This window comes from Egbenema bharatensis FJBBOT/2019 (assembly GCF_048077055.1).
Lineage (GTDB): Bacteria > Cyanobacteriota > Cyanobacteriia > Elainellales > Elainellaceae > Egbenema > Egbenema bharatensis.
In genome coordinates, this window is sequence record NZ_CP182236.1 from 2965757 (window position 1) to 3022535 (window position 56779).

General features: G+C 50.9%; 57 protein-coding genes and 2 pseudogenes (2 of these 59 cut by a window edge). 39 read left to right on the forward strand and 20 right to left on the reverse strand.

Going from position 1 to position 56779, the window contains the following annotated elements:
• From grxD to ACM1PF_RS13710, 3 genes are all read right to left on the reverse strand, one after another.
• A protein-coding gene (gene grxD / locus ACM1PF_RS13700) for a Grx4 family monothiol glutaredoxin (RefSeq protein WP_416675404.1) crosses the window boundary here: on the reverse strand, positions 1-94 show its start. Its footprint begins 230 nt before the window's first position; the window shows 94 of its 324 coding nt (coding positions 1-94); its start codon is at positions 92-94; its stop codon lies beyond the left edge, outside the window.
• Positions 95-155: 61 nt separating this feature from the next.
• The gene (locus ACM1PF_RS13705; protein WP_416675406.1) at positions 156-416 is read right to left on the reverse strand and encodes a BolA family protein; all 261 of its coding nucleotides are present in this window, start codon (positions 414-416) and stop codon (positions 156-158) included.
• Between the two features lie 93 nt (positions 417-509).
• Positions 510-1199 (reverse strand): hypothetical protein, encoded by a 690-nt coding sequence (locus ACM1PF_RS13710; protein ID WP_416675407.1) that lies wholly within the window; start codon positions 1197-1199, stop codon positions 510-512.
• 402 nt (positions 1200-1601) lie between these two features.
• Here ACM1PF_RS13710 and ACM1PF_RS13715 point away from each other — a divergent pair, with 402 nt between their 5' ends.
• The 4 genes from ACM1PF_RS13715 (at position 1602) to ACM1PF_RS13730 (ending at position 5771) form a co-directional block, all read left to right on the forward strand.
• Complete coding sequence (locus tag ACM1PF_RS13715; RefSeq protein ID WP_416675409.1) at positions 1602-3473, forward strand: proprotein convertase P-domain-containing protein; 1872 nt, start codon at positions 1602-1604, stop codon at positions 3471-3473.
• A gap of 173 nt (positions 3474-3646) precedes the next feature.
• Positions 3647-4234: a biotin transporter BioY gene (locus tag ACM1PF_RS13720; RefSeq protein WP_416675411.1), complete on the forward strand. Its 588-nt coding sequence runs from the start codon at positions 3647-3649 to the stop codon at positions 4232-4234.
• 267 nt (positions 4235-4501) lie between these two features.
• Complete coding sequence (gene lspA / locus ACM1PF_RS13725) at positions 4502-4999, forward strand: signal peptidase II (RefSeq protein ID WP_416675414.1); 498 nt, start codon at positions 4502-4504, stop codon at positions 4997-4999.
• Positions 5000-5435: 436 nt separating this feature from the next.
• Positions 5436-5771 (forward strand): rubredoxin, encoded by a 336-nt coding sequence (locus ACM1PF_RS13730; protein WP_416675417.1) that lies wholly within the window; start codon positions 5436-5438, stop codon positions 5769-5771.
• Here ACM1PF_RS13730 and ACM1PF_RS13735 read toward each other — a convergent pair.
• The gene (locus tag ACM1PF_RS13735) at positions 5768-5908 is read right to left on the reverse strand and encodes a hypothetical protein (RefSeq protein WP_416675420.1); all 141 of its coding nucleotides are present in this window, start codon (positions 5906-5908) and stop codon (positions 5768-5770) included. The two genes, ACM1PF_RS13730 and ACM1PF_RS13735, sit on opposite strands and share 4 nt — an antisense overlap.
• Before the next feature lie 84 nt (positions 5909-5992).
• Between ACM1PF_RS13735 and ACM1PF_RS13740 the strand changes: the two genes are divergently transcribed.
• The 5 genes from ACM1PF_RS13740 (at position 5993) to ACM1PF_RS13760 (ending at position 7907) form a co-directional block, all read left to right on the forward strand.
• Positions 5993-7018: a photosynthesis system II assembly factor Ycf48 gene (locus ACM1PF_RS13740; RefSeq protein WP_416675423.1), complete on the forward strand. Its 1026-nt coding sequence runs from the start codon at positions 5993-5995 to the stop codon at positions 7016-7018.
• Positions 7019-7126: 108 nt separating this feature from the next.
• Entirely contained in the window at positions 7127-7378 is a 252-nt protein-coding gene (psbE, locus tag ACM1PF_RS13745) for a cytochrome b559 subunit alpha (protein ID WP_416675426.1), read from the forward strand.
• Between the two features lie 49 nt (positions 7379-7427).
• Positions 7428-7562 carry a cytochrome b559 subunit beta gene (psbF, locus tag ACM1PF_RS13750; RefSeq protein ID WP_416675427.1) on the forward strand — a complete coding sequence of 45 codons (135 nt, stop codon included), beginning with the start codon at positions 7428-7430 and terminating at the stop codon, positions 7560-7562.
• Positions 7563-7577: 15 nt separating this feature from the next.
• Positions 7578-7697, forward strand: coding sequence for a photosystem II reaction center protein L (locus tag ACM1PF_RS13755; protein WP_416675429.1), 120 nt, complete (start codon positions 7578-7580; stop codon positions 7695-7697).
• Between the two features lie 90 nt (positions 7698-7787).
• On the forward strand, positions 7788-7907 hold the full coding sequence (locus tag ACM1PF_RS13760) for a photosystem II reaction center protein J (protein WP_416675430.1): 120 nt from the start codon (positions 7788-7790) through the stop codon (positions 7905-7907).
• 146 nt (positions 7908-8053) lie between these two features.
• On the opposite strand, the gene tnpC is transcribed toward ACM1PF_RS13760, so the two are convergent.
• From tnpC to ACM1PF_RS13780, 4 genes are all read right to left on the reverse strand, one after another.
• Positions 8054-9550, reverse strand: a complete 1497-nt coding sequence (gene tnpC / locus ACM1PF_RS13765; RefSeq protein ID WP_416672324.1) for an IS66 family transposase — start codon at positions 9548-9550, stop codon at positions 8054-8056.
• A 168-nt stretch (positions 9551-9718) separates the two neighbouring features.
• Positions 9719-10132: a hypothetical protein gene (locus ACM1PF_RS13770; RefSeq protein ID WP_416675431.1), complete on the reverse strand. Its 414-nt coding sequence runs from the start codon at positions 10130-10132 to the stop codon at positions 9719-9721.
• A 114-nt stretch (positions 10133-10246) separates the two neighbouring features.
• On the reverse strand, positions 10247-11053 hold the full coding sequence (locus tag ACM1PF_RS13775) for a DUF1028 domain-containing protein (RefSeq protein ID WP_416675433.1): 807 nt from the start codon (positions 11051-11053) through the stop codon (positions 10247-10249).
• A 657-nt stretch (positions 11054-11710) separates the two neighbouring features.
• Positions 11711-11947, reverse strand: a complete 237-nt coding sequence (locus tag ACM1PF_RS13780) for a hypothetical protein (RefSeq protein WP_416675436.1) — start codon at positions 11945-11947, stop codon at positions 11711-11713.
• A gap of 233 nt (positions 11948-12180) precedes the next feature.
• On the opposite strand from ACM1PF_RS13780, the gene psb28 reads away from it, so the two are divergent.
• Both psb28 and ACM1PF_RS13790 read left to right on the forward strand, forming a co-directional pair.
• Entirely contained in the window at positions 12181-12516 is a 336-nt protein-coding gene (psb28, locus tag ACM1PF_RS13785; RefSeq protein WP_416675438.1) for a photosystem II reaction center protein Psb28, read from the forward strand.
• A 103-nt stretch (positions 12517-12619) separates the two neighbouring features.
• Positions 12620-13123, forward strand: a complete 504-nt coding sequence (locus ACM1PF_RS13790) for a MogA/MoaB family molybdenum cofactor biosynthesis protein (RefSeq protein ID WP_416675440.1) — start codon at positions 12620-12622, stop codon at positions 13121-13123.
• 40 nt (positions 13124-13163) lie between these two features.
• Here the strand turns inward: ACM1PF_RS13790 and ACM1PF_RS13795 are convergent, their stop codons facing one another.
• Together ACM1PF_RS13795 and ACM1PF_RS13800 are read right to left on the reverse strand one after the other, a co-directional pair.
• On the reverse strand, positions 13164-14123 hold the full coding sequence (locus tag ACM1PF_RS13795) for a ribonuclease Z (protein ID WP_416675443.1): 960 nt from the start codon (positions 14121-14123) through the stop codon (positions 13164-13166).
• 392 nt (positions 14124-14515) lie between these two features.
• Positions 14516-14863, reverse strand: coding sequence for a hypothetical protein (locus ACM1PF_RS13800; protein ID WP_416675445.1), 348 nt, complete (start codon positions 14861-14863; stop codon positions 14516-14518).
• 368 nt (positions 14864-15231) lie between these two features.
• On the opposite strand from ACM1PF_RS13800, the gene tmk reads away from it, so the two are divergent.
• Together tmk and ACM1PF_RS13810 are read left to right on the forward strand one after the other, a co-directional pair.
• Positions 15232-15900 carry a dTMP kinase gene (tmk, locus tag ACM1PF_RS13805; protein ID WP_416676644.1) on the forward strand — a complete coding sequence of 223 codons (669 nt, stop codon included), beginning with the start codon at positions 15232-15234 and terminating at the stop codon, positions 15898-15900.
• Positions 15901-15936: 36 nt separating this feature from the next.
• Entirely contained in the window at positions 15937-17598 is a 1662-nt protein-coding gene (locus tag ACM1PF_RS13810) for a M48 family metalloprotease (RefSeq protein WP_416675446.1), read from the forward strand.
• A 326-nt stretch (positions 17599-17924) separates the two neighbouring features.
• Here the strand turns inward: ACM1PF_RS13810 and hemE are convergent, their stop codons facing one another.
• Entirely contained in the window at positions 17925-18989 is a 1065-nt protein-coding gene (gene hemE, locus ACM1PF_RS13815; RefSeq protein ID WP_416675449.1) for a uroporphyrinogen decarboxylase, read from the reverse strand.
• Between the two features lie 1193 nt (positions 18990-20182).
• Between hemE and gvpA the strand changes: the two genes are divergently transcribed.
• The 5 genes from gvpA to ACM1PF_RS13840 all read left to right on the forward strand — a co-directional run bounded on the left by gvpA (position 20183) and on the right by ACM1PF_RS13840 (position 24129).
• Positions 20183-20401, forward strand: coding sequence for a gas vesicle structural protein GvpA (gvpA, locus tag ACM1PF_RS13820; RefSeq protein ID WP_039726782.1), 219 nt, complete (start codon positions 20183-20185; stop codon positions 20399-20401).
• 361 nt (positions 20402-20762) lie between these two features.
• Entirely contained in the window at positions 20763-22007 is a 1245-nt protein-coding gene (gene gvpC / locus ACM1PF_RS13825; protein WP_416675451.1) for a gas vesicle protein GvpC, read from the forward strand.
• Complete coding sequence (gvpN, locus tag ACM1PF_RS13830; RefSeq protein ID WP_416675453.1) at positions 22004-23203, forward strand: gas vesicle protein GvpN; 1200 nt, start codon at positions 22004-22006, stop codon at positions 23201-23203. Before gvpC ends, gvpN begins: the two co-directional genes overlap by 4 nt.
• Entirely contained in the window at positions 23203-23586 is a 384-nt protein-coding gene (locus ACM1PF_RS13835; RefSeq protein WP_416675454.1) for a gas vesicle protein, read from the forward strand. Before gvpN ends, ACM1PF_RS13835 begins: the two co-directional genes overlap by 1 nt.
• Positions 23587-23640: 54 nt before the next feature.
• Positions 23641-24129 (forward strand): gas vesicle protein K, encoded by a 489-nt coding sequence (locus ACM1PF_RS13840; RefSeq protein ID WP_416675456.1) that lies wholly within the window; start codon positions 23641-23643, stop codon positions 24127-24129.
• 5 nt (positions 24130-24134) lie between these two features.
• On the opposite strand, the gene ACM1PF_RS13845 is transcribed toward ACM1PF_RS13840, so the two are convergent.
• Positions 24135-25718 (reverse strand): B12-binding domain-containing radical SAM protein, encoded by a 1584-nt coding sequence (locus ACM1PF_RS13845; protein ID WP_416675459.1) that lies wholly within the window; start codon positions 25716-25718, stop codon positions 24135-24137.
• A gap of 447 nt (positions 25719-26165) precedes the next feature.
• On the opposite strand from ACM1PF_RS13845, the pseudogene ACM1PF_RS13850 reads away from it, so the two are divergent.
• The 4 genes and pseudogenes from ACM1PF_RS13850 (at position 26166) to ACM1PF_RS13865 (ending at position 29387) form a co-directional block, all read left to right on the forward strand.
• Positions 26166-27751, forward strand: a pseudogene (locus ACM1PF_RS13850) (B12-binding domain-containing radical SAM protein).
• A gap of 54 nt (positions 27752-27805) precedes the next feature.
• Positions 27806-28585, forward strand: a complete 780-nt coding sequence (locus tag ACM1PF_RS13855) for an ABC transporter permease (protein ID WP_416675462.1) — start codon at positions 27806-27808, stop codon at positions 28583-28585.
• Between the two features lie 156 nt (positions 28586-28741).
• Positions 28742-28951 carry a hypothetical protein gene (locus tag ACM1PF_RS13860; RefSeq protein ID WP_416675464.1) on the forward strand — a complete coding sequence of 70 codons (210 nt, stop codon included), beginning with the start codon at positions 28742-28744 and terminating at the stop codon, positions 28949-28951.
• A complete protein-coding gene (locus tag ACM1PF_RS13865) occupies positions 28944-29387 on the forward strand; it encodes a nuclease (protein WP_416675467.1) in 444 nt (147 codons plus the stop codon). Before ACM1PF_RS13860 ends, ACM1PF_RS13865 begins: the two co-directional genes overlap by 8 nt.
• 15 nt (positions 29388-29402) lie before the next feature.
• On the opposite strand, the gene ACM1PF_RS13870 is transcribed toward ACM1PF_RS13865, so the two are convergent.
• A complete protein-coding gene (locus tag ACM1PF_RS13870; RefSeq protein WP_416675470.1) occupies positions 29403-29618 on the reverse strand; it encodes a hypothetical protein in 216 nt (71 codons plus the stop codon).
• 211 nt (positions 29619-29829) lie between these two features.
• On the opposite strand from ACM1PF_RS13870, the gene ACM1PF_RS13875 reads away from it, so the two are divergent.
• From ACM1PF_RS13875 to ACM1PF_RS13890, 4 genes are all read left to right on the forward strand, one after another.
• Complete coding sequence (locus ACM1PF_RS13875) at positions 29830-29994, forward strand: ribbon-helix-helix domain-containing protein (protein ID WP_416675472.1); 165 nt, start codon at positions 29830-29832, stop codon at positions 29992-29994.
• A gap of 41 nt (positions 29995-30035) precedes the next feature.
• Positions 30036-30278: a helix-turn-helix domain-containing protein gene (locus ACM1PF_RS13880; RefSeq protein WP_416675474.1), complete on the forward strand. Its 243-nt coding sequence runs from the start codon at positions 30036-30038 to the stop codon at positions 30276-30278.
• Positions 30279-30298: 20 nt separating this feature from the next.
• Complete coding sequence (locus ACM1PF_RS13885) at positions 30299-30499, forward strand: ribbon-helix-helix domain-containing protein (protein WP_416675476.1); 201 nt, start codon at positions 30299-30301, stop codon at positions 30497-30499.
• Positions 30500-31036: 537 nt separating this feature from the next.
• Positions 31037-31594: a transposase gene (locus ACM1PF_RS13890; protein ID WP_416676645.1), complete on the forward strand. Its 558-nt coding sequence runs from the start codon at positions 31037-31039 to the stop codon at positions 31592-31594.
• Positions 31595-31602: 8 nt separating this feature from the next.
• Here ACM1PF_RS13890 and ACM1PF_RS13895 read toward each other — a convergent pair whose 3' ends face one another.
• A complete protein-coding gene (locus ACM1PF_RS13895; RefSeq protein WP_416675478.1) occupies positions 31603-33039 on the reverse strand; it encodes an ion transporter in 1437 nt (478 codons plus the stop codon).
• A gap of 212 nt (positions 33040-33251) precedes the next feature.
• Between ACM1PF_RS13895 and ACM1PF_RS13900 the strand changes: the two genes are divergently transcribed.
• The 5 genes from ACM1PF_RS13900 (at position 33252) to ACM1PF_RS13920 (ending at position 40047) form a co-directional block, all read left to right on the forward strand.
• Positions 33252-34424 carry an aminotransferase class V-fold PLP-dependent enzyme gene (locus ACM1PF_RS13900; protein ID WP_416675480.1) on the forward strand — a complete coding sequence of 391 codons (1173 nt, stop codon included), beginning with the start codon at positions 33252-33254 and terminating at the stop codon, positions 34422-34424.
• Between the two features lie 324 nt (positions 34425-34748).
• Complete coding sequence (locus ACM1PF_RS13905; protein WP_416675483.1) at positions 34749-36038, forward strand: GAF domain-containing sensor histidine kinase; 1290 nt, start codon at positions 34749-34751, stop codon at positions 36036-36038.
• 785 nt (positions 36039-36823) lie between these two features.
• Entirely contained in the window at positions 36824-37684 is an 861-nt protein-coding gene (aroF, locus tag ACM1PF_RS13910) for a 3-deoxy-7-phosphoheptulonate synthase (RefSeq protein ID WP_416675486.1), read from the forward strand.
• A gap of 149 nt (positions 37685-37833) precedes the next feature.
• The gene (gene dapB / locus ACM1PF_RS13915; protein WP_416675488.1) at positions 37834-38658 is read left to right on the forward strand and encodes a 4-hydroxy-tetrahydrodipicolinate reductase; all 825 of its coding nucleotides are present in this window, start codon (positions 37834-37836) and stop codon (positions 38656-38658) included.
• Positions 38659-39129: 471 nt separating this feature from the next.
• Positions 39130-40047 carry a pentapeptide repeat-containing protein gene (locus ACM1PF_RS13920; RefSeq protein ID WP_416675490.1) on the forward strand — a complete coding sequence of 306 codons (918 nt, stop codon included), beginning with the start codon at positions 39130-39132 and terminating at the stop codon, positions 40045-40047.
• 99 nt (positions 40048-40146) lie between these two features.
• Here the strand turns inward: ACM1PF_RS13920 and ACM1PF_RS13925 are convergent, their stop codons facing one another.
• On the reverse strand, positions 40147-40893 hold the full coding sequence (locus ACM1PF_RS13925; protein ID WP_416675493.1) for a 2-phosphosulfolactate phosphatase family protein: 747 nt from the start codon (positions 40891-40893) through the stop codon (positions 40147-40149).
• Between the two features lie 175 nt (positions 40894-41068).
• Positions 41069-43107: pseudogene (locus ACM1PF_RS13930) on the reverse strand (amylo-alpha-1,6-glucosidase).
• A gap of 133 nt (positions 43108-43240) precedes the next feature.
• Between ACM1PF_RS13930 and ACM1PF_RS13935 the strand changes: the two are divergent.
• Positions 43241-44134 carry a pantothenate kinase gene (locus ACM1PF_RS13935; RefSeq protein WP_416675496.1) on the forward strand — a complete coding sequence of 298 codons (894 nt, stop codon included), beginning with the start codon at positions 43241-43243 and terminating at the stop codon, positions 44132-44134.
• Between the two features lie 365 nt (positions 44135-44499).
• Positions 44500-44820 carry a hypothetical protein gene (locus ACM1PF_RS13940; RefSeq protein WP_416675499.1) on the forward strand — a complete coding sequence of 107 codons (321 nt, stop codon included), beginning with the start codon at positions 44500-44502 and terminating at the stop codon, positions 44818-44820.
• A gap of 125 nt (positions 44821-44945) precedes the next feature.
• Here the strand turns inward: ACM1PF_RS13940 and ACM1PF_RS13945 are convergent, their stop codons facing one another.
• Positions 44946-45401, reverse strand: a complete 456-nt coding sequence (locus tag ACM1PF_RS13945) for an NUDIX hydrolase (RefSeq protein ID WP_416675502.1) — start codon at positions 45399-45401, stop codon at positions 44946-44948.
• Between the two features lie 7 nt (positions 45402-45408).
• On the reverse strand, positions 45409-45894 hold the full coding sequence (gene bcp / locus ACM1PF_RS13950) for a thioredoxin-dependent thiol peroxidase (protein ID WP_416675505.1): 486 nt from the start codon (positions 45892-45894) through the stop codon (positions 45409-45411).
• Between the two features lie 134 nt (positions 45895-46028).
• Here bcp and ACM1PF_RS13955 point away from each other — a divergent pair, with 134 nt between their 5' ends.
• Positions 46029-46679 carry a 5-formyltetrahydrofolate cyclo-ligase gene (locus ACM1PF_RS13955; protein ID WP_416675507.1) on the forward strand — a complete coding sequence of 217 codons (651 nt, stop codon included), beginning with the start codon at positions 46029-46031 and terminating at the stop codon, positions 46677-46679.
• On the opposite strand, the gene ACM1PF_RS13960 is transcribed toward ACM1PF_RS13955, so the two are convergent.
• Complete coding sequence (locus tag ACM1PF_RS13960; protein WP_416675509.1) at positions 46622-51859, reverse strand: nSTAND1 domain-containing NTPase; 5238 nt, start codon at positions 51857-51859, stop codon at positions 46622-46624. The two genes, ACM1PF_RS13955 and ACM1PF_RS13960, sit on opposite strands and share 58 nt — an antisense overlap.
• An 879-nt stretch (positions 51860-52738) precedes the next feature.
• On the opposite strand from ACM1PF_RS13960, the gene ACM1PF_RS13965 reads away from it, so the two are divergent.
• From ACM1PF_RS13965 to ACM1PF_RS13985, 5 genes are all read left to right on the forward strand, one after another.
• On the forward strand, positions 52739-53209 hold the full coding sequence (locus ACM1PF_RS13965; protein WP_416675511.1) for a tetratricopeptide repeat protein: 471 nt from the start codon (positions 52739-52741) through the stop codon (positions 53207-53209).
• 80 nt (positions 53210-53289) lie between these two features.
• Positions 53290-55002, forward strand: a complete 1713-nt coding sequence (hflX, locus tag ACM1PF_RS13970) for a GTPase HflX (RefSeq protein ID WP_416675514.1) — start codon at positions 53290-53292, stop codon at positions 55000-55002.
• 247 nt (positions 55003-55249) lie between these two features.
• Complete coding sequence (locus ACM1PF_RS13975; RefSeq protein ID WP_416675517.1) at positions 55250-55732, forward strand: 4a-hydroxytetrahydrobiopterin dehydratase; 483 nt, start codon at positions 55250-55252, stop codon at positions 55730-55732.
• A 112-nt stretch (positions 55733-55844) separates the two neighbouring features.
• Positions 55845-56387, forward strand: a complete 543-nt coding sequence (locus ACM1PF_RS13980; RefSeq protein WP_416675520.1) for a glutamine amidotransferase-related protein — start codon at positions 55845-55847, stop codon at positions 56385-56387.
• Positions 56384-56569, forward strand: coding sequence for a hypothetical protein (locus ACM1PF_RS13985; protein WP_416675523.1), 186 nt, complete (start codon positions 56384-56386; stop codon positions 56567-56569). The genes ACM1PF_RS13980 and ACM1PF_RS13985 overlap by 4 nt, the downstream gene beginning before the upstream one ends.
• 48 nt (positions 56570-56617) lie before the next feature.
• Here ACM1PF_RS13985 and ACM1PF_RS13990 read toward each other — a convergent pair whose 3' ends face one another.
• Positions 56618-56779 carry the 3' portion of a hypothetical protein gene (locus ACM1PF_RS13990; RefSeq protein ID WP_416675525.1) on the reverse strand. The gene runs 126 nt beyond the window's last position, so 162 of the gene's 288 nt are visible here — the last part of the coding sequence; its start codon lies beyond the right edge, outside the window; its stop codon occupies positions 56618-56620.

The following is a 56779-nucleotide window of genomic DNA, read 5'->3' on the forward strand; positions in this document are numbered from 1 at the left end:
CACACTGCGGCATCAGCCGATTGCCTTTCATAAACACCATGATTTTGTTGGACTGAACCAGTTCGTCAATTCGTTGTTTTACTTCTGGAGTCATAGGGGTTTCCGCACGATGAGATTTGCACTGTGTTCACATTTGAGCCCCATTTGAGCAAGACTTATGCAGGCTGACCAATCTCTGCCCACTGCTGAGGCGTATAGGTTTTCATAGATAGGGCGTGGATCGCTTCAGAAGACATCGCCTGCCGGAGCGTACCATACACAAGCTGGTGTTGCTGCACCAAACGCTTCCCTTCAAATTCAGATGATACGACCACTACCTGATAATGATCTCGCGTTCCAGTCAAATCCTGAACTTGAACCTGAGCATCAGGCAGCCCAACCTTAATCATTTCTGCGACCTGATCTGGACTAACCATCCAATCTCCTGTTAAATCTCAACATGGGCCTATCTCCAATTTAACTGATAGCAGGTGAACTGATATCAGAAATCTGACAATGCTTACCCAAGACTAACGGTTAGGAACAGTGGAGGTGGGTTCGTTTGTACCTCTGGGGAAGGGAGAATCAACAAACCCTAACTCAAGCAACTGCTGGTAGGCTCTTTGTCCTAAATCACGGGTAGGGTTCTGACTGCGGATGATCTGCACTAAAAGCGGCACAGCCAATTCAGGTCGGTTTTGCGCTCTGTGAACCAAAGCCAATTGGTAAGTTGCCTGATCCCGCATTTGGGCTGTGGAAACTGCTTGCTCCCTTTGCTCTTGAGCGATCCGGTTGTCAATTCCTGAAAAACTGGCTGCGAGTTCCTGATAGAAGTTGGAAAGCTGGTTAAAGACCTGCCGCGCCTCCTGAAGCCGTCTAACCGCTAGATCATAATTCTGAGTGGATACTGCGGTGCCGGCCTCTTCCATCAACCGTTGCCCTCCCTGAATGCTCAAGATGTTGGCATCCTGGGAAAGCGGACGGAGATCGTCAGGGGTAGACGGAGTCGTGGAATCGAGATCGACTTCTAAATCAGTATCCAGATCGACATCCAAGTCATTATCCAGGGTGTCTAATTCATCATCCGTTGTAGGAATTTCGGTAGGAACATCAGCGTCTTGGGCTGTTGCAGTGAGTGGTTTCACTCCCTCCAAAGCGACCCAGGAAGAGAGGGCCAATAGGCAAGCGAAAGGGAGAAGACGAAAATCTCTAAGTACCATGGGGGAAGCGATTGGAGACATGAAAGAGCGGACAAGTTGAGTCTTGCGTAATCTTACCATTGGAGTTTTCACTACGTTTAAATCTTTTTAAGGTTCAATGTCACTTTAATTAATGACCAGCGAGCGGTCAGGCTGTAGCGATCGACAGTTTGATACGGGTTTAATTGAGGGTTTGATGTGGATTCTAATGTACCGATGACTGAACCATTGAATAATGGGTTCCCGCCTAATTTAGATATCATTGCAAGGCGATGATTAGGATCATTCAATGCCAGTCGTTAAATTGTCCATTCCCCAGGGAAGGCAATATCAAGGCTCGTTATCCCCATAGGCAAGTCAGACAATTATTCAAAATTTTTTCCAAATTCTACTCATCAAATCTACGTTGCTCAACGATGTTCTATGTTTAATGCAGCCCAGTTTAATGCAGCCCAGTCTAATGCAGCCCAGTCTAATGCAGCCCAGCCGTTCCCTAGTGATCCGTCCGCTTCAGATTCATTCCCCCATCACTTACTTCACCGGGGTGGAGAAAGCCTACAGGTTGAACCGCTACCCGATCGCTTCACGGTTGCCCTTACTCCAGAGGGGGCGATCGATCGGTTGCTGCATCAGCTTATTGAGGAACTAGGCCCAGAAGCGGTAAAGGTCGGACGAGTAATTCCGAGGGTTGGGACTGAACTTTGGGTGCAGTCTGGTTTCCTGGAAACGCTAAAGGAACGCGCCTGGGCTTCCAGAGAAGTTTTGTCCGCCAGCCCGATCTATCAACTGAGCCATCATCCCGGTGCGCCGATTTATCTGTCTAACCAGCTCACAATTCTTTTTAGCCCCTCTGTCACGTCAGAACAAATGCAGGCGATTACTGCCCATACTGGATTGCGCGCCTTTAAGCTGATTCCAGGCGTGCCCAAAGCATTTGTGTTTCAGGTGATGCCCCAAGAGAGGGAGGTGAATCCCATCCTATTGTCCCAGCAAGTCATGCGCCATCCTGAGGTGCTGCTGGCGGAACCTAATATTGTGGTGGATTTGCGATCGTCTGCCCCGTCTGCTGCTGCCAGCCCGCAAAATGAAACGCCCGATCTCCATTCAGCCTGGCAATATATCCAGGGACATCCATCGATCGTAATTGCTGTTGCCGAGTCTATGGTTGATTCGCAGCAACCCGTGTTTCAGGCAGGGGGAAAAATTGTAGCTCCCTTATTAGAAGGAGTGAACGGGGACGCAGAGGGGACTGGGCAGGAGTCGGGAATCGGCAGGGTGGCTCGAATTGCACCTGAATGTAGTCTGATGCCCATTGCTATCGGCTCATTTTTGGATGATGCGATCGTCGAGCAAATCTGTGAGGGGGTGATTGAGCAGGAAGCTGCGGTGCTCCTGTGTGAGTGGGGTGCCAGTTTAGAGCATTATCCTCTGTCCCTGCGACAGCAAGCTGCGTTCACTCGGGCAGCCACTAAAGGATCATCGGGGGGATGTGTGATTGGGTTCGTCGATTGGGGGGAGCATAGGCTGAATGGATTTGCAATTCACCCCGATGTTCTAACGATCGCCGCTCATCCTTTCACTCAACAACGGGCTAATCCTCACGGGGCAAGAATCTCCGTTTGCGCCCCCAGGGGAATAGAGGACGAAGTGACCGCTGGGGCGATCGTGTCTGGTATTGCCGCGCTGGTTCGGTCTGCGAATCCTGATTTAACGGCAAAGCAGGTGAAGCAACTGTTACAAACCACGGCGGATAAGGTTATTGCTGCCAATTCAGCACCCGATTCCTCAAAACTTAACTGGAGCTACGACCCCTACGGCTACGCCCAACCAGTCGGCTACGGTCAGGTGAACCCCCTCAGGGCGATCGAAGCAGCACTGCCACTATCCCAAACCCTGCCTGAACTCACCCCGTCTGCCTCACTGCACTGGATCGAGCAAGCGATGACCACTCCCCTGGACATTCCAGATGGTGATCCCCAGGGTGTGCTCACCGCCATTACCATCCCCGATACTCGCGCCATCTGCCAAATTGAAGTCAGCCTTGAAATTGAACACAGTTTCATGGGCGATCTAGAAATTTATCTGATTCCCCCCAATCGCATTCCACTGCTGCTCCAGTCCCGTACCGCTGGACGAATCCATATCCTTCGCAAAACCTATACCTTCAGCACAACCCCCAGTCTTAAGACGCTCCTTTCCCAACCTGCAAAGGGTAGCTGGCAACTTCACCTGATCGATCGCGTACCTGAACATACGGGTCGCCTCAAGCGTTGGAGCCTGAAGCTGGGAGTGTAACAACTGGAAGTGTAATCGTGAAAACCTGGAAACAGAAGATTGAACTTCATTCCCCGTCATCGAATCGATCTCATTCCAGAAGAGTATAATCTTGGGGTGAATTTTCACTTAGGATTGACTTTTACTCCTCACTCCAAACCTTTGTCCCTTAATCTTGGATACTTCGGATATTGATGGTGTCTGCTCCCACCCAATTGCTGTGGGCATTAATTGGTCTGATTTTGACCATTGGTGGAACCCTACTAGAGGCATTTATTGCCAGTCCCCCCTGGGGGTGGGATGCTCATGGTGTCCAGGTTCATTCCTTAGGAGTGACCTGGCAAGTTGGCTCGGTTCTGCTGGTGGGCTGTTTAGGAGGAAAGAATGCGGCCGCCGTTTCCCAAATGGCGTATTTGCTGCTGGGACTGACCTGGTTTAATGTGTTTACGCAGGGAGGAGGGTTTGACTACGTCCTACGTCCCAGTTTTGGCTATCTGTTGGGGTTTGTGCCGGGAGCCTGGGTCTGTGGCTGGTTGGCATTTCTTTATCCGTTGCGCTTAGAGTTTCTTGCCCTGAGCTGTCTGGCAGGTTTACTGACCGTCCATCTCACTGGAATCAGCTATCTCCTGGTGGCTCACTTTTTCCAATGGGCTGGAATTGGCACAACTCCTATCTGGCAGGCTATTCTCACCTATTCCATCTATCCGCTGCCTGGACAGTTGGCGATCGTCTGTGCTGTCACGGTTTTGGCGTTTGTCCTGCGGCTTGTAATGTTTTATTGATTACCTTTTAATTCCCTCTTTGAACGGGTCTAGATACTGGATCTGATACCAGGTCTCTGATACCAGGTCTGCGTCCTGCTCTAACCCAGGAGCTGTATGTGAGACCCTGAAATATTGAATTTTAGATATTAGACTCTAAATGTTGACTGGATATTAAGGACGTTACAGGTCATTAAAGGACATTAATAAGGACACTAAAAGGACATTTAACCAACAGAAGCACACCGCAGCAAAGGCGATCGGTTACACATCCCTGCAATCTAAATTATGCGTACTAGGAATCTAAGTATTAAGAATCAACTGTTTTGGGTCGCTGCGGCGATCGGCTTGATTTTGGATCAACTGACAAAGCTCTGGGTCGATCGGGTCTTTGAATTGGGCGAAACGTTGCCTTTGTGGGAAGGAGTCTTTCATTTCACCTATGTCACCAATCCAGGTGCCGCCTTTAGCTGGTTTAGTGAGCAAGGGGAATGGCTGCGGTGGCTGTCGTTGCTGGTGAGCGTAGGGCTGGTGGTTCTTGCCTGGTTTGGGCCACGCATGGATCGCTGGGAGCAGGTGGGTTATGGCTGTGTCCTGGCGGGTGCATTAGGGAATGGCATCGATCGCTTTCGCCTGGGAGAAGTGATTGATTTCCTGGATTTCCGCCTGATCAACTTTCCCGTCTTCAACATTGCAGACATTTGCATCAACATTGGCATCCTCTGCCTGCTGATTGCCGCCTTCAAACCCAATCCAACGGGCAATGGAAAACATCCACCTCGCTGAGGAATGCGAATTAAATCAACTGAAATTCTTGTGGGGTGGGCATCTTGCCCGCCCAGTCACCCAAGCAAAACGCTTTAAAGGTTCAGTAGATCGAAAACTATGTTCAGTAGATCGAAAATAAATTGCATTCACAGCAACGCCTGTGTTCGATCCCCCTAAATCCCCCTTAAAAAGGGGGACTTCAAACCTTTTTCGGTTCGGTTCCCCCTTTTTTAAGGGGGGCTAGGGGGGATCTAAACAGGGTTTGCAATCGACTGAGGTTATTTAATCAATGATCCTGAGGTAGCCCGTCCACGCGGGTTCGTCAACCACCATTGAGTAGAGCTGAAATTTGTCTTTTCTAAAGAATTCACACTCTGTGTCATAATTTTTGTAACACAGTTTCTCATATTCACCTTTTCATATCTTGAACGTCTTCAATGAGGCGCGTACTAGCATGAGTGCTGAAGCTCTTGATTCCAAATCTTTAGATCGCTATGAATGCGCGGCTTGTGGATACATCTACGAGCCAGCCAAAGGGGACAATGCAGGGAAGATTCCTGCGGGGACTGCCTTTGAGGACTTGTCTGAAGAGTGGAGATGTCCAGTTTGCGGTGCTCGGAAGACTCGATTTAGTAACCTCGGCCCTGAGGGTAATCCATCGGGGTTTAAAGAAAATTTGGGGTACGGGTTTGGTGTCAACGCATTAACGCCAGGTCAAAAGAACATTTTGATTTTTGGGGCATTGGCGTTGGGCTTTTTATTCTTCCTAAGCCTATACGGTCTAAATTAAGCTGCATTTTCCGGCAGGCGATCGACCAGAGCAGGACAGCCCGGTTGATTGACGAAACTGGTTCGGTTGAATTTGTCCGATTGAACTTGTCCGATCGAACTTGTCCAAATGAGCTTGTCCGGTTGATTCCCATCCATAACATTCAGATTCTTGATCCAAGTCTAGCCAGATCTAGTCGATCGCCATTTCCCAGTCAGTTAGGAGCTATGAACTGTAGTCCGATGAATTCAATTTTGAAACCACTAAGGCAAATTGTGTTAGTGCTGGTGGCAGTTTTGTTATGTAGTAGTTGTGCCCGCAACTTCTTACCCTCCGCCAGCTATAATCCCTGGCAACTCGTCTCACTACCGACCGAGGAAACTCTCTCAGATGTAGCTTTTACCGATGATCCCAATCATGGCTGGATTGTCGGCAAGAAGGCGACCTTGCTGGAGACTACCGACGGTGGGCTAACCTGGCAACCGCGTAGTCTGGAATTGGGAACTGGTCAGTACAGCTTTAACTCGGTCAGCTTTTTTGGGCAGGAAGGTTGGGTGACCGGACAGCCAGGTATTCTGCTCCACACGACTGACGGTGGCGATTCCTGGTTGCGCGTACCGCTGAGTGAAAAACTCCCTGGTTCGCCCTACACCGTGACTGCTCTGGGGCCAAAGTCGGCAGAAATGACCACCGACATTGGTGCGATTTATCGAACCCAGGACAGCGGTAAGACCTGGCAGGCTATGGTGCAGGAAGCGGTTGGCGTACTGCGGAATATTTCTCGATCGGAGGATGGCAAGTATGTTGCTGTGTCCTCACGGGGTAGTTTTTATTCCATCTGGCGCCCCGGACAGGATGCCTGGGAACCACACAACCGGACTAGCTCTCGACGTTTGCAAAACATGGGCTTTGGAAAAGATGGTCGGCTCTGGCTCCTGGCTCGTGGCGGTTTAGTACAGTTTGGCGATGAGTCGGCTGAAGAAGATTGGCAGGAAGCTACTGCACCAGAGTTTGCGACCAGTTGGGGCTTGCTCGATTTAGCCTACCGGACACCGGAAGAAATCTGGGTTTCCGGGGGGAGTGGCAATCTGCTCGTCAGTTTTGACGGTGGAGAAACCTGGCAGAAGGATCGGGATGTGGAAAATGTGCCCTCAAACTTCTATCGGATCATTTTCCTATCCCCTGAACAAGGGTATATCTTGGGACAGGGTGGAACATTACTGCGGTATCAACCGGAGCAAAATGTAGCCCAGGCAGTTGGTTCGTAAAATAGAAGAAGGGTAGCGATCGAAGCACATCGTTTGCTTGTGACTGTTTACCCACTCTCGTATCATATAAATTGTGTTCGACGTTATCACCAATTGGGAGGAGATTAGATGGCCGGTACGACTGGAGAACGTCCATTTTCAGACATTATTACCAGCATTCGTTATTGGGTAATCCACAGTGTTACCATCCCAGCATTGTTCATTGCCGGATGGCTTTTTGTCAGCACGGGGTTAGCCTATGATGTGTTTGGAACCCCTCGTCCGGATGCGTACTTCACGGAAACTCGCCAGGAGGTTCCTATCGTCAACGATCGCTTTGAGTCAAAGCAGCAAATTGATGAGTTTATTCAATCAAGGTAGCTTGATCTGTAGCTTGACAAAGTAAATTGAAAACGCGAGTTGATCAACCATGACTAGCAATACGCCGAATCAGCCTACATCCTATCCAATTTTTACAGTCAGATGGCTCTCTGTTCATGCTCTCGCCATTCCCACTGTATTTTTCCTGGGAGCGATCGCAGCCATGCAATTTATCCAACGTTAGGAGACTTTTAACGCAATGGACCGTACTCCAAACCCCAATAAGCAGCCCGTAGAGTTAAATCGTACTTCGCTTTACCTGGGTTTGTTACTGATTTTTGTGCTCGGTATTTTGTTCTCCAGCTATTTCTTCAACTAGTTCAGTTTTTTCTGAAATTGAACGAAGAAATTCAAGCCCGTCTTTTGTTCGCTAGTTGTGCTTTAAACAAGTTGGGAGGTTAAGAAACTCATGTTGCAATCTGGTAGAATTCCCCTTTGGGTTGTGGCAACGATCGCTGGAACAGGTGTGTTAGTTGTAGTTGGTCTTTTCTTCTACGGAGCTTATGCCGGAATCGGATCGTCAATCTAGTTTTCTAGAATTTGATTTTTCGATCGGTCGTAGCAAAGTTTAAGAATTAAGCAAAAAAATTGAGGGGTTAGCAGCAGTTTCGTGCTGTTATCCCCTCTTTTGATTGAGCAAAAATTTGGTATCCGTACACAGGGTTAGCAAGGTAGTCAGGAGGATCGCTGTAGGTCGGGAAGCGGAAGTAAAGAAGGGGCAGGCAAGCCCCGACGCTTGGCATAGCAAGCATCGGTGAGATAATCGAGGACATGGCGATTTTGCCGCCGCAGCGTTGCTACAACCGTCATCATTCGTCCGACAAACAAACTGCCTGCCTCACTTTGGGAGCCATAGCTACACCGTCGCCACAACACTGCTGGACGAATCGCCTGTTCTGCTGCATTATTGGTTGGCTCTACTCCAACGGTTGTGACGAATAACCATAAAGCAGGTTCTACTTTGAGTAACTGCTGACAGGTTCGCACCGTCTTTGCCAAAGGTGTCTTTTCTCTGGTCCCAATTGGGTAAGCCGCTCCTTCTTCCAACAGTGCTTTCACCCGTTGTCGAATGGGTGCTACGGCTTCTATCCATTGGGGGCGTGCTAAGGTTCCATCTCGCACCCGATGCCATAACTCAAATAATTTCTCTTGCTGTTGGAGAAGTTGCTCTCCCAAGGTCTGGCTCACCCCACCCCGTTCGGCAATTTTGGTGAAATCGCGTTTCAGATGCGCCCAACACAATTGTCGCCATTGCAAGTTTAACCAGTTGTAAGCACTGTAGCGGTCGCTGTTGACAATCCCAGCAAAATCAGTTCCTAAGATGCTTTGAGCGGTGGCTTGAGAGCGGCTTAACGCCACCTGGAAATAGCACACCAACGGGGTTACCATCACCCACAACCAGCCTCGCTTCCCCTTGCCATTGTTCCCATCGGCGTTACCCTGAGGCAAACTCGTTTCATCTATCCCAACAACGGGTTGCTGCTGCACATAGCGATGAACCGCTTCGACGGGTTGCTCAATCGCTTCACTCATCTGTTGCCGCAAGCGTCCGACACTGCCCACGGAGATGGGAATCTCAAACAATTCACTCAACAGCCGCACCACCATCCGGTGACTTTGACGATACTCTCCACTCAACAGTGCGACTAATGCACACAGCCTTTCCCCATAGCGACAACCATCCACAATCTCGCCATCATAGGCACGGCTGCTTACCCCACACTGGGGGCACTCCAACGCATGAAAGCGATGTTCCAAAACAATCGGTTGTAACGGTGGCAAATCTACGATCTGACACCGTTGCGGATTGGCATCTTTCCCTCTCAAGCGATGTCCACATTCGCAACACACCTCAGGGTAGTGATCCTCAATGCGCGTACATTGTTCCGGCGGGTAAAGTTCCTGCGAATGTCCCGGATGTCCCGGTTGTCCGCCTCGCGCTTTCCCACTTTTCTTTTTCGGGGTAGCCTTGAATCCCTTCGGAGGGTCTTGCGAAGGCGGTTGCGAGGAGTTTTTGGAATTGCGCTGAATTTGCTCTTGTAACGCTTGCTGGCCTGCCTCTAATGCCTCAATACGCTCCAATAGACGCTGCACCAACTGCTTGACACTCTCCGGTGTGTTGGCCCAGTCCTCTGCTGAAATTTCGCTTAAAAAGGCATTCGGGGATTCCATGCGTTTTAGCCTAGCAGACTTACCCTCACATCGCTCACTCTTTCTGCTTTACCCTGTGTACGGATACAAAATTTGATTGGGTGAGAATGTCTGAGCAAGAATGTCTGAGCAAGAATGTTTGAGCAAAAAACTTTGAGCAGGAAACTTTGAGCAAAAAATGCAGCTTGATCAGGACTCGTTTGCTAACAATCGGGTCAGATCAGCATGCATCATTGCTATGCCAGGATCTCGCTGAATGGCTCGATAGTAGCGTTTTTCTAACGTGCTTCCCTCTTGATTGGGTTGAAGCATTTGTTCCGCCTGGTCTAGCAGAATATTGACCTGATCGATCGTCACGGGTTCCTTAGACTTCAGCACATCATCCATCTGGATAATGAACTGGGAAATAGGACGCAGCCAGCTAAACCACTCATGATCCACCACAAGGCGAAAAAATTCTCCACTAGACTGAATGCGCCCATGAAATTGCTCATAGACTACCCGCTCGGATTCTAACAACGCCTTATGAAGGCGCAGGATGGAAAGACGCACCTCACGCAACTGTTGCAGGGCTGAATCTAAGGATGAATTCACAGAAGACATTAGCACTCACTGGAAATAGGCTATTTCACTATCTTGTCATACCCAGTCCCCAACGGGGGACGCACGCGACTACCCGACTTCCCCAGTCCCCCTTTACGATCGGCTCTCTATGCCTCAGCCAGTCTGCGGTAAGGTCGATCGGTGATGGGTTCGCACTTCGGAGGGATCTAACTGTACTGCTCCGTGGGCTGAATTGAGTTGCACTACCCCCGTCGAAGATAGTTTGAGATACAGGGCTGGTGTCGGCAAAAGCCGTTTTTTAGGCATGGACTGCCGGAAGGACTGATAGTAGTCTTTACGTGATTCCTCAAACAAATAGCGCAGTTCAGCGATCGGATTTTGGTGATGGTCTACCCGTAAATCCAGGTGAGGATAATCATCCTGATGCATGATGTAGAGGGCAGCGGACTGGCGACCCCGTTTGTCTCCCCCTGCGGCTTCCCCAGCTTCCAGGGCTTGCAAAAGACGTTCACAAAACTCCATGCCTTCCTTAGACTGATAAGCCTCAGCCATTGCCGTCAGGGTTTGTTCCCCCACCAGCATATTTCCGGCAACCGAAAAATTTTGAAACGTTAGATGTCCTGCCCAGTCAATGCATTCTTGCCCCGTCCAGGCGGCTGTATGGCCATTGTGATCAACGAGATGAAGCTGTCGATGTTGAGCATCCTCATCATCTTTCAGCAGGAGGTGAATGATCGCTTCAACCGAAATCTCATCAACGCTGCCTTCTGTATGAATGCGCTGTTCCAGCAAACGCAGTCCATTGATGCCAAGGAGTGGATTCGTCTTTGCTTGAGTTGCGATCGCACCCATATTAGCTTTGGCGTGGGGAACCAGGGCCCCCACTGCGAGATGCTTTGTTGCGACTGCAACTCCGGTCATTTGAGTTGTTGGATCCCAAGCCACAATCGAGAATGTCATAGCTCTCTAAATTCACCTCATTAAGTCATGCGAATGCGTTACTTTCCTATACCATTGATGGGCCAACTGGTTCTGTTTTGAACTTAACGGTTCCCAGTCATCCCATACCGCCCGTCCCTATGAACTTCCATGCGGAAGGTGGTCATCAAACACTTCAAAGCATTGAATTGCGTAGGGGTTTGGCAGTTCCAAACGCTGTCACAGGCAAATTGAGACCCCACCCCGTTCGCCCACCTGAGGAACGCAGTGACAGTCCGCAAATCGAGCTTTAACGCTCGCAGCCCAGTTTCTGTAACGTGTAAACGCTGAATGCAGATGCTCGATCGATGCGAAAAACATCTGCACTGCTGTTTACCAGATACAGTTCGTTACATTAACGGTCAGTCAAGTTACTTAACTTAACACTTAGCAATTATAAGTGAGCAGGGAACCATTGCGTTGCTGACTTGAATCGCTGAGTCGCTGGAGTCCGGAGCATTCACTGATGCAAGTTGATCAATTTCCGTAGCGCAGGTCAGCCGAAAGTCCATAGAAAACCTGACTCCAAGCACTCGATCGAGTGTCAGACGTACATTCGTCAGAGAATAAATGTTCGGGGTAAGAAGAGAGAATGATGGACAGTGAGGTGAATGAATTGAGTCCATCCAGAAATTAGTCCTACTTGTCTCCAAATCGCCATGCCGCCCCAACGGCAGCACATACCCCAACCATCAGCCCCATCCCAATTCCTTCCAGCTTTTTAGTGGCAGGGTCTTGAATCAGACACTCATGACTGGGGCTTGAATCTGACAGACATTCATTAATGGCAGCCTGACTGGTTGTTGCGCCCATCGCAATTCCCATCAGCCCACAGAGAGTAACCAGTAAACAGAAACGCTTTGAATCTTTGCCCATAACCTTCACAGTGGTAGTTGAACTGGATGCACTGTTAATGTGCCCGATATTTACCGTTTATTACAGTCGTGAGAATACAGAATGCACGGACTTATCAGAAAAATCAACCCATCTTACCTCCGTGATACCCCCTAAGGATAGATTGATCCTCAAATTTTAGAGCCTCATTATTTAATCTTTAGAAAAATGAGAAGATAAGTTTAAGTTAACGATAAATATTGGAACGAAGAAGCATGGCTGAAATTCAATTTTCTAGAGGAATTCGTGAAGACGTAGTGCCAGATGTCCGGTTAACACGCGCAAAAGACGGTACAAACGGGCAAGCCATTTTTTACTTTCAAAACCCCAAGGCCTTAAGCAACGATCGCACAGATGACATTACTGGAATGTACCTGATCGATGATGAAGGGGAAATTTCGACTCGTGAAGTTAAGGCAAAGTTCGTCAATGGTCAGCCAGAGGCCCTGGAGGCCATCTACGTGATGAAGAGCGTGGAAGAGTGGGAGCGCTTTATCCGCTTTATGGATCGGTATGCGGAAGAGAATGGTTTGGGCTTCAGTAAGAGTTAGTCCTGAAAGGATAGTAGAGCAGGGATAAGTGCGCTTAACCGAATCAACCCAGGCTTGTCTTTGATCCGCTATCCTTTGCTTTTATTATCTTTCCTACTGTTCTATGGCTTCTCCCCACCCTGACCGCCAACCGATCGCCGTCCGTTGTGCGGTGATTACCGTGAGCGACACCCGATCGCCAGACACCGATCGCAGCGGACAAGCAATTCAGCAGTTGCTTCAGTCCGCAGGCCATCAGGTGGCGGAGTATGCCCTGGTAAAGGATGACCCAACCCCAATCCAGGCGCAGATCAAGCACCTGTGCCAACGCTCAGACCTTGATGCAGTGATTTTGAATGGCGGAACCGGAATTGCCCCCAGAGACACGACCTACGATGCCGTCGAACAGCTACTGGAAAAAACACTGCCTGGATTTGGGGAAATTTTTCGCTGGTTGAGCTATCAAGAAATTGGTTCCAGGGCGATCGCATCTCGCGCCGTTGCAGGGGTTTGTCAAGGCAAGCTGATCTTCTCCCTGCCGGGATCCAGTAATGCCGTCACCCTCGCTATGGAGAAGCTGATTTTGCCAGAATTAATGCATCTGGTGAAGCAAGTACGGGGACAATAATCCCAGCCTGGAGAATGATCGGTGGAATGATCGGTGGGAATTATCGTTTTGGGGTCGCCAGAGGTTGCGAAGCCTGACGAGGAATTTCGTAGGTGAAAAAATCGTGGGCCATGAGAGTGTTGGGAAAGATCGCCTGAGCTTCAGCCAGGAGTGCGTCTAACCCGATCGCGTTTCCAGGCGCGTAGCGGGGGCTAAAGTGGGTCATGATTAACTGTTTGACCTGGGCCCCCAGGGCAACCTGGGCAGCCATGGTAGAAGTCGAGTGCAGCCGTTGATAGGCCAGTTCAGCATCCTGATGGGAGAAGGTGGCTTCATGTACCAGGACATCCGCATCCCTGGCTAGCTCCACAGCATTCTCACAGTAGATAGTATCCGTGCAATAGACGAACTTACGCCCCGGTTGCCGTTCGCCACATAGATCGGCTCCATTAATCCGGCGACCATCGGGCAACGTAATCACCTTACCCTGCTTCAGCTTGCCGTAGACGGGGCCAGGCGGAATTCCCATGGCGATCGCCCGTTCCACATCGAAACGTCCAGGTTTCTCTTTTTCCTCTACCCGATAACCAAAGGCAGGCACTCGGTGGGTCAACGCCTCACAACGAACGATGAATTCCGCATCTTCAAACACCACTCCCGGTCGAACCGTATGGACTTTAATCGGGTAGGAAAAATGGGTCTGGGAATAGCGTCCACAGGCCTTCAAATATTCCTCCAGCTTGGGTGGGCCATACACATCAATGCGACTGGGATTACCCGCTAGCCCACAGCTTGCCAGTAACCCCATCAATCCATAGGTATGATCCCCATGCATGTGGGTGACAAAGATGCGAACAATCTGACTGATTTTCAGATCGCTGCGAATAATCTGATGCTGAGTGCCTTCACCGCAATCAAACAACCAAATTTCTGCCCGCTGCGGCAACCGGAGGGCAATGCTGGACACATTCCGCGATCGAGTGGGAACACCTGAACTGGTTCCTAAAAACGTGATTTGCAAAGCGACTAAGTTAAACCTGAACAATCTCCACTCATTTATAGTGACACACCTGGGAAAGGAGGGGGCAAAGGGAATGCAAATTCCGCTCCTTGCGATGTCTCCGATCTGTCTCTAAGCTGAGTCTCTGATCTGAAAACTATCAAAATCTACGTTATTGCTGCGTCATCACTGGGTCATCACTGGATCATCACTGCATCCTTTACCGATCGGCTGTGGATCGCTGTAGGCAATGGCATTACAAGATCAGGAGTACAGTACCAGGATCACAGTATCAGATTAATTCGGTGCCAAACTCCCATAACATCAGTGCACCTACCCCAGTTGGGCAGCATCACCGTTTCAGAGAACCCTTGGCTTGGCTGTCACCACCAGGCTGATCTCGACGCAGCACCCTAACTTGCAGCACTCTCAATTAAATGCCACTGACGACTTTCTGCCACCGCCTGATTGATTAAGTTAAAAATTTGCCGACAGTGATTATTATTGCGAAGCGGTAGCTCTTCATTTTTGACGACAAAGCTCATCTGCACTTCTGATTCTTTCGTTGGAAATTGTTCGATCAAGACCTCAACCGTCACGAGTTTAGCAAAAGCGACATGGCCAGGAACTTCACGCGCAACGAGGTAGTCCTCAGAGGAATAGATTACATCAAGACTACACGAGCGCAAGATGTCAGCCAGTAATTGCCGGAACCCGTCTAAAGATACGGCTACTTTAAACAAACTTGTGTATCGAGCCATAGGCATCCCCGGTGTTAACTACGAAACCGCCTGATCATACCCAACCTGAATTTACAACGATAGTCAAGACTTAAAGGCAACAAATTTTGGTTTAATTTTTGGCTTAACTGTTGCAACACAAAGATTGATTGCAGGCATAAACCGTTTCCCACACAGTCTAGCAACTTTGTACTAAACCGTTACAACTTCAAGCTTGTGATAAGCAACAAACATGGAATTGATTGTCAGTTATACGTCATTGTGATTCCATTGTCCGGCTAATTTCTCTGAAATATTTGTTCTGATTTTTGTTTTCTCCAAAACATCTTTGATAACTTCCTCCTATACTTGCAGGGCAACCTTAAACGTTGAGCAAGATGAGATAAATGATGCAAGGGCGATTCATTGGATTTGAGGGAGGCGAAGGATCTGGCAAAACGACGCAAATTGCTCGATTGCAGCAATGGCTCACAGAGAGTGGCACGATCGAGCGGCTGATGGCGCAAGGGCAGATCTCCCAACTGCTGATCACCCGTGAACCAGGAGGAACGAAGCTAGGGCAGGAAATTCGTCACCTCTTATTACATAGTCCGATCGAGGAACCGATGCAAGACCGCACAGAGTTGCTATTGTACGCAGCCGATCGAGTCCAGCATGTGGAGGGGTATCTCAAGCCTCATCTGAACCAGGGGGCACTGATTTTGTGCGATCGCTACACCGATTCGACGATGGCTTACCAGGGCTATGGCCGGGGACTCGATCGCGCTTTGATTGAGCGACTGAACACCATTGCCACGGGAGGATTAGAAAGCGACCTGACCCTGTGGCTGGATGTAGAGGTAGAAGTGGGGTTAAACCGGGCCAAGAGCCGAGGTCAGCACGATCGAATTGAGCAAGCCACCCTGGCATTCCATCAGCGAGTCCGGCAAGGTTTTACAGAACTGGCGCAAAAATTTCCCCAGCGCATCAGGCGGATTGATGCCAACCAAAATCAGGCTGCGGTAGCGGAACAAATTCAGGCGATCATTCGTCAACGGTTCGCGGAATGGTATGTCTGACAGGCAATCTTATTCCGTCTAAAGGGGGTTGCAACGATGGCTTTAATCGATCGTGTGTATGGTTTATCGGCTTCAGGTCTGATTTCGATGAGTTTGCTGCTGTCTGCTTCAGGGGCATTGGCTCAAGCTGGTCAAACGCATGGGAATATCGCGGAAGCGACAAGTTTAGATACAGAAAGCCTCTCCAATTTAGAGGAGCCCGATTTAGCAGAGCCGGGAGAATTAGCATCAGAGGAGCCAGAGCTTGTCATACCCGATCGAACAGCCGAACAGAAACCCGATGCAGGGCTGGATGGGGAGGGGGCGGAACGGCATGGAGATGAATATTTCCAACTGCTGCTGGAAGCCGATCGCCTGCATCAACAGGGACGGCGGGTAGAAGCGGAGCACTTCTACCGGAAGGCTAAGGGATCGTTTACAGGAGTTGCGTTTGGTAATCGACCTGAACCGATCGCTGATCCAGCGCTTTTACCCCCTGCGGGACAGGTTTACTGGCGGGAAGCGGCAGCCGGACAGGACTCAGGATTACTGACTCGGATGCTGGTTCCCCTGGAATTGCTGGTTCAGGACTATCCAGAGTTTTTCCCTGCCACAATTCGCTATGCGGAACTGCTTTTGGAGCAGGAGCGACCCGCTGAAGCCCTGGCAGTGTTGGAAAGAGCCGTCACTCTATATCCTGATCAATCGGAGCTGGTTCGGGCTAGAGTCAATACCCTCGCGGCCAGCGGAGAATGGCTGGATGCCTCGATCGCAGCCCGACAGTTTGCCCTCTTCCATCCTGATCATCCCGATGCCGATGCATTTCTCGTCCTGGCAGATGAACACCACAGCACCTTCAGAAGCCGGATGCGCAGTCGATTGACTGGGAATGCCATTGCCAATGTGTTTACAGGAGCCTTGAGTTTTGCTCTAACGGGGGGATTCTTCGGGCCATTCAGCGCGATCGATACAGCAGTGCTGCTCCTGCGAGGGGAATCTCAGGTTGGGTCGAGTGCTGCCAGAGCCATCCAGCGGCAGATTGATCTGGTGGAAGATCCAGAAGTGATTGCCTACGTGAACGACATTGGGCAGCGATTAGCCGATGTAGCGGGCCGAGATGACTTTGAGTATGAGTTTTTCGTAGTGCAGAATCCTCGCCTCAATGCCTTTGCCTTACCGGGGGGCAAGATCTTTATCTATGCGGGGGCGATCGAGCAAACCCAGTCAGAAGCCGAGTTGGCAGGATTAATTGCCCATGAAATTGCCCATTCTGCACTGTCTCACGGATTCCAACTGGTGACTTCCAGCAACCTTACCGCCAGCGTGTTTCTGCCTGTTCCCTATGCAGGAGGACTGGCAACGGATCTAACTGTGCTGGGCTACAGCCGCGATATGGAACGACAGGCAGATGCCTTTGGCACTCGTTTACTGGCGGCCGCTGGCTATGCAGCGGATGGGCTGTATAACTTGATGGTGACGCTGGATGAGCAGAATCAAACGCCACGGGGTCTGGTCTGGCTTTCCACCCATCCGGACACCCAGGAACGCATTCGCAATATTAAAACCTTGATCGAAGAGAATGGCTACAACCGCTATACCTACGAAGGGGTGGCGCGCCATCGGCAGATACAGACTCGAATTAGCCAACTACGCAATGAAGAGGAGGAGAAATCTCAGGAGCATGGATTGAATAACCTGTACAGTGCTCTACTTTGGTGACGGGGCGGGTAAGACTTCGGACTTCGGCTTGAGCTCAGTCGAACGCTCACTCGAGCCGTCGAAAGCTCAGACGTTCGGCGAAGCTCAGTCGAGCCGGCGAAACGCTGCCCACCCCACAAAATTTTCAGGTTATTAAATTTCAGTAGATCACAAACCTTGTTTAGATCCCCCCTAGCCCCCTTGAAAAAGGGGGAACCGTTCGCGGAGCGTGTGCGTAGCACAAACCGAAGAGGGTTGAAGTCCCCCTTTTTAAGGGGGATTTAGGGGGATCACCCCCAGGGTTCACTGTGAAACGAACCCATTTTAGATCTACTGAATTTGCCTTCCTACGCATGAACGGCTAATAGCTGATCCACCTGCTTGGCCGTTTCAAAGAAGAAAGCAGCATTTTCCTCCGGCGTATCGGGCAAAATTCCATGGCCCAGATTCAGGATGTGTCCCTGGTTGCCAGACTTGCGAATCGTCTCCAGAATACGATCGCGGATAAAGGCCTTGGAACCGTACAGCACGCCAGGATCAATATTGCCCTGCACCTTCACATCCCAGCCTAAGCGCTGACGAGCTTCTGCCATGTCTACCGTCCAATCCAGGCTAATAATATCTGCCCCAGAATGGCCCATGCGCTCCAGCAAACCGGCACTGCCGCTGACCAACAGAATTAAAGGCGTATCCGGGTGAGTTTCCTTGACTTGACGGAAGACTCGCTGCTGGTAGGGAAGGGCAAAGGTTTCATAATCCTGGGGACAGAGTTGCCCCGCCCAGGAATCGAACATCTGCACCACTTGTGCACCGCAATCAATCTGGTAACGCACATAGGTAGCGATCGAATCGGCCAGGAATTCCAGGAACTGATGCAGTAGATCAGGCTCCGAGAAGGCCATGTTTTTAATCACAGAGTAGGTTTTTGACCCCTTACCCTCCACTGCGTAAGCTGCCAGAGTCCAGGGGGCACCGACGAAACCCAGCACCGTAGACTGATTGCCCACTTCCTGGCGGAGGGCTTGTAAAATCGTGCGAATAAACGGTAAGGATTCTTCCGGTTGCAGCGGGCGCAAGTTCTTGAGATGTTCCCAACTGCGGATAGGGTCATGAATAATGGGCCCTTTTCCTTCCGCAATGTCCATGTCAATGCCCATTCCCGGCAGCGGAGTCACAATATCGGAGAACAGAATCACACCATCGGGTTGAAACGCTCTCCAGGGCTGAAGCGAAACCTCAACGGCAACCTCTGGAATCTCCGATCGCTCCCGAAATGACGGATACTTCTCGCGCAGATCTCGATAGGCTTTCATATATCGTCCGGCCTGTCGCATCATCCAAACCGGAGGACGGTCTAGCTTTTCTCCCCGTGCAGCCCGTAATAGGTAAGGAACCTGATTTGATCCGATCATCTGAACTCCGCTATTAATAAACGAATTCTTAAGCGCAATTTGTAGCTTATCATTCAGCGATCCCACCCCCTTCATACTGCCCTACGAAACCTTCATAAAAGTTCAGATTAGGTGTCAAAGTGTTGAGCGATCGTTACATTACGGGCTAGGACTGAATCTGTTGGCTAATGCTCTAATGCTCCAATGCGCCAATGCGCCAACAATTTGCACCCCACTACCAAAGCAATGTTCTTTTGGCATACCTTAGGAGCATCCTACTGATGCAAATTGATCGATTTCCGTAGCGCAGGCATCTTGCCTGCCAGGAAGAGATTTATCATGCAGGATACACCCGCCTTACTGAGCCTGGCTAAAGCGTTTAGCCCTTGGTTACAGCGAGAATCCCAGTAAGAAATACCTCAAGCTAGCAGGAACCCACCGAATATGTCTGGGAAAAAGAAAAACCTACAGGCTTGGGGGAACACAGCGAACGGGGAGGTTTTGCCTTGCCAACACGGAGGATGCTGTATTAAAAGTCTCAGCAAGTTCTCTTTGAAAAACCTGGACTACAGAGGCTAGAGACTGGATGGCAAGCCCTTAACTGAACGTGCGCTTAGGATCATGAATCAAATAACCTGTAAATTGTTCTACTTCGTTGACTGGGCGGGCAAGATGCCCACCCCACAAGAATTTCAGTTTATTCAGTTCGCATTCCTTACCAGGTTCTCTCAGCGAAAAAGACAAACGATTTAGCGTTCGTTTTAACGTTCATTTTAGTGTTTCAATTGACGATCGCTTTAGAAATCAGATCATCGTTAAGCTCGCAAGCACTGGTTTGGGTCAATCCAGCAAATTGTGTTGACACTTCAATCTCTATGTAGTTTTGTTAAGTTTGTTAGCCAACTCTATCAGCCGGGCATGATGAATACAACTCCATCAAACTGTTATTCAAAATTAGTCGAACTAATTAATAACAAATAGATGGCAGGATGCCGATCGCCTAACAGAAGCGAAGACCCTTTAAACAAGCCGTAGTTTCTCGTAGGTATTTCCCCAAATTCATCAATTTTCAGCATTTACACTGGAACTCCTGAATTTGAAAATCCTTATGCTGATTGATTGAGGTTGCCTCTTATCATCATGCACTGCAAAGGTAGGCATCCGTTTTCTGACCCATTCTTTCATTGAAATTTGTTCAACTTAGGTGATTTATCATGGCTGTTGAAAAAGTAAACTCCTCCTCTAGCTTGGCTGAAGTCGTTGACCGCATTCTTGACAAAGGAATTGTTGTAGATGCTTGGGTACGGGTTTCCCTCGTTGGGATTGAACTGCTGGCGATCGAAGCTCGTGTCGTGATTGCATCGGTTGAAACTTACCTGAAGTATGCTGAAGCCGTTGGTCTGACTGCACAGGCAGCCGTTCCTGCATCCTAGTAGTGCTGTTCGTGGAGCGTGGGCAAAGCCTGTGGTGCTGAGGACTGAGGACTGAGTGCTGAGGACTGAGGACTGAGTGCTGAGGACTGAGTGCTGATCCGAGGCCTAGCCTTTGGGAATGCAAATTGAATAATCTGGAGTTCTTGTGGGGTGGGCAGCGTTTCGACTGAGCTCAAGCCGAAGTCTTGCCCGCCCAGTCAACCAGGCAGAATGATTGGCAGGTTATTTAATTCACAATCCTCAGGTCAGAAGCGCAGGAAGGTAGATCAACGCCATCCCGATCGCCTTCCTGTCCCCTCTCCCCACGCCTTATGCCTCACGCTCCCTCAGTCCCCATTACTTCTCTCCAAAGGAGGTTTCTGTGGTTTCCCTTCAAGACTCATGGCAAGCCGGACGACAGCAACGGCAGCAGGAAGTGCTCGATCGCCAGCAGCATGTCCGTCATACGCTCCAATCCTTTCAGCAAGAGCGACAGGCAAAAACAGCAGAACTGCGGGAAGAATTGCGGTTATTTCAGTTAGGACTTCAGTTGGAAACTCAAGATTTTCTGGCTGATGTGGCGGATCAGCGTCAGATGCAAGCAGCTCAACTGGCTGAACACCTACAGGCGTTTGTCCAAACCTTACGGCAACAGACCGCAGAACTGATTTCCCTCACTGCTGCCGATCGCATCATTATGGCACAGCAACTGGCTCAAGATCTGAGCGAGTTTCATGGTAATTTGACGACTTCGGTGACGTTACTGCGTCAAACCCTCCAACACCGGATTCAGGAAATTCAGCAAGAAGTTCATACCTTATTGCAAACCAGTGAGCAACAGCGCATTCAGGAGCATCTGCAACGAATGCAAGCCCTGGAGGAGTGGGTCAATACGTTGCGATCGTCTGTACAGTCCTACTTATCTGAGTTAGAGCTGATTCGCTTCGATCGGGCCCAGCAATTGCAGGTCATGCTTCAGCAGGAGCACGATCGACGGACAGCAGATGTGAATGACCTGTTCCAGGAACTCGCTCAATTTCGGGAAGAGTTAACCCAATATTGTTCATCATTACGCGAATCAGTTTGGGGAAGTTCGGTGAATGAGAGCAGCAATTTAGTAGAGCCACAAAGCGGTTTAACTAAACGCAAGCCTTCTAGCATTCCTGCCCTAACTGCAACAACGACTAAAATCGTACCTAAAGCAACGAATAAGGCTAAAACTAAGAAAGCCGTAGAGAACACAAAAAAACTTGCTCATCGATTGGCAATTCCGGCAACGCTGAATCAGCCAGCGGCAAAACCCAATGCTCAGGTTGTTTCCCAGAAGTCTGCACCTTTAACCTTAGCTGAACCGAAACCCGTTGAGCCGAAGCCGGTTGAGCCAAAAGCTGTTGAGCCGAAAGCCGTTGTGTCTACTATTCCTCCATTAAACTCTGAGGAAGATCAGCTTGAGAAAGCCATTTATCAACAGATTCACCAGACCGGTGGCGCAAGGCTAACGGAATTGGAAACTGCATTGGGAATTAATCGATTCCAGGCAGTGGATGCCCTGCGAGCGTTGATTAAGAAAGGATTAGTCACCCAACGCGATCGAATTTACTTGATTCAAGAGGATGTGAACCTGTGACGACGGTATTAAAAGCTAGCCCCCGGCGATTTGTCAGTACACCGTCCATTGAGCGTGTCGCTGCCCGTGCCCTGAGGTATCTTCAATCTGGTTTTTCAGTGCATTTACGTGGGCCCGCCGGAACCGGAAAAACGACAATGGCACTCCATTTGGCGGATTTGTTGAGTCGTCCCATTATGCTGCTGTTTGGGGATGATGAGTTCAAAACGTCTGATTTGATTGGAAATCAATCGGGTTATACACGCAAAAAAGTAGTTGATAACTATATCCATAGCGTTGTCAAAGTTGAAGATGAACTGCGGCAAAACTGGGTTGATTCACGGTTGACCTTAGCCTGCCGGGAAGGATTCACTCTGGTTTACGATGAGTTCAACCGATCGCGCCCAGAGGTGAATAATGTGCTGCTGTCGGCTCTGGAGGAAAAGTTGCTCGTCCTGCCCCCTAACAACAACCGCAGTGACTATATTCGGGTTAATCCTCATTTCCGCGCTATTTTTACTTCTAACCCTGAAGAGTATTGCGGCGTACATGACACCCAGGATGCCCTGATGGATCGGCTGATCACGATCAATATGCCAGAGCCGGATGAGCTAACGCAGCAGGAAATTGCCATCCAAAAAACTGGGATTGACCGTGAAAGTGCGCAACTGATTGTTAGTCTGGTGCGATCGTTCCGTAGCCGCACGGGAGCTGAGAAAACCTCCGGGTTACGGTCTTGCCTGATGCTGGCCAAAATTTGCCATGAGCACGAGATTCTGGCACTGCCGGAAAACCCGGAGTTCCGCGATGTCTGCCAGGATGTACTGCTGTCACGGGCTGGGCTGGCACTAACAGAAGCGACCCATCTCCTATGGGAAGTTTTCAACGAAATGATCGCCACTCACGCGATGCAATTAGAAGCAGAAAAGCACGCGCCCCATTCCAGAGTGATTCCGATGGTGAATGCTGCCCGGTCGGCGAACGATGCCCTGGATGAGTTTGATCTGGTGGCTGAGGATGAAACGGGTGATGAAACCGAGGATGAAACTGGGAATGAAACCGCTAACGGGTTTCCCGAAGTAGATTTGAGTCAGCCTGTTCAAGTCGAAGAGACAGCGGCACCAGTCCCTCCAGAATCGTTACCCCTCAAAAAGAAGCGCAAGTCCACTGCCCAGTCTTCTCTGTTGACCGCCCCAACCGCTGAAGGTGAAATCTGATGACGATCGCCCCTGCTTCAGTCCCCAACCGCCCGGTTCCCACTGTCACCCAAGGTTCTACCCTCGCTGATGTCCTGGAGCGAGTGCTGGACAAAGGCGTGGTGATTGCCGGAGACATTTCAGTTTCCGTGGGTTCCACTGAATTGCTGAATATTCGGATTCGTCTCCTGATTTCCTCCGTGGACAAAGCCAAAGAAATTGGGATCAACTGGTGGGAAAACGATCCGTACCTCAGCAGTCGATCGCAGCAACTTCTGGAAGAAAATCGGCAGCTTCAGGCACGTTTAGAGCATTTAGAACAGGAATTGCGGCTCTTGCAGGGCAGGCGGGAGAGGGGAGAGAGGAGAGAGGAGAGGAGAGAGGAGAGGGGAGAGAGGAGGTAGGATGAAAGAGCTTGTCTTGGGGATGAGCGTTTCGGGTTGCTCTCTGTGATTTCCATGGCTTCTGATTTGCCGATTCGGATTACTCCGGCTGAGAATGTTGAGGATCTTGATCTTCCATCCCATCAGTCCCCTAAAAAAGATGCTGGTTTGGCTCCCCTCCTGTTGACGGTGGTGGAGTTGGTGCGACAACTGATGGAAGCGCAGGTAATTCGCCGCATGGAGTCTGGGGAACTGAGTGATGCAGATCTCGATCGCGCTTCCGAAAGTTTGCAAAAGTTGGAAGAACAGGTAATAAAACTCTGCGAGATTTTTGAAATTGATCCCGCAGAGCTGAATATTGATCTGGGTGAAATTGGCTCCTTGCTACCCAGGCAGGGAGGATACTATCCGGGGGAGCATTCGACTAACCCAACCATCCTGGAATTACTCGATCGATTACTGCATACCGGAGTCGTGTTGGAAGGCGATCTGGATTTAGGGTTGGCCAACTTGAACCTGATTCACGCCAAATTACGACTCGTTTTAACCTCTAGAACTGAATGAACCAGCTAATGAACCAGCTCAGGAGATTCTACCGATGGTAAATCTTTTGATTCATCCACTGGTTGTGCCTGTAACTGTGCCAACTTGCTCACTAAAGACGATCGCACTTCATGGCGAAACGTGAAAAAGTGTTCCCCGAAGGCTAGAGCCGCCACATAGTCAAACAGCAAGTTAGGTTTACGGACAGCCATGACCAACAGTTGCCACCAGAAGCGCAGTCGAGTGGATCGGACAATTCCCTGTCGCCAGCAAACTCCCAGGATTAATCGCCACTCCTTCTGGGTAAGAGGATACTGACTCGGTGGGCGATGAGATCCCATCCTGCTGAAATGGTGAAACGTGCGTTTGAGATAGGCCATTGGTTCGTAAAGCTGCCAGAATGCCTCGACAAACTCCATTACCACTTCCTGTAAAGGACGAGTTGGTTCAAAGTTCATTAAGGACTTCTGTGGGCCGCTACTGTCTACTTCCTGATACAAGCGATCCTCACGCTTCAGGCGTTGCCACATGGCAGTATTAGGCAAAGCTTGCAGTAATCCTAAGTGAGCTTGCGGAATCCCTGTTTCTTCCACAAACTGTTGAATTCGATATCCGGCTCCTGTCTTTTCGCCATCGAATCCTAGAATAAATCCTGACATAATCTGGATTCCGGCTTCAGTAATTTTATGACACGACTCAATCAGCGATCGCCGCGTGTTCTGCTCTTTGTGGGCGACCGCCAAACTGTCCATATCCGGTGTTTCGATCCCCATAAACACCATCCGGAATCCCGCCTGCACCATCAAATCAATTAGCTCATCATCTTCTGCCAGGTTCAACGACGCTTCCGTAATCAGCATGAAGGGATAATGATGTGCCTGCATCCAGGGAATTAATTCCCGTAAAAACATCTTGGCGTTGCGCTTATTGCCAATGAAGTTATCATCCACCACAAACACCAACCGTCGCCAGCCCATTTCGTAAAGCGCGTCAAACTCCTTCAGCATTTGCTCCGGGGTTTTGGTGCGGGGTTTGCGGCCGTACAGGTTAATAATGTCGCAGAACTCACACTGGAAGGGGCATCCCCGCGAAAATTGGAGGGTAACGGCCAGATAAGCATCTAAATCCAGCAGATCAAATCGAGGGATCGGGGTTTGGGTCACATCCGGTTTTTCAGCAGACCGAAAGACCCCCCGTTCCTCGCCGCGTTCCAATGCTTCTAAAAACAGCGGAACCGTATGCTCGCCTTCATCCAGAATCAAGTACTGCGCGCCTGCATCCAGGGCAACTTCGGGTACAGAGGTTGGATAGGGCCCACCGACAGCCACTTTTTTGCCCGAAGCAACGCCTTGTTGGATTAATTCCTGCAAGTCCTGCTTCTGCACAATCATGGCGGAGATGAGCACCATGTCGCACCAGTCCCAATCTTCGTCAGTTTCAAAGCGCACATTGCGATCGACTAAGCGCAGTTCCCACTCTGGAGGAAGCATCGCTGCGATCGTAATCAGACCCAGAGGAGGATTCGTGGCTCGCAAACCCGCCATATCAAGGGTTGCTTGATAAGACCAAAAAGAGTTAGGCAGAATGGGCCAAATGAGCAATACTTTCATAAAATACTTTAGCGACAACAATAAACAACTTCATAAACAAACAACTTCATAAACAGGGATCAAGCAGATCGATCAAGCAGAAAAGCAGATGCCGATGTCCGGTATTTTCCAGTTAAGTTTTAACTTTAAAGTTTTCTAAGTCTTTACGAAATATCTCCTGAGCCGTCCCTTTAACCCTAAGCAATCAGTAGAACAAACTACAGTCAAGGGCGAACGATGCAGACAAGGGCAGTGTTCTAAGATTATCCTACAAACTCCATTAACCTTAAATTGTCCAACCGTTCCCTTACAATCTGACGCATGGTAGATTGTTTGACGATCGCGTAAAGCGCATTTTTGTGCCGCTAAAAACAACTCAAAACTTCATTTATCTTTAGGTTTTTTAAATTCTTATTGTGAATCTCAGCAGTACTGTGGATGAATACGTTTCATCTCACAAGGCGGCCTATGAATGCGCTACTCCTCTGGCCTCTCATGCCAAATTCCTTCTGGTCATACCAGGAAACGTTAGATCTGGCAGGTCTTCGTTCAACCAATCCCCCCCTTGGTCTGATTACCGTTGCCTCACTTTTGCCCACAGACTGGAATTTACGACTGATCGATCGCAACGTCCGGCTCGAAACTGACGAAGATTGGGACTGGTGCGATGTGGTGATCATTTCGGCAATGGTGATCCAAAAACAAGATTTTCAAGCATTGATTCAAAAGGGACTTTCTCTGGGTAAAAAGGTTGCGGTGGGTGGTCCTATCCCACCTCCTATCCAGAAGTAGCCCTGGATGCTGGCGCACAGTACTTGATCCTGGATGAAGGGGAATGTACGATTCCGCTCTTTTTGGCAGCATTGGAACGGGGGGAAGCACAGGGCATCTTTCGGGCATCCGAAAAGCCAGACGTGACCCAAACCCCGATCGCCCGCTATGACTTACTGGAACTGGATGCCTATCTCGCTATCACTGTGCAATTCTCGCGGGGATGCCCCTTCCAGTGTGAGTTCTGCGACATTATTAACCTGTACGGCCGCAAACCCCGCACCAAAACCCCGGAGCAAATGCTGAAGGAGTTTGACACCCTTTATCAGCTTGGCTGGCGACGCTATATTTTTGTAGTAGACGATAACTTTATTGGCAACAAGCGTAATGCCAAGGTGTTTCTGCAAGCCCTGATTCCCTGGATGGAGGAACACCATTATCCCTTCAAGCTGATTACGGAAGCGTCGCTGAATTTAGCCGAGGATGATGAATTAATTGATCTGATGGTGCAGGCTGGATTCATTCTGGTGTTTATGGGAATTGAGACACCCGATGAAAATAGCCTGGTGGGCATTCGGAAACTGCAAAATACCCGCCACCCTCTGGTGGAATCGTGCCATCGAATTACGCAGGCCGGACTGCAAATCATGTCGGGCTTCATTATTGGATTTGATGGAGAAAAACCGGGTGCTGGAAACCGCATTCGTGACTTCATTGAAGAGACTGGCATTGCCCAGGGGCAGTTTAGCCTCCTCCAAGCCCTGCAAAACACCGCAATGTGGAACCGTTTGAAGCAAGAAGGCCGCTTGACCGATGGCATGGGTACTTTCCATCAAGGGGCGATCATGAACTTTGTGCCGACTCGTCCGGTCGAGGAAATCACGCAGGAATACATTGATGCTTTCTGGCAAATTTATGAACCGATGCCCTACCTGAAACGCACTTTCCGGCACTTCATGATGATGAAGCATTGGCGTGGCAAAACCGATCGCAAAATTACGCAGCCAGAATGGCAGTTGTTCAGGGCAATCTGCTGGCGGCAAGGGGTGGTGCGTTCCACTCGACTGCGCTTCTGGTGGCAACTGCTAGTGATGGGTCTTCGTAAACCCAAACTGCTGCCGGGATATTTGGCAACCCTGGGCGTGGGGGAACATTTCTTTTCCTATCGCTATGTGGTGCGGGAGCAGCTAACCCAACAGCTTGAAGCACTGAAGCAAGAACGGATTGCCAATGAGTCACAGCTTCAGGAGGTTAAAGTTCCAGCGGCTCAGGCTCAGGTCTAATCCCTTCAAACGATCGCCCCTCACGGTATGGTTTGAGAAGCGTTGAGGGGCAATATGGATGAACTGATTGAAATTGATCTGCTCCGGTTTGGGTTTTCCCTGGGGTTGATGTTGATTGCTATTGGCTTGTCGGCGTGGCAACAGTTGGGTCTGGAGTGGAATCTGGCGATGGCTACGGGGCGGACGGTGGTGCAACTCCTGGCGGTAGGGTACATCCTGGAACTGGTGTTTGCGCTGGATAATCCCTGGGCGGTAATTGCAATTATTGCTGTGATGTCTGTGATTGCGACGATCGTAGCTCGCAACCGAATCAGTAAAAAAGTGCCGCGTTTGTTACCCATTGTGGGACTGGCGATCGTGGTAGGGACGGCTTTAACGTTAGCCTATGTCAACCTGCTCATCCTACAACCGGATCCCTGGTATCAGCCACAGTATCTTGTGCCACTGGCAGGGATTATTTTGGGCAATGCCATGACCGCAGCGGCGATCGGCGGTGAACGATTGGTCAGTACCCTCAACGCCAGCCAGCTAGAAATTGAAACCCATCTCAGCCTGGGCGCAACTCCTAATCAGGCAACTGCCCGCTACCGGAATGAGGCGATCAAAGCGGGACTGATTCCGACGCTCAACTCGATGCTGGTAGTGGGAATTGTCAAACTGCCTGGCATTATTACTGGACAAATTCTCAGTGGGGTTGATCCGCTAGAGGCAGCGGTTTACCAGATGATCATTATGTTTATTCTGGCGATCGCTACCTTGGGCACCAGCATGGTTTTGATTGAGGGGATCTACCGCCAGTTTTTTAACCAAGCTGCCCAGTTGATTTTGCATTAAGCGGAGATGAATTTCATAATCTAGAGTTCTTGTGGGGTGGGCATCTTGCCCGCCCAGTCAACCAAAGAATAGGTCATAATTTGGATGGGGAAATGCGGTTCATCAAAGCGATAATAGGAGAGTCAAGCGTTCTATTGCTCAAGGTTACGCCTTCCAATGTATTCAAAACCTTTCAGAACAGATCAACCATCAGATCCCCTACTCGTTCAACCTCTCTCCAAGCAAACGGTGGAGGAGGTGATTCAACTACTAGACGATTGGATGGCAGATGAGTCTGGCTATGATGAGGCAGCTTGGGATGAATTAAAAGTAGCCCTTGATCAAGCGCGATCGAGTATTGATGCGCGGGGGCTGTTTGTTGAGTAAGGTTGTCTTGCTGGATGCAGGGCCATTGGGAATGCTTACCCATCCACGAAAGAATCCAGAGATTAAACAGTGGTTGCAAAATTTGCTCCGTTCTGGCTGCATCGTTAAGGTTTCAGAAATTGCAGATTATGAGGTGCGACGGGAACTGCTTCGTGCAAACAGATTCCAAGGAATCCAGCGACTCGATCTCCTTAAGGTAACAATCGGTTTTGTTCCGATTACCACTGAGGTGATGTTGACCGCCGCCGAGTTATGGGCCCTTGCCAGAAGACAGGGAAAACCCACGGCAGATAATAAGGCTTTGGATGCAGATGTAATTTTGGCAGCGCAAGCCCTTTTGATTCGTCAACAGGGAAGGGAAACGGTAATTGCCACAACAAATGTTGCTCATCTAGAGCAGTTTGTCTCTGCCCAAATTTGGACAACCATCAATTGAACCCATCGATCGTCCTCACGCTCCAACCCCAGAGCCTCGATCGCCCTCTTTCAGATCAGCCCTAACCGGATCAAACACCACAATAAACTCCCCATCGGGAACTAACCGCCGCATTGCCTGAGCGTGACCTTCAGCATCAGACCAACTGCGAAAGCGATCGATCACCACCCGCTGACAATTGGGCAGCAGACGAATTACCGCCCAGTGATTCAGGCGTTCTCGATAGGTCATAATTAGATTGTCTCCATGAAAATGTGGAACCAGAGCCAGTCCCCCGGAGCCTGAGAAACTTGGGAGGGCTGGCTTTTGGTTTGTGATTAATCTGAATCTACCACACATAATCACAAAATGACGCATTGTACGTCACAATGTGCTATTTCTAGATGTAGTGGTTTAAAGCAGCGTAAAATGGGCTATGTTGCGATATTTTGTGATTGAATTCATGGCTACACGCGGACGTGTGACCGCCTATTTGCCGGAGGACATTCAGAAGGCACTGGAAGAATGGGCTACAGAGGAGAGTCGCTCGATCAGTAGTCTCGTAACGTATTTGCTGACTCAAGCGGTGAAAGAACGTCAAGAGAAAAAAACGCAGGGATCTGACTAAACAATTAGCCTGTATGATGAGCCTCTGACACTATTTGAGGCATGGGAAAAGCAGGTCGAGCATTAAGGCAAGTTTTGAAAACTTACAAAATCAGTCAGAATAAGCTGGCTGTCACGATGGGAGTTGAGCGCTCTGCCGTGTTCAAGTGGTTTCATGAGGAACGCGATCCAACGGCGGAAACGGTTGTCGAAATCGTTCAAGCTTTGAGACGGCTTGATTCGGAAGCCGCCGAGAGTTTTGTAGATTTGTATCTAGGTGAGTCTTCGTCGGACGATGAGCGGTAGTCATAGGAAATGATGACAAAATGGAGGAAACTTGTACAGATTTATTAGAGTTCATGGGTGATAGTGAGCGCATTTCAGTAGTTTTGCCCTCCGAGACAAAGAAGGCATTGGAGAAGCTTTGTCAGATTGAAAAGCGTTCTATCTCTAACTTTGTTTATCTCTTGATTCAGGAAGCCATTGATCGAGCCAAAGTAGAAGGAAAGCTCTCTGATGACGTATGAATTGGAAGATTGAAGACGCTCAACAAAATTGGTCTACTGTGCTTCAGGCTGCGGCACAAGAACCTCAACTCAATTTGTGAGCAAGATCATCTGATTGCGGCGATCACTGAGGGGACGACTCCTAGACGATGAATGAGCGAGGGACGGATGGTAGTGCTTGGGTGACGGGCGGAGGGAGCGATTGTCTGTTCCTGCGCGGTGGTTCCTGGCTCAACTACCCCGGGTTCTGTCGTTTTGCGGCTCGCGACAGGTACTCACCAGTCGATCGGTACGGCAACAACGGCTTTCGGGTTGTTCTGTCTGCCAGGACTTCATAACTCTTTACACTTTTTAACTTTTACGCTTTACACTTCTTCGCGCGAAGGAATCTCCCGACACATCCCGTACGGGCGAAGCATTTGCCAATTAACGTTACGGTCAATCTCAGCCGTATTGATGCAAATGCTTCGCCCCTACCCATCGCGGGGAACCCGATATTGGGAATTACAAAAACGGATTGGGAATCCTGAAAACAACCGATCGCACCGATTCCCACTCATGCAATACAACCCCGATCTTCACCACAGACGATCGATCCGTCTGAAAGGATACGACTATTCCAGCCCAGGAGCCTACTTCATTACCATCTGTACCCGCGATCGGATCTGCTGGTTTGGCGAGGTGGTGGAAGGGGAAATGCGGTTGAATCAATTGGGGCAACGGGTGCGATCGGTCTGGCAAACCCTGCCGCATCATTTTCCGGGTTTGACCCTCGATGAATTTATCGTCATGCCGAACCACATGCGCGGGATTTTGGTTTTGAACGATACATCCCGTAGGGGCGAAGCATTTGCCAGCCAACCTATCAGTCAATCTCACCGTATTGACGCAAATGCTTCGCCCCTACCCCCGTGTGGAACCCAACCGGGATCGATCGCCGCGATCGTGCAAAATTTCAAATCGGTTTCCACCCGTAAAATTAATCAAATTTGTCAAACACCCGGTACACCCATTTGGCAACGCAACTACTACGAACACATTATCCGCAACGAAAACGCATTACAGAACATTCGCCAATACATTACATCCAACCCTGCCTCCTGGAAACAAGACTAAACAATTCATCAGGACTTCCAGATCGGTAACTTCCGGGCAATCACAATGAGTTCATCCTTTTCTCGTAACCGTTCATTTTGGGGTGGATTCACCAGGGTTTCTCGCTTACCATTTGTTTGTCGTTCAACCGCCAGCAGAATTGCATCATACTGGTGCTTGAGTTCTCCCGTGACTTCCCAAAACGTTGTATCAATCCATTCCATAGGCAAGGATACTTTGTAAATTTGGTTGCCCACCTGAACCGTAAGCAGTTCTGCCAGAACATCCGATGCGCCAAAATTGCGGGCAGAGGTAGCGATCAAATGGCTGGCCAATTCATCCGACACCACCACATCTTCCACCCCCGCCACTCGAAGCTGCACATTATTTTTGCGATCGAGCAGTTGGGCACAGGTGTAGATTTTGGGGTTCAGTTTTTCAATGGTGAGAGCGGCCAGAACCGTCCGGGCATCGCGGTCTTGATCGCTACGAGGGCAGGTGGCATCGGCGAGTAAAATGGCGCGAGAAGCGTAGTAGATCCCCACCGTTTCTAGAGCTTCGATCGTGGTGTAATCCCCGGTGTAGAAGTAAATCTGGGAGCGATCGGTACTCTTCAGTTCCCTCTCCGGCGTTTCGATGAATTCTGCTACAACGACGATCGGCAGTTTTTTCAAGTCTGGATCGGCGTGTAGTTCTTCAATTACCAGATGGCCACTGCGATTCCAACCGCAAATTACGATATGCCCGCGCAGTTCGTCCAGTTCCAAGTAGCGAATTTCCATCACATTTTTCAACCGTTGTACCATTACTGCTGATACTACCCCAGTGAAAACGGCAAACATGGTCAAGCCGCCTACCAACACAATTAGGGTAATAAATCGTCCACCATCGGTTTGGGCTTCACCACCGATCGGCTCTCCAGAAACGAGGGTAAAAAAGCTCCACCACAGGGCATCTCGCAAGCTAGAAAAATCCTGGTTCTGGCGGCCCTCCACCAGGTAAATTCCTAAAGCGCCCACCAAAACGATCAGTCCCACCATGACAAACAGCCCCAGTTGGGCACTCAGGCTAGCCGCCACGGTGGAAGACACGCGCAGTAGATTACGATTGATAAGAATCCCCACCCGCAGCAACCGCAGCAACCGTAGCAACCGCAGAACGTGAAAGGCCGGCAAAAAAGGCAGCACAGCGATAATATCGATCCAATACTGCTTAAAAAAGCGATCTTTCCGCCGAGCAATGTAGTACCGGATGCTCAATTCAATCACAAAAATAACCGTGAGCACACCATCCACCGTGGACAGGATAGGCAAAGGCACACCCGGCTCCGAAGCCACCTCAGCCATCACAATCAAAACGGATGCCAGAATCAGCAGGATCAGGATGAACTCAGTGTAGGAATCGTGAATAAAGCGATCGAGCCGGAGCTGGAAGGGACTGGGAGACGAATCTAACGCCGTAGTCATTAGGTGAGATCTGTACGGAGGGGGGTGGACACAGATAGGATAACTGAATCAATTGCGTTTGACGGCAATCAACAGAAAGCCTACCAATTGTGTTTGGTTAAAATTGTTACAGCTGGCTCAATCTTGCTCAGTTTTTTAACCGCCCATCAGGCTGCCCCAGAGGCACCGTTGGTAATGAGATAAAATCAAAACGAACCCGATGAGCATCCCTTTTGACTTTGCTGCAACCCGATCAATATCGCCAGCAATTTCCGGCGCTGACCGATAAAGCTTATTTCAACTACGGTGGGCAGGGCCCAATGCCCCAGAACGCAATCAGTGCCATTTACCGCGCCCATGAGTACGTGCAGCGATCGGGGCCATTCTCCAGTGCCATTAATCGCTGGATCAGTCAGGAAGAGAAGCAGTTACGAGAGACGATCGCCGCAGAGCTACAGGTTCCCCTGGAGACGATCGCCCTGACCGAAAACGTTTCAACTGGCTGCAATATTGCCATGTGGGGCATGGACTGGCAACCAGGCGATCATTTACTGCTGTCCGATTGTGAGCATCCCAGCGTGATTGCAACGGCTCTGGAACTTCAGCATCGTTTTGGCATTGAAGTCACCACCTGTCCCCTGCTGGCTACTTTAAATGAAGGCGATCCGGTTGCCGTGATTCAGCAGCACCTTCGCCCCAGAACCCGCCTGGTTGCCCTCAGCCACATCCTCTGGAATACCGGACAGGTGCTCCCACTACAAGAAATTGCCCAGGCCTGCCATACCCATGCGGGTGAAGTGCCGGTGCGGTTGTTGGTAGATGCGGCTCAGTCCGTCGGCGTGCTGCCCTTACATTTGGTGGAATTGGGTGTAGATTTCTATGCCTTCACCGGGCACAAGTGGTGGTGCGGCCCTGCCGGATTGGGAGGACTGTATGTGCGATCGGAGTTATTGACCGACCTCAGACCGACCTATGTGGGATGGCGAGGATTAACCCGGAATCCAGCCGGGTATCCCACGGGCTATCACGCAGACGGGCGGCGGTTTGAAGTGGCCACCTCTGACTACACCCTGTATGCTGGACTTCAGGAAGCGATCGCCATCCATCAGTTGTGGGGAACCACCGAACAGCGCTATCAACGGATTCGAGAATTAAGTCAATTTCTCTGGGAGCAACTGGGCCAAATCCCCTCCATCACCTGTTTGCGTACCGCTGCTCCAGAAGCCGGGCTGATTTCCTTTCGGACAGAGCAATCTAATCCAGCATCGATCGTTCAAACCCTGGAATCTCAGGGCTTTCTGCTGCGAACCATTCTTGACCCTGCCTGCATTCGAGCGTGTGTGCACTACTTCACCCTGGAATCAGAAATCGAGCGGTTGATTGAAGCCATTCGTCAAGCCATTTAGTTCACCAGCATCCCGCCATTCTGAGTTGATTCTGAGCCAATTTTGGGTCAGTTGCAGCGGCAATTGTAGCCCGTTCTGGTTTTCTGTTGTGCATAGAATATAGAACCCAATTGGTATCCAGAATTGCCATAAAGAAATACTTGAAATTTTCAGGCTAGCCGAACAATCTCGTTAGGCTAGAAAAAATCAATTCAGAATACCTCCGTAGAATCAACGCTGACCAAGGGAGATGCGTCCAAACGCTGTGTGCGAAAACTGTGACGAAATTTGACTGGAGCCTTGCAGTGTTGCGAGTTCCTCACTCAGTCCATGACTTAGAAGACTATGTTGCAAGACTTCACTCAAATTCGATCGCCTCAGTTTGCCCTGGATGATCTGGTGCGATTGGCAGCGCAAATCTGTCAGGCTCCTTTTGCCTGGGTAACGGCGTGGGAGGGCGATCGGCTGTCTGTGGTGGCATTCGTGGGGTTAGCCCCTGAGGCATTGCCCCTGGATTCAGGCTTTTGCTCATGGATGGAATCGGAGTCACTGTTCATTGCAGATACCCTGGCAGACCCTGCCTTTGCCCATCATCCGGCTGTAACTGCTCCACCCCATATTCGAGCCTATGGGGGAGTTGCCCTCCTCTCGCCGCAGGGCGAAAACCTGGGAGCACTGTGTGTTCTGGATCAAATCCCGCGCCCGTTTGATCCCACTCAAGTGGATGCCCTCCATGCCCTCAGCCACCAGATCGCCGTGCAGTTTGCCCTTCAACGCCACGTCAACGAACTGGAGCAAACCCTTCACCAAGTTCAGCAGTACAGCGACAACCTGGAAGCACAGGTTCAACAGCGCACCCAGGAATTAGCCTCTACCTTACTGCTGGCCGAAGCCGCCAACCAGCACAAGACTGAATTTCTGGCCAATGTCAGCCATGAACTGCGAACCCCCCTGACAACGATTCTGGGATTTGCGCGGCTGCTCCACGACCAAATTCACGGCAGCCTCACCCCCAAACAAATGCAGTATGTCAACTTAATCCACACCAGCGGTCAGCATTTGCTCAATTTAATTAATGATCTGCTGGATCTGAGCAAGGTTGAAGCGGGACGGATGGAGTTGGATCTCCAAGCCGTTTCACCCGTTGATTTGTGTGAGCGAGTGCTGATGCTGATGCAGGAGCGATCGCACGACAGAAATATTACCCTCACCTTTGAGAATCAACTTCCCGATCGCATTAGAAGCGTACTGTTAGACGATCGCAAGGTGTACCAGATTCTGGTCAATCTGGTTTCCAATGCAATTAAATTTACGCCCACCCACGGGCAGGTCAACCTGCGGCTGAGTTTAGATAAAGATTCCATGCTCAATTTTTCTGTAACAGACACTGGCATCGGCATTCCCCCGGAACAGCAGGGCAAAATATTTGAGGCATTTTATCAAGTCGAAAATTCGATGCAGCGCCAAACTGGAGGAACCGGGCTGGGGCTGGCCCTCTGTCGGCAATTTGCCAAACTGATGAACGGCTCCATCCGGCTCGAATCCCAGGTCAACCAGGGCAGCACCTTCTCCGTCCAGATTCCCCTTCACGCCAATCCGATCGCCCCCACGAAAATCATTCAACCCACCCGCTAGCAATCAACGCTTTGCGCGTTCCTCAAATCCGCTGGCGGATACCGCCTACAAAACTTCTCCGGGAGCATCCCAGTTTTGCACCAACCCCTTTCCCCATGAGGGCGATCGGATAGAAATATCCGGTGGAATCAGACGTTGGCACCCACCCCTAACCCCTCCCAGGAGGGGAAACTCTGGGAAATCCCTACTCAACCCGGAGAATGTCCATCAAATCCCCTCTTGGGAGGGGCAGGGGTGGGTTCATCCGCTTGGGAGGGGCAGGGGTGGGTTAATCTTCACCCTATTACAAAAGTGGGATGCTCCCAACTTCTCCGCTGGGGGACTTGACTTTCATTTGATCCTTTTGCTACCTTTGCTAGTAAATCTACAAAACTTCAACGCGCTTGCCAGTCATGTATCAATCAGCCTTTTACTTTTATTTTTGGTTTATGGAGGTTCACCCGGAGTGAGTCCAGCGTTGTATGGAAACTCTTGGTGAACCGCAGACTGGATGCTGCGGTTTTTGTTTTTTAAGGATGACTTGCTTTTTTAACGCTGACTTGTTTTTAACGCTTACAAAGTGCTTCAACCCATGACTTACCGCCCTAACGCTTTTTTTAGCTTTTATTTTTTCTGGCTCAGTTTCAGTCCTGGGTAAGTTGTTGATGCGAATGCACACAAAGCCTGGGACTGGAAACGGTTCCAGGCAATTTTTTTGAAGACCGAGTCCGGGCAACTGACCATTCGCTCTGACCCCACTCCCACTCCCGATTTCCCACTCCCTCTAATTCACAAGGAATTTCATCATGCAGAAAGCCAAACTCACCCTCAAAACCAGTCCCGAACATAAGACTGTAATTCAGCTATCCGATCGCGCTTCCGTGGGCGGTCAGGAGTTACTGATTATTGGTGGCCCCTGTTCCGTCGAAAATCAAAACCAAATGGAAATTATCGCTAACCGCCTCGCAACTGCTCCCGTCCAAGCATTACGAGGCGGTGTTTATAAGCCCCGGACTTCCCCCTACGATTTCCAGGGGATGGGGCTGGAAGGACTGAAGGTTCTGGATGCAGTGCGCGATCGCTACGGGATGCCTGTGTTCAGCGAGGTCATGGCCATTTCCCAGATTGAGGAGATTTCGGCCCATGTGGATGTGCTGCAAGTGGGAAGCCGCAATATGCAAAACTTTGACCTGCTGAAGGCGTTGGGTCAGGTTAACAAGCCCGTGCTGCTGAAGCGAGGATTAGCTGCCACCCTGGAGGAATTCGTCATGGCGGCGGAGTATATTCTCAGCTACGGCAATCCCAATGTGATCCTGTGTGAGCGGGGTATTCGCAGTTTCGACTCCTACACGCGAAATGTGCTGGACTTGGGGGCAGTGGCAGCCCTGAAGCAAATTACCCATCTGCCGATCGTGGTGGATCCCAGCCATGCTGCGGGCAAGCGGGAACTGGTGGCTGACCTGGCGCGGGCGGCGGTGGCCTGCGGTGCGGATGGAATTATGGTGGAGTGTCACCCTGAACCCGAAAAGTCGATCTCCGATGCGCGGCAAACTCTATCTCTGGAAGAAATGATCGCCCTAGTGCGGAGCCTGGAACCGATCGCAGCCGCAGTCGGAAAAACCATTCCGCCCGGATCGGGTGTGGTTCCCCAACTTGCACTGGTGTAGGGTGACGGGAATTCTATCACTCCGCCCAATTCCCTGGTTGCTGGATCGCTTGCCTGAACTGCCTTGCCAGACGCTCCTTCCAGATTGATTCCCCCACCGTATTACAATTGCCTGTGTGAAGCCCTTGTGAAATCAGCAGCAGAGGAATTATGGTTCAGGCTCCAATCCCAGTTGTAGTCAATGGTGCAGCCGGCAAAATGGGTCGGGAGGTGGTGAAGGCAGTCGCTTCGGCAGAGGATATGATTCTGGTGGGAGCCGTCGATCGCAGTCCGGAAATCCAGGGGCAGGATATTGGCGAAATTGCGGGGTGTGGCCCCCTGGAAGTGCCTGTGGTGAATGACTTACAGGCAACGCTGGTACTGGCAACCCAGGAGCGGGGGCTGCCGGTCATGGTGGACTTCACTCACCCTGATTCTGTTTATGAGAACGTGCGGACAGCGATCGCCTATGGAGTTCGTCCGGTGGTGGGAACGACGGGACTCACCAAAGAGCAGATTGATGATCTGGCCGAGTTTGCCGACAAGGCCAGTATGGGAGGGGCAATCGTTCCTAATTTTGCGATCGGTGTGGTGCTGTTGCAGCAGGCGGCCGTTCGGGCTTCCCAATACTTTGATCATGTCGAAATTATTGAACTGCACCACAATCAGAAGGCCGACGCGCCCAGCGGCACCGCAATTCAAACCGCCCAACTTCTCGCAGAACTGGGTAAATCCTTTAATCCACCGATGGTTGAAGAAACTGAAAAGCTGGCTGGAGCCAGGGGCACCCGCACTGGGGAAGGAATTCAGATCCACAGCATTCGACTCCCCGGTCTGATTGCCCACCAGGAGGTGATCTTTGGTGCGGCAGGGCAAATCTATACCCTGCGCCACGATACCAGCGATCGCGCTTGCTTCATGCCAGGTGTGCTGTTATCCATCCGTAAGGTGCTTCCGCTCAAGTCGCTGGTGTATGGGCTGGAAAAGCTGCTTTAGTCGTTGCCAGGATTGAGCATCCGGGCGGTTCAGGTTTTGTTAATTTTTTTCACGGTTAATTTTTTTCACGATCGTCAAGGAATGGCACCATTTCCAGCGCAAGAAGGAAACATAGTTTGTCGTGTACACTACTTAATGTTTCAAATTGCAGTAATTTTACGTTAGTCTTGACGATTTCCTTACAATGGAAGGATGATTTGCTAAGAATATGTAGGGTGAAGATCGGTAGATCTATTTAGGTTTATCTGCTTAAATCTGTTTACTCGCTAGATCCATCTACCAGGATCCATCTATTCATGGATATGACTTCCGCTCCGTTACGTCTCAGTGTTCCCCCTCAGACTGGTTTCTCTCTGGTGGAAATGTTGATCCAATGGCTGACTGAGTGTTTTAAGTCGGTTTCAGGAACTCTGGGCTGTAGGGAAAGTTTCGACTACTTTATGGCTCTAGTCAGGTAGGTAATAGACAGGTATGAAGGCGAAAGAGTTATTACGACAGTATGCCCAGGGAGAAAGAAACTTTCGGGGAGCCAACCTCCGAGGGCTATCCCTTCAAGGTAAGAATCTCTCTGGAGCAGATTTCACTCGATCGGATATTCGCGGGACTGACTTCACAAATGCCAATCTTCAAGATGCAAATTTTGCCCGAGCCACCGCAGGGTTGCAGCCTATCCATGTGCTGGTTCTGGGGATTGCGCTAATTTTGCTTGCCGCAATTTTGGGTAGCGTTTCTGGTTTTGTCGATCGATTTGCTGAATTAGAATTTCACTCCAGTCAATTTGTTGATCTAATTCCCAAATGGCTGACCCTGGCCGTTTTGGCTAGCTTTGCTTTTGTCTGGCTTCAGAATGGCATTGCCGCCAGTTTTACCGTTTTCATCCTGGCTTTCATCGTTTCGGGGGTACTGGCCCTAGTGAGTTCGGCGGCAGTGATGGCGGCGGGAGCAATCATGATTGCCATTACGCTGGCCTCCTTTGTGGCGGTTGCAACCATTATCCTGGTGACGCTCATGATGATTGCGATTTTGGCCATCCGTCCACTGGCTGCGATCGCCGTTGGTGTTTCATTCTGCATACCCTTCATCGGGTTGGCCTTTCCCAGTGCCGGTGAGTCTGCCATTGGTCTGGCTGCGCTCGTTGTGCTATTGAGTATCAGCATTGCCTGGCGTACTCTCCGGGGCGATCGGAGACAGGCGCAGATCATGATGCTTGCAAGTTTTCTGGCTTCCCGTTGGGCTACCTGCTTTCAAGGTGCAAATCTGACTAATGTGGACTTTACCCACACAGAGCTGAGAAACGTCAACTTTGACGATGCCATTCTGACCCATGTCCGCTGGAATGACCCCTTGTCCCCTTCCTCAGCTCCATCCGCCATTTTGCTGAAGCAGTAGGTGATTGCAACTGTCAACTACAGTGATTTTTACGGTGCCTTCTACTGTTCTCAGCTTTTATTCGGGGTTGAACATTTTCCATATGTGTTTGATTAGCCTCTATCCATGTTTGATCAGCACACCCGGTTCCTTCTGGAACGGAAGCACCTCCAGTACATCCGTTTGAGCACAGTATTCCAGGTCGGCATGGCAGGACAACTTCAGTAAGCGTTTACCATGACTGGCGCGGTGCAATAAGTCCAGTAGGTTGTCTTGCCACTGGCTGTAAAGACTGAGTGCAGCGATTCCTTCATCGTTGGCAACCAGATCATCCAGGGCATTCGCTGGGTCAGAATGTTGGCGCACCAAACTATGGAGAATTGCCCCGGCACAGACCGTATCCTCCAGAGAAAAGCTGCCCTCCCAGCCAGAGCCAACCACCCATACGGTTTCCGGTTGGTGGGTTTGTAAGTACTGAACAATGGTCGATCGATTCACCAGGGCAGCGGTCAAAACGACAGGTGCATCCTGAACTCGTTCTAAACACCGGGTTCCATTCGTGGTGCTGATAAATAACCTTCGCCCCTGCACGACTTCCGGAGTACAGTCCAGCGGAGAATTACCCAAATCGCACCCATCCACCTTAGAGCCACCCCGCTCACCCGCGCGTAGTCGTTTGTCAGGAAGCCATTGCTCACTGACCTGCATTAACTCATCCATGCTGCTAAACGCTTGTACGGCCTCAGCCCCAGCAGCAAGGGCCGTTGCTATCGTGGTAGTTGCTCGAAGCACATCAATGACGATCGCGCAATCGGGAATCTGACCGGTCGGAACCAGTTCGGGAGTATGAAAAACAGATACTTTCACAGGCTAGCCCCATAAACGCAAGCTAATCTAGCATCTTACAGGGTTTCGGTATACCGTTAAAATCTCCTTTGCTGCGATCGAACCAGGTCTTGTCCTGATTCGGAGTCTGATTGAATGCAGGATCACGGCAGGATCACAGATTGTCCAAAACTTACCTGGTGTTCGACTGGCTGAATCACCGATGTTCAGTTGCCATCCAGGCGCGCAACACCTCCGCAACCGTCCAGGCCTGGGCAAAACACCCCCTGGGAGTCATGGGGGCATCTCCGTCAAAAATTTCACTGAGGCTGCCCAATCCATGTTCGCTCAGGTGATCCTGCATCGGATCGAGAAATTGCCGGGACTGGGCTGGATCGCCATACACCCGCAGATGCGCCAGCACATAGGCTCCGATCAGCCAACCCCAGACGGTTCCCTGATGGTAGGCTCCATCCCTTTGCAGCGGTGTACCGCCATAGTGCCCCTGGTAGTCGGGATGATCGGGAGAGAGCGATCGCAGGCCGAAGGAAGTCAGGAGCGATCGACCGCAGACATCCACCACGGCTTTCTGCTGGGTCGGAGTCAGGGGGCTTTCCGGCAGGGAAACCGCAAAAATCTGGTTCGGTCGCAGGGAGGCATCATCCCCCTCTGGCGTATCCAACACATCGTAACAATAGCCCAAATCACTATTCCAAAAGCGGGGAAACCGGGCCAGGGTTCGATCGGCCAGGGCTTCATATTCCTGATGGGGTTTTCCCAGTCGTCTGGCGAACTTGGCCATTGCCCGCAGCGCGTTATACCAGAGGGCGTTCACCTCAATCGGTTTTCCGGTGCGCGGAGTCACCACCCAATCTCCGACCTTGGCATCCATCCAGGTCAGTTGAACACCCGGCTCTCCGGCATAGAGTAAACCATCGATCGGATCCAGATGAATATTGAACCGAGTCCCCCGACAGTGCCAGTGAATAATGTCGGTCAGCACCGGGAAAAGCTCCATCAGTAAATCATCATCCTGGGTGGACTTGTAGTACTGGTGGATGGCCTCAAAGTACCAGAGGGTTGCGTCTACCGTGTTGTATTCAGGCACTTCCCCCGCATCAGGAAAGCGATTGGGCAGCATCCCCTGATCAACGTAGTGGGAAAAGGTACGCAAAATCAGCCGGGCAATTTCCGATCGCCCCGTTGCCAAAGTTAATCCAGGGAGGCTAATCATCGTATCTCGTCCCCAATCGCTGAACCAGGGATAGCCAGCGAGGATGGTTTTGCCGTTGAGGGAGGAGGCAGGTGGGGAAAGGGAGGACTCATCTGGAATCTGAGCATCGGCAGGGGAAGGACTCACCGATCGATTCACAATGAACTGATCGGCAGCCAGGACGAGTTGAGCAATCCAGGAGGAAGATTCTCGTCGCTCATCGGGGCGATCGCTTCTCCAGAGGTTGAGCAGCTTTTGTTCGTAGGCTTGCTGCTGTTTGAGGGCGTTGGCTCCGTTCAGCAAAGGGTTAGGGTCAGTGCTGGCAACGATCGTAACGGACGATCCAGGTTCCAGCGTCAGATGCAGAGTCGCGGCATGGAAATGATCATCTCGATCGCTCAAGCCTCGATAGTGTTCTGCGGACAGCTTAAATCCGTAGTACCAATCATCCACCAGCAGCACATCCGCCCGATCGCTCAACAAATACAGGGGTACAGCCTTGGGATAGGCTTGCACACAAACCCCTGCCTCTACTCGTTCCACCTCCATGCGCCGGGCCCAGTTTCGCCTGCCCCCGTGATGATCCCGGTAGTTCACCAGGGCTTTCAGCATCAACGCCAGGGATTGGGACGATCGCAACAAGGTGTACCGAACATACGTCGTATTCTCTCCCTGCTGCATCCAGACCTGCTTCTCCAGCAGCGCATCCCCACAGGCATATCGCCAGGTTGGAATGGTTCCATTCAGCGTAAACCGCTCAATGTACCGATAGCCCTGGGGGTCAATGCTATCATCAAGCCAGCGATCGGTGCTGAGGGCATAAACCTGCTGATGGTAGTGAATCACTTCCTCTAGTTTGGTCAGCATTAATGTTCGACCCAGGGGAGGATTCAGGGCCCGATCAGCAACCCGTGATAATGGCGGGTGAGTTCCCCAGAAACCGTACCACAGGCATAACCACCAATGCCGTTTGTAACCAACCATTCTCGTGAAGCCGCGATACTGAGGTTGCCACAGCTTTCTCGTCCAAATCCAATGCTCATGATGTCGGGGCAGAACTAGGGGGTGAAACAGCAAAGATGAGTACGGGCAGTCTGAAAGCGCATTTGTTACAGCGCATCCTTCAATGAGTATGGAGTGCAAACCTGGTTAAAAAACTGAGAGGAAGCTTAAGAGTTGACTGAACGAGTAAAGATTGGGCCGCCGCATTCCTGGCTAGCCCTGGTGATTGGCAATTCTCGCCTGCATTGGGCCCTGGTTGAAGCCGATCGCCTGCACACCTGGAATACACCGCACCTGCCGTCTGATCCGGTTTCGCTGGATCCCCTCCAGATCCACCTGACGTTGAATGACTTGCTGAACCGGATTGAGGAACTGCCCATTGAGAGACAATCTGATGCGGGCCCTTTCCCTCACCCTGATTTGCCGTCCGCCCTCCGATCGCAGCTTCCCCTGTGGATTGCCTCTGTTGTACCGTCTCAAACGGCTTTCTGGCAAGCTTATCCTCAAACTCGACTGCTGACGCTCAGGGATATTCCCCTGCGGGAGATGTATCCCACCCTGGGAATCGATCGCGCCCTGGCCGTATGGGGTATTGCCGATCGGTTTGGGCTACCTGCCCTGGCCATTGATGCTGGAACCGCTTTGACGCTTACCGGAGTTGATCCGTTGGGAAATCTGGTTGGCGGCGCAATTTTGCCAGGTTTAGGACTGCAAATTCGCTCACTCGCGCATCACACCGCCGCGCTGCCCGCGATCCAGCCTCAATTCATCCCCGATTTACCGTACTGGGGCCGCACCACCCCAGACTCCATCACCAGCGGCATTCTGCATACCCTGATTGCCGGCCTGCAAACTTTTATCACTGACTGGCTACAAACCTATCCCAATAGTACTGTGGTGCTGACAGGAGGAGATGCCACTTTACTGTTCCAGTATTTGCAACATCATTGGCAGCATCGGTTTCCCGAACTGTTGTCCCAGGTTCATGCAGATGAAAATTTAGTATTCTGGGGAATGAGGGCGATCGTTCAGCAAGCCAACTCCAGTTCTGCTGAGGTAAAAGCTTAATTACCAGGAGTTTCTGGTTGAAGGCTTCAGCCGTGAACCATCGAAAGCCACTCCCCCAACAGCATTCACCTGCGCTAAGACAATTCAGGCTGTATTTGTAGGGTGCTCCTACTCTGGATTAATCGGAATGCTGACTGTAGGTATTTCTAAAGCATGAAGATCCTGGCCAAAAACTCCGTCAGGGGTTTTGGATTCCCAAAGCTCTAGTGAGTTTTCGGATAGGCACTCATATCTCAAAGCACCAGGATTCCCTGATTCGCCATTCTGAGGGGGTTTGCACCGACAAATCCCATGGCTCAGGTCAGATCGGCATCGGTTGTGAATCCTGTGGCCGTGAACTTGATTGAAATTTGATGGAATAGCGCATGTCACCCAGCGAAATTGCCTCCCTACTGATCGTGCTAGTCATACTCAGTGTGCTGCTCTGGCTGTTCTTTTCGGCGGGTAAACCGGCGGCTCGCAGACGACGCAGACGGAAATCCTCTCGCCCCTTTCAAGAGCCCGTGCGGCCAACGGGCAATGTTCGGGGTTCAACTCAACGACGGTTGATGCTGCTGTTGCACGACGATCGCCGGGCTGCGGAACGGCTGCTGACTCAGGTGCGCTTGAAATATCCTGGTAAATCTGAAACCTGGTACTGGGAAAAGGTGATTTTTGACCTGGAACGCGATCGGTATGGGGTGTAGGGCAACGGGGTATAAGAAAGGCAAAAGGCTCTGATGCGTTGGCAGGCAAGACTTCAGACCTCGGCGTGAGCTCGGTCGAACGCTTGAGCGCTCAGTCGAAACGCTGCCCGCACTACGAATTGGTATCAGGCAACAATCGTAATTCCGTTCAGATAATCCCGCATCTGCTGATCATGATCATGGGAGAGTTCACCCAGGGGAATTTCTCCCGGAGAGAAGGCCCGCGCTTCGGAGACTTCCAACGTATCGCGGACTTGAATGGTGCCATTCACAACAGCTTCCACCAAGACACAGATAGAATGAAACCTGGGATCGCGGCCGGGATCCGAATAAACCCCGACTAAACGGTTAATCTTCACGAGTTCTAAACCCGTCTCTTCCGCTAGTTCCCGCCGCACCGTGGTTGGAATATCTTCCCCCCAGTCCACCATTCCCCCTGGAAGGCTCCATTTGCCATTGTCTCGTCGCTGCACCAAAACAATACGACCATCAGACAACACGGGAATAATACTGGTTCCGGTGATCGGGTGACGCACAATCACCCCGATCGCTGCTTGCACATATCGCCAAAGCTGATTCATGTTTATCCTACGGCTCCTGGATTGATGCGGTTAGACTGGCTAAATCAGCCAAAAGCTCGGCTGCATGGGGTTCTGGCTTGACTTTTAGATAGATTTTGGCAATTTTACCGTCTGGATCAATCACAAAGGTATTGCGGGTAATTCCCATATATTCCTTACCCATAAATTTCTTTAAACCATAGCTGCCATAGCTCGCTGCAACCTGCCCCTCGGCATCCGAAAGCAACGGAAATGGCAAGTTAAACTTATTGGCAAATTTGGTGTGCGATTTGGCATCGTCTGTACTGACTCCCAGCACAACCACTCCCTGAGATCGATAGTCGGCGTAAGCATCTCGAAAGCCACAGGCTTCCTTGGTGCAGCCGGGCGTGTTATCACGCGGATAGAAGTACAGCACCACCCATTGACCGCGAAAGTCGGCGAGGTTAACCACGGTACCTTCCATGTCCGGCAAGCTAAAGTGGGGGGCAGGATCACCAGGTTTTAAAGTCATGGGATGTGAATCAAGCAATTTGTCAATTGTTACCATTCCGATTGTAGGGCGACAACTTTATATCCCCCAGCAGGAGAATCGTAAACTTACGCAATCTTTCTGCAAAAATGTCGTGAACTTGCTGTGAGTTTGCTGTGCCAGAAACCAACGCCAACCCATCCAAAATCCAAAATCCAAAATCCAAACTGACCAAGGGGCAGCTTCGTCGATCGCTGCTGGCCCAACGCCAGGCCCTTCCGCCTGAAGGGTGGCGACAAACTAGCGATCGGCTTTGTTCCCACCTGCAAACCCATCCTCTAGTCACCCAGGCTCGAACCATTCTGGCTTACTTCAGCATCCGGCAGGAACCAGACCTCAGCCCGCTGTTTGCCCTACCCCACCGCTGGGGGTTTCCTCGCTGCATGGATGAAACCTTATCCTGGCACTGTTGGTCGCCTCAGGGATCAATGGTTCTGGAAATCAATCGTTACCAGATTCCTGAACCGCCTCCTGATGCACCTCAACTGCATGCAGATGAGGTTGATTTAATTCTGGTTCCCGCAGTGGCCTGCGATCGCCAGGGATATCGTCTGGGATACGGCGGCGGATTTTATGATCGGCTACTCAGTTCACCCGAATGGGCCAATAAACCGACGATCGGCATTGTGTTTGACTGGGCCTTTTTGCCGCAACTCCCTACGGATCCGTGGGATCGGCCACTCCAGGGAATCTGTACTGACGGCGGATTTTATCTACCTTGCCCTAAAGACAGCATGGGACAGTCATTGGGAGCCAATTTTAAGTAGCGGTTACATTCCTCTGGAGTCAGTTGGCGGAGGCTGCGATCGCGGGATAACTTCAACAGCATTTCCCAGGTTGCTGCCCACAGGTGAACTCGTCCATCTTTGGTGAGGGTAGCTACATACTGACCATCTGGACTGAAGGAAGCCTGGAGGATAGGCATGGATTCGGTTTGAGGCATCGATCGCGGTAGGCGGAGTTCTGCTTCAGCCGTTCCAGTTTGGATGGCCCAGAGATAGGCAACGCCATCCGCCCCAGCCGTGACAATCTGTTGGCCATTGGGGCTAAACTCTGCATCCAATATGGCCTTTTGGTGGCGGGCTAACAGTAGCTTTTGTTCACCCGTGCTGACGTTGAACACCCTGGCAAGACCATCTCCGCCAGCGGTGACCACTTGCTGATGATCGGGGCTAAAACTTGCGCTATTCACCACATCCGGATGCACAATAGCTCTCAGTAATTCACCCGTTTCTACATTCCAGATCCGTACCGATCGATCCCAACTGGCACTGATCACCCACTGTCCATCGGGGCTAAATCGGGCCTGCTGTACCGTCGCTTCATGGCCTCGCAAGGCATGGAGCAGTTCCCCCGACTGAACATCCCACAATCGCACGGTGAAGTCGTTGGCCACCATCATCAACTGCCGACCGTTGGGACTGAAGACCAACTGACGGATGGGGACTGGCTCTCCTCCCGTTGGAGCATCAGCCTGAGTATCGACTGCTGGAGGTAGCCTTTCACTTAACGTCCGACTGTCCTGGGTCAGGCTCGATCGCCAGTTTTGAATTCGATAAATCACCGCACTGGACTGATCCGATTGAGTTCGCCGGATTTCTATTAATCCCTGTGGGGTGGCGATCGCCATCAGTTGGCCATTGGGGCTGAGCGCGACACTGCTCAAGGATGACTGAACCGATGCAGAATCCGATAGCAGACTGGCTCCATCTGCTAAATTTTCACCTGCTGTCGCAACGGATAGTTGTAAGGGTAATTGCGTTGAACGAATACCGGGAGACTGGGCGGGCAACGGTGTTTCAATCGAAATCGGAACGAACTCCTGAAAAGGATTGAGTTCTGCGAGTTGCTGCCAAAAACTGGGGTTGAAAGAGCGATCGCCCGAATGGTTGGACTGGGGAGATGGGGGAAGAGTCGATTCTGCACCGCCCCCCGTTAAAATTTGCCAGTGCTGCAAGTTACCATCGGGGGAAACCGTTACCAGGCTAGAGCGGCTTGCCGGGGTTGTCCTCAAAGATTCCGACTGCAAATGATCCCTCTGGGAAAAATCAGCCGCAAACGGAAATGACAGAAGTTGGGTCGGATGGGACAAAACCGTTTGTTGCTGGGAAGAAGAACCGGGTTGCCAGGCAATTTCCTCTGGACTATGGGAGCCAAACGGATGCGGCACCAGCGTTTCAGCCGTCTGACTTTGAGGCATATCGCTTTGAATAAACATGGCCCATTCAATCTGAGAACGAGGCAAGGTAAGAGTCGGCAATTCTCCGCCCGGTTCCGCCGACCAGAGCTGCACCCGACCATCGGCACTGGCAGTTGCCACATAGGTTCCATCTGGGCTGAATTGAATCGTCTCCACCATTGCCGTATGTCCAGGCAAAACCCCAACCCGCTCTCCCGTTTGCACATTCCACAAATTGACATTGTACAAACCGTCCGATCGCACCTCCTGGGAACTAGTTGTCACAAGCAAATGCCCCGTTGGGTTAAAGCTCCACAGCAGGGGATCCAACTGGAAATCTGCATCAGGGAGGGCTGAATCCAGGGGATCGACAGTGCTGACGCTCTTGCGAATTTGACCTGACTCAAAATCCCATAGCCAAATGTGATGTTGAGGATCGGCAACCGCGAGATGCTGCTGGTCGGGACTGAACTGAACCTGGAGTCGCTGGGGTGAGGCGGCTTCAGTCTGGGATGCCGTCTGGGATGTCGTCTGAGATGCCATTAAATCCACCTCTGAAGGGAAGTGGGTTGGAACCTCGTCCGTCCCCTCTGTTGAACTGGCTTGCACGATCGCTTGCTTGCTGGGGGCAAAACTTTGCAGCAGTTGCCCTGTGGTGGCATCCCACAATCGCGCAATTCCATCGGTACTGCTCGTCGCAATGCGCTGTCCACTGGCATTAAATGTCGCCTGATGCACGGGTTGAGAATGCGTCAAGGTCTGGATCTTTTCTAACTCCAGCGATCGCGCTTGATCAAAATTCAGTTGCCAGAGTTGCGCCGTTCGATCGTCTGAAGCGGTGAGCAAAAACTGACCGTTGGGACTGAACTCGATCGTGTTAATGGAGGCGGATTGGGATAAGTGTGCTGAACGCAGTCCTGTATCCGTTTGCCAGAGGGTGATGGAGCGATCGGATTGCAGGGTTGCCAGCCAAACCCCATTAGGACTGAAGGCGAGTTGGGTCACAGGTGCTGAGGTCGGAATTTGCCGTACCCGTTCCCCAGACTCCACAGACCAGAGCTGAACCATGGGTGTATCCTGGCTAACGGCCGCCAGATAGCGACCATCTGGGCTGAAGGACATCTCAATAATATTCGCGGGGTTGGGTTGGGCAGAAGGGGTCGAGCTGGGGGTAGACCACCGCAGAACTCTGGCTAACTCAGGACGAGCATTGTAAACCGTTTGCGGATTCAGCAACCACAGGCGAATGGTGCCATCCGCTCCAGCCGTAGCCAAGTAGCGACGATCGGGACTAAAGACAACCTGATGAACGGCATCGGTGTGTCCAGGTAACTCTAGCTGTAAGCGCAGATTTTGCAGGGCCGATCGCAAACTGGTCTGAGCCTCCAGGCTTGCCCCTCCTTCCTCAGCGGCCAGGCGACTAATCAATAGTGCCGTCATCGGATCATTATCGACATCTTGCAAAATGGATTGAGCGATCGCGGCCCGCTCCCGTGAGGTGGCTTGTTGCAGTTGCTCGGCCTTCTCCGCCTGCGATCGAACGGCATTGTGATAGAGACTGAAGACAACGGTTAAGGTGGCCAACAGCACAGAAGGAATCGCAATTTGTAGCTGGCGAGATTCCCGTCTGGTACGCCGGGTTTCGGACTGGCTGGCTGCAATCAACTGCTGTGCCAGAGCTGAGAGTTCCTGGGCATGGCTCTTGAGCACATCCTCTGCTTCCCGCAGGCGAAGACCATACAGCAAATAATCTGCCTTGGAGGATTGTCCAGCCGCATCCCATTCCTGAGCCGCCTGTTCAACCCGGCGCAACCGATGTAGTGTTTCCCGACTCTCATTCAACCATTCCCGCAGCAACGACCAGTTCCGAATCAATGCCTCATGGATCACATCCACATCCTGGTGAGTCACGATCAGCTTCGCAGCCACCAGCTTCTCCAGGACGCGATCGACCAGATCCTCAGGATAGGCTGGACTCACCAGTTCAGATTTCTGCACCCGCCGCCGGGTATCTTCTGTCCCCTCTCCCAGTTGCGTCAGGGAGAGAAAAATCCGTTTAGCGACGGCCTGTTCTCGCAGCGTTAACTGATGAAAAACCTCAGTTGCCCGAGTTTGTAGCGTTCCGCGAATCCCACCCAATTCCTGGTAGGCTTGCAGAGTCAGTCGGGCCGCGCTCCCCTCTTTGCTGATCTGACGACGCTGCCAAAGTTCCATCAATGTGTATTGCAGCAGGGGTAGTTCACCCGGAGCCCCAGAAACGTCCAGCAGCATGGTATACACCAAATTCGGTTCGCAGATTAGCCCCATCTTCTGAGCTGGGCGCAAGATCGTTGCCTTGATCTGGTCGTACTTGAGCGGAGTGACAGGCAATTGATGCGCCGCTATTTTTTGACAGAGTCCTTCATGCAGCGAACACCTGGACAAAAAGTCAGACCGCAGCACAATCACGACACTAAGACTGTCTGAGGCAACCGTCATTGCTTCTACAAGACACTGAAAGAATTGCTGCCGTTCTGCTTCTGCCTGCACACCTCGCGCCAGGGTAAATACCTCTTCAAACTGATCAATCACCAGCAGCAGCCGGGGGCGTTCCTTGCCCACCAGATTCGATCGCTCCGTTTCCAGGGGCAAGCAAGCCTGGATCAGTTGGGCAAACCCTGAGCCGCCTTCTTCTAGAAATGTTTTGACTCGTCGGAGTTGTTCAGCCCGTTCCAGTGCTGTGCCGTTAGGGTCAATAAAGGCAGAGGCTAACCCTTTGAGGGGATGGGCCGTTGGGGTAATCAGCTTGATCCGCCAGCGATCGTCACCCAATGCCGTTTTTTCCTCGCGGAGTTGGGCGATCATCCCTGCCCGCACTAGAGATGATTTACCGATTCCTGACGCGCCAACCACTGCCACAAACCGATCGGTTTTGAGGTGATAAATCAGTTTACTGGTCAGGTCTTCTCGTCCGAAAAAATATTCAGACTGGGATTCGTCAAAAAAGCTGAGTCCGGGATAGGGACAGCGATCGCTCGTCGGAGGTACAGGCGATAAGCTGGACTGAAGCCCGCTGCGACGGGTCAAGACAATCTCACTGCCAGAGCTTTCAAACAAGGGCTGCTGAATTTCACCCTTCAAAGCATGGTTGACATGATCGGTCAGGGAATGGTTCGTGACAATTCCAGTTTCTGTACGGATTGGATCAAGCCCCGTCAGAATTGCCTGAGTAAAAACGCTGTAGGGGCTATCCAGGGATTCAAAGGCCGTTTCATATTCTCTAGAGGCTGCCATAAACAGACGATCGGTTCCAGGACGCGCCCCTGGATCAGCTTCCAAAAAGTTGAGCAATTCACCACTATGGCAACAGTCCAGAATCACAATCCGCTGACGCACCGGGCTTTCCTGAAGCAGTCGGCGCAACCAAAACAGTGATAAACCATAGAACCCCTTTTCTGGCTGAGAATCGCTTAACGCCAGATACCCCTCCTCAATCCCAGCATCTCGCTGAATTCCGTGTCCTGAGAAGTAAAATAGAGCAGTTTGGGGAACACTATTACCTTTAGGTTTGAATAGACGGATCAGAGCAGTTTCTAATTCGCGCAGCGTCACCTGGGTCTTTTGCCCCACCGTTGGCTTTCCCACCTGAATTACCTCTGGCAGCCGATGCACACGAAATTCACCATAGGTCTGTAGGTGCTGTGCGATCGCCTCGGCATCTCTAGCGGGTGCTTTCAAATTTGGCAATGACTGATATGTATTAATTCCTACTGCTAATGCGTCACGCACAATTCATCCACCCCGTTGATCCATCCAACCACTAAACTTTTGTGAACACCATTTATTGAAGCGGAGCCTCGGAAAGCTCTTTCGATTAAAAAAATAAAAATAAGAGTAATACTCTAAATTAAATTGCCATTAAATCTCTTGTTAGAGCCTGAAACGCCGAGAAATAAGGGAACCACATCTAGAAAAACCAACTGCTTTCCAGACGAATTTCTAGTATCTAAAAACGACGATAACGAATAATTACTGCTCTGTAAAAGGGGGTTATAGCCCTCACCAGCCAATAAATCTGGCTCTTAAAAGCAGGTACGTAATCATTATGTTTAATATCATAAAAGCGTGATGAAAATCCCGTTAAACTACTGCCTTGAATGGTCAGGACAGCAATTTCAATGCAGATCTTGCTTAGGATCGTCAGGTTTGGTCTGTGAAGCTGGGGATTAGTTTTAGTAGTATGGTTATAATTTCAGTGAATTTACTGGATTCAGCCTCTCCATGTTTGAACTTTTCTTAGAGATAGTTGTATGCTGAATCAAAGGATTTCTTTTTTTTGGCTAGAGATTAAACCAGGGTTCGCTCTACTCAGCTTCGATGATGCGGCTTGGCTAGAGAAATTTAGCTAAATGGGCAAAGTCGTAGTGCGTAAGGTCGTCGTAAAGGTCGTGGTGTGCAAGGTCGTAGTGTCGCAAGGTCATAAGCGTGCAGGATCGTAGTTGCAAAGTCACAGCTTGAAAAATCACAGCGTGCAGGATCGTAGCGTGCAGAAAAGTTGATTACTAATCTTTAGATTCCTTTAGACCCTGTTAGACACTGTTTCAAGTTTTCATTTCCTAGAGGGATGCAAGGTTGCTCTAGACCACCTTAGACTTAGACTAATTACCTATGAGTAAGTTTTCGAGCCAGCCTGATTTTGACATCGCAGTCCAATCTGATACAAGGCAGCCTGATACCGTGGGAGAGACACATCTGGAGAACTCCGACCACCCCAAAGATAGTGCGTTCTGGTACAGCCAAGGCGATAGCTTGGCGCGGGAAAATCGTTATGAGGAAGCACTCGCTTGTTTCGATCGCGCGATCGAGCTTCAGCCTGATTACCATGAAGCCTGGGTGTTTCGGGGGGTGATCTTAATCCACCTGGAACGCTATCAAGAAGCTCTGGAAAGTTGCGATCGGGCCACTGAAATCTGCCCTACCAACTCAGAAGCCTGGATTTTTCGGGGTGCTGCCCTGCACCAACTCGGTAATTACCGCACAGCCTATGCCAGCTATGAGCAAGCCCTGGGGGATCGCACTGCTCCAGTGGTGGATGAATTCTGGAGTTGGGTCAAGCGCGCCTGGTCAGATTTGCTTTAAGTCTGGATGACTCGGGTTGGGTGGCAGCTTGGTAGAATAGGATTTAATCAAATTATCGTGTACCAGATCACTGGTTAAGTGTGCCTGTCGAAACCATCTACGGTCATCTCCAAGGACTGAAACCCAATCAGCTCAAGCAATTGCAGCGACTCTATCACCAGCGTTTGCCGGGCGATCGCCTGACTACGCCAGAGTTTGCTCAACGACTTGCGGCCATCAGCACCGAAATTAATCAGCCCCTCTGTACCTATGTCAATCGACGGGGGCAGGTGATTCGAGTCGGTGTTGGAACGGTCAGCCAGACTCAAATTCCGCCCATGGAACTGCCTCGCTATGGTGCGGAGCGGTTGAGTGGGATCCGCTGTATTGCCACTCAGATGAAGTCGGATGTCCCCAGTGATGCCACCCTGACGGCAATGGCTCTACAACGGTTAGATGCTTTGCTTCTGTTGAGTTTAACCGGCAGCGGGTTTGAACGCAGAGGCGGTGGTGCCACGGGATATATTAAGGAAACCTATCTGGCCCATCTGGTTCCCCACCCGGAAGCCAACTGGACGGTGTCCCCTCCCCTCAGCTTGGATCTGGTTAGCCAGCAAGACTTTCTGGATCTGGTGGAAGGACTGGAGGAAGAATTCCGCCGTGAGTATGTTGCCCAGCAGGTCAGCCCAGACCACGATCGCGTCGTAGTCGTGGGGCTAATGACAAATGATCTCACCCCTCGCCGCTTCCAGGATGGTCTGGCGGAAGTTGGTCGGTTAATTGAAACCGCAGGTGGTGAAGTTTTACAAGTTTTACACCAGAAGCGATCGAGTCCTCATCCCCAAACGGTGGTCGGTGCGGGTAAGGTTCAAGAAATTGCTCTGACGGCCCAAACGGTGGGAGCCAACCTGATCGTATTCGATCGAGATCTGTCCCCGGCCCAGGTGCGGAACCTGGAACTGCGGATTGGGGTGCGGGTGGTCGATCGAACGGAGGTGATTCTGGATATTTTTGCCCAGCGGGCCCAGTCCAGAGCCGGAAAGTTGCAGGTGGAATTGGCGCAACTGGAATATATGATGCCGCGATTGGCAGGACGGGGACGCACCATGTCTCGGTTGGGAGGCGGAATCGGAACAAGAGGGCCAGGGGAAACCAAGCTGGAAACGGAACGGCGAGCCATCCAACGGCGGATCTCACGCCTGCAACAGGAAGTTAACCAACTGCAAGCCCATCGATCGCGCTTACGACAACAGCGGCAGCATCAGGATGTCCCCTCGATCGCCATTGTGGGCTACACCAATGCCGGTAAATCGACCCTGCTCAATACCCTGACCAATGCAGAAGTCTACACCGCCGATCAGCTCTTTGCCACCCTTGACCCCACCACCCGGCGACTGATTTTGACTGATCCCATCACGCTGGAAACCCAGGCGATCGTTTTAACCGATACCGTAGGCTTCATCCATGACCTGCCCCCCTCCCTGGTAGACGCTTTCCGGGCCACTCTAGAGGAAGTCACTGAAGCGGATGCGCTGCTGCATGTTGTGGATTTATCCCATCCAGCCTGGCAAAGTCAAATTCGATCGGTGATGACGATTCTATCGGAAATGCCTATTACTCCGGGGCCAGTCCTGCTGGCTTTTAATAAAGTTGATCAGGTAGACAGTGAAACCCTGGCCTTTGCTCAGGAAGAACATCCCCAGGCAGTTTTCATCTCAGCCAGCGATCGCATTGGTTTAGAAACCTTACGGCAGCGATTAGCCCAACTGGTACAGTATTCCGCCGCTTCTGGATTCTTTCCCGATTCCAACTAGATAGAGGGTAAGACTGGAGAGGTATGCAGCCTGGAATTGTCGGTTAGAGAGTTGGATGGGGCAATCTATACAGGTGTTCTAATTCGTTGACTGGGCAGGCAAGACTTCGGCTTGAGCTCAGTCGAAACGCTGCCTACCCCCAAGAGTTGCACACTGAATTGTCATTCTTGAGTCATCAGGATCACCTAGAAGGGATCAGGATCAAAGAAACTCGATCGCTGCACTGACCGCAGCAAAGGTTATCTCTATGGTGTTTAAAGGTTTCTTGCATCGTTCTGCCCTGCCGAGGGTGCTGCGTGCTGGTGTAGTATTGGGACTGTTGATGGTTGGACTTTTAGGGATCAGTCAACCCCAGTTGGGCCAGGCAACGCCATCCCATCTGCTCAATTCCCATCAACCCAGTTCCCATCAACCGATTGTTGTTACCCAGGTTCCTGCTATGTCTGCCCCCACCCAACTCTCTGCCAACGAACTGGATGCAGCCCTCAGCGAACTCGGTGGTTGGAGTCTGCAAAACGATAAGTTACATCGTCAGTTTCAGTTCAACTCCTTTGTAGAAGCATTTGGCTTCATGAGCAGTGTTGCTCTCGTTGCTGAATCAATGGGGCATCATCCTGAATGGTTTAATGTCTACAACCGAGTCACAGTAGACCTCACGACTCATGATGCAGGCGGTATCACCCGCAAGGATGTTGATTTGGCACGGCGGATGAATGAGTTAGCGCAATGAGAGAACTCAGTCCTCAGCCCTCAGTCCTCAGTCCTCAACCCTCCCTACAGTTCTTCTAGAGAAAAAGCTAGACTTCTGCATAGGTCAAATGCGAAGAACTGTTGCAGGCGCTGTGAAAAGAATTCTTGTAATTGTCCATCAGGAAACCTCTGATCCGGGACTTGTCGGATGGATGCTGCGGGAGCAGGGTTATACGCTGGATTTGCGGTGTCCGGCGATCGGTCATGCTCTGCCCACGACGATGGAGGGGTATGCGGGGGCGATCGTGTTTGGTGGCCCCATGAGTGCCAATGATGATCAGACAATGCCCTTTATTCGGACAGAATTGGATTGGATTCCGATCGCACTGGAATCGGGGAAGCCTTACCTGGGGATTTGTCTGGGGGCGCAGTTATTGGCGCGGGTATTGGGCGGGGAAGTGGCTCCCCATCCAAAAGAAATTCGGGAAATTGGCTATGTGCCGATCCAACCGACCCTCCAGTCCGACAATCCCCTGGCGAGTTTGTCCCACGTTTACCACTGGCACAGCGAAGGGTTCAGCATTCCCTCAGATGCCGTCCGGTTGGCGACGGGGCCGTATTTCCCAATCAAGCATTCCGCTATGGTAAATCTGCCTACGGGGTACAGTTTCATCCTGAGATTACCAGAGACATGATTGATGTTTGGATCGATCGGGCTGGAGATCAGATCACCTTACCCGGAGCGCAAACGCACGCTGAACAAACTGCCGCCCACGATCGCCATGCGGATACGGTGAAACGGTGGCTGGATGAGTTTCTTCCCCATTGGCTAAACTCAGGGCAGCCGCGAGTGCAGGATGGGCGGTTGTCTGCCTAGGGATTGTGAATTAAAGAATCTTTCAATCCCTGCGGATCGAGCCTGACATCAGGTTGCGGGGGTGAGCGGTTTAGTGGGTTCAGAACTCATGCCAGCGTGGGAAAGTCTTGCTCTCGTACTAGCGTGGGAGAATAGATGAGTTGCAAGTGCGCGCAAATTAGGACGGTGTCGCATTCTCGTATTGATCATCGCTCCGACCTTTCTGCCTTC

Excerpts from the sequence above, each read along its gene's own strand:
- ACM1PF_RS13730 (WP_416675417.1), top strand. The coding sequence starts at position 5,436 with ATGAGTGCTGAAGCTCTTGATTCCAAATCTTTAGATCGCTATGAATGC.
- ACM1PF_RS13940 (WP_416675499.1), top strand. The coding sequence starts at position 44,500 with ATGTCACCCAGCGAAATTGCCTCCCTACTGATCGTGCTAGTCATACTC.
- dapB (WP_416675488.1), top strand. The coding sequence starts at position 37,834 with ATGGTTCAGGCTCCAATCCCAGTTGTAGTCAATGGTGCAGCCGGCAAA.
- ACM1PF_RS13780 (WP_416675436.1), bottom strand. The coding sequence starts at position 11,947 with ATGGGCAAAGATTCAAAGCGTTTCTGTTTACTGGTTACTCTCTGTGGG.
- ACM1PF_RS13705 (WP_416675406.1), bottom strand. The coding sequence starts at position 416 with ATGGTTAGTCCAGATCAGGTCGCAGAAATGATTAAGGTTGGGCTGCCT.
- gvpA (WP_039726782.1), top strand. The coding sequence starts at position 20,183 with ATGGCTGTTGAAAAAGTAAACTCCTCCTCTAGCTTGGCTGAAGTCGTT.
- ACM1PF_RS13860 (WP_416675464.1), top strand. The coding sequence starts at position 28,742 with ATGTATTCAAAACCTTTCAGAACAGATCAACCATCAGATCCCCTACTC.
- aroF (WP_416675486.1), top strand. The coding sequence starts at position 36,824 with ATGCAGAAAGCCAAACTCACCCTCAAAACCAGTCCCGAACATAAGACT.
- ACM1PF_RS13855 (WP_416675462.1), top strand. The coding sequence starts at position 27,806 with ATGGATGAACTGATTGAAATTGATCTGCTCCGGTTTGGGTTTTCCCTG.
- ACM1PF_RS13870 (WP_416675470.1), bottom strand. The coding sequence starts at position 29,618 with ATGACCTATCGAGAACGCCTGAATCACTGGGCGGTAATTCGTCTGCTG.
- tmk (WP_416676644.1), top strand. The coding sequence starts at position 15,232 with ATGCAAGGGCGATTCATTGGATTTGAGGGAGGCGAAGGATCTGGCAAA.
- psb28 (WP_416675438.1), top strand. The coding sequence starts at position 12,181 with ATGGCTGAAATTCAATTTTCTAGAGGAATTCGTGAAGACGTAGTGCCA.
- ACM1PF_RS13710 (WP_416675407.1), bottom strand. The coding sequence starts at position 1,199 with ATGGTACTTAGAGATTTTCGTCTTCTCCCTTTCGCTTGCCTATTGGCC.
- tnpC (WP_416672324.1), bottom strand. The coding sequence starts at position 9,550 with ATGGAATCCCCGAATGCCTTTTTAAGCGAAATTTCAGCAGAGGACTGG.
- ACM1PF_RS13965 (WP_416675511.1), top strand. The coding sequence starts at position 52,739 with ATGAGTAAGTTTTCGAGCCAGCCTGATTTTGACATCGCAGTCCAATCT.
- ACM1PF_RS13875 (WP_416675472.1), top strand. The coding sequence starts at position 29,830 with ATGGCTACACGCGGACGTGTGACCGCCTATTTGCCGGAGGACATTCAG.
- ACM1PF_RS13810 (WP_416675446.1), top strand. The coding sequence starts at position 15,937 with ATGGCTTTAATCGATCGTGTGTATGGTTTATCGGCTTCAGGTCTGATT.
- ACM1PF_RS13835 (WP_416675454.1), top strand. The coding sequence starts at position 23,203 with ATGACGATCGCCCCTGCTTCAGTCCCCAACCGCCCGGTTCCCACTGTC.
- psbF (WP_416675427.1), top strand. The coding sequence starts at position 7,428 with ATGACTAGCAATACGCCGAATCAGCCTACATCCTATCCAATTTTTACA.
- ACM1PF_RS13890 (WP_416676645.1), top strand. The coding sequence starts at position 31,037 with ATGCAATACAACCCCGATCTTCACCACAGACGATCGATCCGTCTGAAA.
- ACM1PF_RS13715 (WP_416675409.1), top strand. The coding sequence starts at position 1,602 with ATGTTTAATGCAGCCCAGTTTAATGCAGCCCAGTCTAATGCAGCCCAG.
- ACM1PF_RS13790 (WP_416675440.1), top strand. The coding sequence starts at position 12,620 with ATGGCTTCTCCCCACCCTGACCGCCAACCGATCGCCGTCCGTTGTGCG.
- ACM1PF_RS13895 (WP_416675478.1), bottom strand. The coding sequence starts at position 33,039 with ATGACTACGGCGTTAGATTCGTCTCCCAGTCCCTTCCAGCTCCGGCTC.
- ACM1PF_RS13845 (WP_416675459.1), bottom strand. The coding sequence starts at position 25,718 with ATGAAAGTATTGCTCATTTGGCCCATTCTGCCTAACTCTTTTTGGTCT.
- ACM1PF_RS13985 (WP_416675523.1), top strand. The coding sequence starts at position 56,384 with ATGATTGATGTTTGGATCGATCGGGCTGGAGATCAGATCACCTTACCC.
- ACM1PF_RS13920 (WP_416675490.1), top strand. The coding sequence starts at position 39,130 with ATGAAGGCGAAAGAGTTATTACGACAGTATGCCCAGGGAGAAAGAAAC.
- ACM1PF_RS13740 (WP_416675423.1), top strand. The coding sequence starts at position 5,993 with ATGAATTCAATTTTGAAACCACTAAGGCAAATTGTGTTAGTGCTGGTG.
- ACM1PF_RS13840 (WP_416675456.1), top strand. The coding sequence starts at position 23,641 with ATGGCTTCTGATTTGCCGATTCGGATTACTCCGGCTGAGAATGTTGAG.
- ACM1PF_RS13905 (WP_416675483.1), top strand. The coding sequence starts at position 34,749 with ATGTTGCAAGACTTCACTCAAATTCGATCGCCTCAGTTTGCCCTGGAT.
- ACM1PF_RS13775 (WP_416675433.1), bottom strand. The coding sequence starts at position 11,053 with ATGACATTCTCGATTGTGGCTTGGGATCCAACAACTCAAATGACCGGA.
- bcp (WP_416675505.1), bottom strand. The coding sequence starts at position 45,894 with ATGACTTTAAAACCTGGTGATCCTGCCCCCCACTTTAGCTTGCCGGAC.
- ACM1PF_RS13880 (WP_416675474.1), top strand. The coding sequence starts at position 30,036 with ATGGGAAAAGCAGGTCGAGCATTAAGGCAAGTTTTGAAAACTTACAAA.
- ACM1PF_RS13975 (WP_416675517.1), top strand. The coding sequence starts at position 55,250 with ATGGTGTTTAAAGGTTTCTTGCATCGTTCTGCCCTGCCGAGGGTGCTG.
- ACM1PF_RS13800 (WP_416675445.1), bottom strand. The coding sequence starts at position 14,863 with ATGGCTCGATACACAAGTTTGTTTAAAGTAGCCGTATCTTTAGACGGG.
- hemE (WP_416675449.1), bottom strand. The coding sequence starts at position 18,989 with ATGATCGGATCAAATCAGGTTCCTTACCTATTACGGGCTGCACGGGGA.
- ACM1PF_RS13760 (WP_416675430.1), top strand. The coding sequence starts at position 7,788 with ATGTTGCAATCTGGTAGAATTCCCCTTTGGGTTGTGGCAACGATCGCT.
- ACM1PF_RS13885 (WP_416675476.1), top strand. The coding sequence starts at position 30,299 with ATGGAGGAAACTTGTACAGATTTATTAGAGTTCATGGGTGATAGTGAG.
- lspA (WP_416675414.1), top strand. The coding sequence starts at position 4,502 with ATGCGTACTAGGAATCTAAGTATTAAGAATCAACTGTTTTGGGTCGCT.
- psbE (WP_416675426.1), top strand. The coding sequence starts at position 7,127 with ATGGCCGGTACGACTGGAGAACGTCCATTTTCAGACATTATTACCAGC.
- ACM1PF_RS13735 (WP_416675420.1), bottom strand. The coding sequence starts at position 5,908 with ATGGATGGGAATCAACCGGACAAGCTCATTTGGACAAGTTCGATCGGA.
- ACM1PF_RS13945 (WP_416675502.1), bottom strand. The coding sequence starts at position 45,401 with ATGAATCAGCTTTGGCGATATGTGCAAGCAGCGATCGGGGTGATTGTG.
- ACM1PF_RS13770 (WP_416675431.1), bottom strand. The coding sequence starts at position 10,132 with ATGTCTTCTGTGAATTCATCCTTAGATTCAGCCCTGCAACAGTTGCGT.
- ACM1PF_RS13755 (WP_416675429.1), top strand. The coding sequence starts at position 7,578 with ATGGACCGTACTCCAAACCCCAATAAGCAGCCCGTAGAGTTAAATCGT.
- ACM1PF_RS13720 (WP_416675411.1), top strand. The coding sequence starts at position 3,647 with ATGGTGTCTGCTCCCACCCAATTGCTGTGGGCATTAATTGGTCTGATT.